52 protein-coding genes (2 of these 52 running past the window's edge) are annotated in these 57212 nt (G+C 60.9%); 24 read left to right on the top strand and 28 right to left on the bottom strand.

Features of this window, described 5'->3' with window-relative positions; all coding sequences use genetic code 11:
* The 4 genes from GH983_RS01310 to GH983_RS01295 form a co-directional block, all read right to left on the bottom strand.
* Positions 1-504 carry the start of a chemotaxis protein CheA gene (locus GH983_RS01310; RefSeq protein WP_069042278.1) on the bottom strand. The gene continues 1764 nt to the left of window position 1, outside the view, so the window shows 504 of its 2268 coding nt (coding positions 1-504); it begins with the start codon at positions 502-504; its stop codon lies off the left edge, out of view.
* 16 nt (positions 505-520) lie between these two features.
* On the bottom strand, positions 521-886 hold the full coding sequence (cheY1, locus tag GH983_RS01305) for a chemotaxis response regulator CheY1 (protein ID WP_006726298.1): 366 nt from the start codon (positions 884-886) through the stop codon (positions 521-523).
* Positions 883-1182: an STAS domain-containing protein gene (locus GH983_RS01300; protein ID WP_054150873.1), complete on the bottom strand. Its 300-nt coding sequence runs from the start codon at positions 1180-1182 to the stop codon at positions 883-885. The genes cheY1 and GH983_RS01300 overlap by 4 nt, the downstream gene beginning before the upstream one ends.
* 135 nt (positions 1183-1317) lie before the next feature.
* Complete coding sequence (locus GH983_RS01295; protein WP_153761408.1) at positions 1318-2955, bottom strand: globin-coupled sensor protein; 1638 nt, start codon at positions 2953-2955, stop codon at positions 1318-1320.
* 415 nt (positions 2956-3370) lie between these two features.
* Here GH983_RS01295 and GH983_RS01290 point away from each other — a divergent pair, with 415 nt between their 5' ends.
* Together GH983_RS01290 and ligD are read left to right on the top strand one after the other, a co-directional pair.
* Positions 3371-4210 carry a Ku protein gene (locus GH983_RS01290; RefSeq protein WP_069042280.1) on the top strand — a complete coding sequence of 280 codons (840 nt, stop codon included), beginning with the start codon at positions 3371-3373 and terminating at the stop codon, positions 4208-4210.
* Between the two features lie 2 nt (positions 4211-4212).
* Positions 4213-6801, top strand: a complete 2589-nt coding sequence (ligD, locus tag GH983_RS01285) for a DNA ligase D (RefSeq protein ID WP_153761407.1) — start codon at positions 4213-4215, stop codon at positions 6799-6801.
* A gap of 6 nt (positions 6802-6807) precedes the next feature.
* Here the strand turns inward: ligD and GH983_RS01280 are convergent, their stop codons facing one another.
* Positions 6808-7614 carry a Ku protein gene (locus tag GH983_RS01280; RefSeq protein ID WP_153761406.1) on the bottom strand — a complete coding sequence of 269 codons (807 nt, stop codon included), beginning with the start codon at positions 7612-7614 and terminating at the stop codon, positions 6808-6810.
* A gap of 287 nt (positions 7615-7901) precedes the next feature.
* On the opposite strand from GH983_RS01280, the gene GH983_RS01275 reads away from it, so the two are divergent.
* Both GH983_RS01275 and glgA read left to right on the top strand, forming a co-directional pair.
* Positions 7902-8165 carry a DUF2934 domain-containing protein gene (locus GH983_RS01275; protein ID WP_054150877.1) on the top strand — a complete coding sequence of 88 codons (264 nt, stop codon included), beginning with the start codon at positions 7902-7904 and terminating at the stop codon, positions 8163-8165.
* 128 nt (positions 8166-8293) lie between these two features.
* Entirely contained in the window at positions 8294-9745 is a 1452-nt protein-coding gene (glgA, locus tag GH983_RS01270; RefSeq protein WP_194842820.1) for a glycogen synthase GlgA, read from the top strand.
* A 281-nt stretch (positions 9746-10026) separates the two neighbouring features.
* On the opposite strand, the gene GH983_RS01265 is transcribed toward glgA, so the two are convergent.
* Positions 10027-10305 carry a hypothetical protein gene (locus tag GH983_RS01265; RefSeq protein ID WP_054150880.1) on the bottom strand — a complete coding sequence of 93 codons (279 nt, stop codon included), beginning with the start codon at positions 10303-10305 and terminating at the stop codon, positions 10027-10029.
* A gap of 100 nt (positions 10306-10405) precedes the next feature.
* On the opposite strand from GH983_RS01265, the gene GH983_RS01260 reads away from it, so the two are divergent.
* Together GH983_RS01260 and GH983_RS01255 are read left to right on the top strand one after the other, a co-directional pair.
* Positions 10406-10726, top strand: a complete 321-nt coding sequence (locus tag GH983_RS01260) for a hypothetical protein (protein ID WP_153761404.1) — start codon at positions 10406-10408, stop codon at positions 10724-10726.
* A 2-nt stretch (positions 10727-10728) separates the two neighbouring features.
* On the top strand, positions 10729-10920 hold the full coding sequence (locus GH983_RS01255; RefSeq protein ID WP_054150881.1) for a hypothetical protein: 192 nt from the start codon (positions 10729-10731) through the stop codon (positions 10918-10920).
* A 5-nt stretch (positions 10921-10925) separates the two neighbouring features.
* Here the strand turns inward: GH983_RS01255 and GH983_RS01250 are convergent, their stop codons facing one another.
* A complete protein-coding gene (locus tag GH983_RS01250) occupies positions 10926-11156 on the bottom strand; it encodes a hypothetical protein (protein ID WP_054150882.1) in 231 nt (76 codons plus the stop codon).
* Positions 11157-11218: 62 nt separating this feature from the next.
* A complete protein-coding gene (locus GH983_RS01245; protein ID WP_153761403.1) occupies positions 11219-12910 on the bottom strand; it encodes a sensor histidine kinase in 1692 nt (563 codons plus the stop codon).
* Positions 12911-13011: 101 nt separating this feature from the next.
* Between GH983_RS01245 and GH983_RS01240 the strand changes: the two genes are divergently transcribed.
* Positions 13012-13287, top strand: coding sequence for a BON domain-containing protein (locus tag GH983_RS01240; protein ID WP_054150884.1), 276 nt, complete (start codon positions 13012-13014; stop codon positions 13285-13287).
* Between the two features lie 149 nt (positions 13288-13436).
* On the opposite strand, the gene GH983_RS01235 is transcribed toward GH983_RS01240, so the two are convergent.
* Positions 13437-13691, bottom strand: a complete 255-nt coding sequence (locus tag GH983_RS01235; RefSeq protein WP_153761402.1) for a hypothetical protein — start codon at positions 13689-13691, stop codon at positions 13437-13439.
* A gap of 365 nt (positions 13692-14056) precedes the next feature.
* Between GH983_RS01235 and GH983_RS24065 the strand changes: the two genes are divergently transcribed.
* On the top strand, positions 14057-14233 hold the full coding sequence (locus GH983_RS24065) for a hypothetical protein (RefSeq protein WP_171901566.1): 177 nt from the start codon (positions 14057-14059) through the stop codon (positions 14231-14233).
* Positions 14234-14255: 22 nt separating this feature from the next.
* On the opposite strand, the gene GH983_RS01230 is transcribed toward GH983_RS24065, so the two are convergent.
* Complete coding sequence (locus tag GH983_RS01230; protein WP_153761401.1) at positions 14256-15350, bottom strand: GH25 family lysozyme; 1095 nt, start codon at positions 15348-15350, stop codon at positions 14256-14258.
* A gap of 265 nt (positions 15351-15615) precedes the next feature.
* On the opposite strand from GH983_RS01230, the gene GH983_RS01225 reads away from it, so the two are divergent.
* From GH983_RS01225 to GH983_RS01215, 3 genes are all read left to right on the top strand, one after another.
* A complete protein-coding gene (locus tag GH983_RS01225; protein WP_246727473.1) occupies positions 15616-16155 on the top strand; it encodes a histidine phosphatase family protein in 540 nt (179 codons plus the stop codon).
* A gap of 396 nt (positions 16156-16551) precedes the next feature.
* A complete protein-coding gene (locus GH983_RS01220; protein WP_054150889.1) occupies positions 16552-17061 on the top strand; it encodes an acyl-CoA thioesterase in 510 nt (169 codons plus the stop codon).
* An 80-nt stretch (positions 17062-17141) separates the two neighbouring features.
* On the top strand, positions 17142-17897 hold the full coding sequence (locus GH983_RS01215; protein WP_153761399.1) for an SDR family oxidoreductase: 756 nt from the start codon (positions 17142-17144) through the stop codon (positions 17895-17897).
* Between the two features lie 21 nt (positions 17898-17918).
* Here the strand turns inward: GH983_RS01215 and GH983_RS01210 are convergent, their stop codons facing one another.
* Positions 17919-18569 carry a GntR family transcriptional regulator gene (locus tag GH983_RS01210; RefSeq protein ID WP_054150891.1) on the bottom strand — a complete coding sequence of 217 codons (651 nt, stop codon included), beginning with the start codon at positions 18567-18569 and terminating at the stop codon, positions 17919-17921.
* Between the two features lie 364 nt (positions 18570-18933).
* Here GH983_RS01210 and GH983_RS01205 point away from each other — a divergent pair, with 364 nt between their 5' ends.
* From GH983_RS01205 to GH983_RS01185, 5 genes are read left to right on the top strand one after another with little or no spacing between them, the layout of a single operon-like run.
* On the top strand, positions 18934-20148 hold the full coding sequence (locus GH983_RS01205; RefSeq protein WP_153763519.1) for an NRAMP family divalent metal transporter: 1215 nt from the start codon (positions 18934-18936) through the stop codon (positions 20146-20148).
* A gap of 22 nt (positions 20149-20170) precedes the next feature.
* Complete coding sequence (locus tag GH983_RS01200; RefSeq protein WP_069042293.1) at positions 20171-20935, top strand: LamB/YcsF family protein; 765 nt, start codon at positions 20171-20173, stop codon at positions 20933-20935.
* Positions 20936-20956: 21 nt separating this feature from the next.
* Positions 20957-21763, top strand: coding sequence for a putative hydro-lyase (locus GH983_RS01195; protein WP_069042294.1), 807 nt, complete (start codon positions 20957-20959; stop codon positions 21761-21763).
* A 7-nt stretch (positions 21764-21770) separates the two neighbouring features.
* Positions 21771-23372, top strand: coding sequence for a 5-oxoprolinase/urea amidolyase family protein (locus GH983_RS01190; protein WP_153761398.1), 1602 nt, complete (start codon positions 21771-21773; stop codon positions 23370-23372).
* A 47-nt stretch (positions 23373-23419) separates the two neighbouring features.
* Positions 23420-25156: a biotin carboxylase N-terminal domain-containing protein gene (locus GH983_RS01185; protein WP_069042296.1), complete on the top strand. Its 1737-nt coding sequence runs from the start codon at positions 23420-23422 to the stop codon at positions 25154-25156.
* A 115-nt stretch (positions 25157-25271) separates the two neighbouring features.
* On the opposite strand, the gene GH983_RS01180 is transcribed toward GH983_RS01185, so the two are convergent.
* The 3 genes from GH983_RS01180 to GH983_RS01170 form a co-directional block, all read right to left on the bottom strand.
* On the bottom strand, positions 25272-25463 hold the full coding sequence (locus tag GH983_RS01180) for a CsbD family protein (RefSeq protein WP_054150897.1): 192 nt from the start codon (positions 25461-25463) through the stop codon (positions 25272-25274).
* 276 nt (positions 25464-25739) lie between these two features.
* Positions 25740-26567, bottom strand: a complete 828-nt coding sequence (locus tag GH983_RS01175) for a p-hydroxycinnamoyl CoA hydratase/lyase (protein WP_054150898.1) — start codon at positions 26565-26567, stop codon at positions 25740-25742.
* A gap of 49 nt (positions 26568-26616) precedes the next feature.
* Positions 26617-28173, bottom strand: a complete 1557-nt coding sequence (locus tag GH983_RS01170) for an AMP-binding protein (protein WP_069042297.1) — start codon at positions 28171-28173, stop codon at positions 26617-26619.
* A 165-nt stretch (positions 28174-28338) separates the two neighbouring features.
* Here GH983_RS01170 and GH983_RS01165 point away from each other — a divergent pair, with 165 nt between their 5' ends.
* Complete coding sequence (locus GH983_RS01165) at positions 28339-28851, top strand: MarR family winged helix-turn-helix transcriptional regulator (protein ID WP_054150900.1); 513 nt, start codon at positions 28339-28341, stop codon at positions 28849-28851.
* A gap of 64 nt (positions 28852-28915) precedes the next feature.
* On the opposite strand, the gene GH983_RS01160 is transcribed toward GH983_RS01165, so the two are convergent.
* Together GH983_RS01160 and pobA are read right to left on the bottom strand one after the other, a co-directional pair.
* Entirely contained in the window at positions 28916-30361 is a 1446-nt protein-coding gene (locus GH983_RS01160) for an aldehyde dehydrogenase (RefSeq protein ID WP_069043936.1), read from the bottom strand.
* A 207-nt stretch (positions 30362-30568) separates the two neighbouring features.
* Positions 30569-31741 (bottom strand): 4-hydroxybenzoate 3-monooxygenase, encoded by a 1173-nt coding sequence (gene pobA / locus GH983_RS01155; RefSeq protein ID WP_153761397.1) that lies wholly within the window; start codon positions 31739-31741, stop codon positions 30569-30571.
* 122 nt (positions 31742-31863) lie between these two features.
* Here pobA and GH983_RS01150 point away from each other — a divergent pair, with 122 nt between their 5' ends.
* Positions 31864-32784 carry a helix-turn-helix domain-containing protein gene (locus tag GH983_RS01150; RefSeq protein WP_069043937.1) on the top strand — a complete coding sequence of 307 codons (921 nt, stop codon included), beginning with the start codon at positions 31864-31866 and terminating at the stop codon, positions 32782-32784.
* On the opposite strand, the gene GH983_RS01145 is transcribed toward GH983_RS01150, so the two are convergent.
* Positions 32771-34372 (bottom strand): sulfatase, encoded by a 1602-nt coding sequence (locus tag GH983_RS01145; protein ID WP_069042299.1) that lies wholly within the window; start codon positions 34370-34372, stop codon positions 32771-32773. The genes GH983_RS01150 and GH983_RS01145 overlap by 14 nt on opposite strands.
* A 134-nt stretch (positions 34373-34506) precedes the next feature.
* Between GH983_RS01145 and GH983_RS01140 the strand changes: the two genes are divergently transcribed.
* Positions 34507-35427 carry a lysylphosphatidylglycerol synthase transmembrane domain-containing protein gene (locus GH983_RS01140; protein WP_153761396.1) on the top strand — a complete coding sequence of 307 codons (921 nt, stop codon included), beginning with the start codon at positions 34507-34509 and terminating at the stop codon, positions 35425-35427.
* A gap of 8 nt (positions 35428-35435) precedes the next feature.
* Here GH983_RS01140 and GH983_RS01135 read toward each other — a convergent pair whose 3' ends face one another.
* Genes GH983_RS01135 through ribA form a run of 3 tightly spaced genes read right to left on the bottom strand, consistent with a single transcriptional unit; the run spans position 35436 to position 38138 of the window.
* Positions 35436-36194 (bottom strand): FkbM family methyltransferase, encoded by a 759-nt coding sequence (locus GH983_RS01135; protein ID WP_069042301.1) that lies wholly within the window; start codon positions 36192-36194, stop codon positions 35436-35438.
* Positions 36191-37003: a CDP-alcohol phosphatidyltransferase family protein gene (locus tag GH983_RS01130; protein ID WP_069042302.1), complete on the bottom strand. Its 813-nt coding sequence runs from the start codon at positions 37001-37003 to the stop codon at positions 36191-36193. Before GH983_RS01130 ends, GH983_RS01135 begins: the two co-directional genes overlap by 4 nt.
* A gap of 28 nt (positions 37004-37031) precedes the next feature.
* Positions 37032-38138, bottom strand: coding sequence for a GTP cyclohydrolase II RibA (ribA, locus tag GH983_RS01125; protein WP_069042303.1), 1107 nt, complete (start codon positions 38136-38138; stop codon positions 37032-37034).
* On the opposite strand from ribA, the gene GH983_RS01120 reads away from it, so the two are divergent.
* From GH983_RS01120 to GH983_RS01105, 4 genes are read left to right on the top strand one after another with little or no spacing between them, the layout of a single operon-like run.
* The gene (locus tag GH983_RS01120; RefSeq protein WP_236759342.1) at positions 38109-39299 is read left to right on the top strand and encodes a zinc-binding alcohol dehydrogenase; all 1191 of its coding nucleotides are present in this window, start codon (positions 38109-38111) and stop codon (positions 39297-39299) included. The two genes, ribA and GH983_RS01120, sit on opposite strands and share 30 nt — an antisense overlap.
* A 13-nt stretch (positions 39300-39312) precedes the next feature.
* A complete protein-coding gene (locus tag GH983_RS01115; RefSeq protein WP_054150908.1) occupies positions 39313-39711 on the top strand; it encodes a 6-carboxytetrahydropterin synthase in 399 nt (132 codons plus the stop codon).
* Positions 39708-40751, top strand: a complete 1044-nt coding sequence (locus tag GH983_RS01110; protein WP_153761395.1) for a glycosyltransferase family 4 protein — start codon at positions 39708-39710, stop codon at positions 40749-40751. Before GH983_RS01115 ends, GH983_RS01110 begins: the two co-directional genes overlap by 4 nt.
* Positions 40748-41545 carry a trans-aconitate 2-methyltransferase gene (locus GH983_RS01105; RefSeq protein ID WP_153761394.1) on the top strand — a complete coding sequence of 266 codons (798 nt, stop codon included), beginning with the start codon at positions 40748-40750 and terminating at the stop codon, positions 41543-41545. Before GH983_RS01110 ends, GH983_RS01105 begins: the two co-directional genes overlap by 4 nt.
* On the opposite strand, the gene GH983_RS01100 is transcribed toward GH983_RS01105, so the two are convergent.
* From GH983_RS01100 to GH983_RS01090, 3 genes are all read right to left on the bottom strand, one after another.
* Positions 41498-42307, bottom strand: a complete 810-nt coding sequence (locus GH983_RS01100) for a RibD family protein (protein WP_153761393.1) — start codon at positions 42305-42307, stop codon at positions 41498-41500. The two genes, GH983_RS01105 and GH983_RS01100, sit on opposite strands and share 48 nt — an antisense overlap.
* A gap of 22 nt (positions 42308-42329) precedes the next feature.
* Positions 42330-42866: a cytochrome b gene (locus GH983_RS01095; protein ID WP_054150912.1), complete on the bottom strand. Its 537-nt coding sequence runs from the start codon at positions 42864-42866 to the stop codon at positions 42330-42332.
* A gap of 142 nt (positions 42867-43008) precedes the next feature.
* Positions 43009-44187, bottom strand: coding sequence for a hypothetical protein (locus GH983_RS01090; RefSeq protein WP_153761392.1), 1179 nt, complete (start codon positions 44185-44187; stop codon positions 43009-43011).
* A gap of 328 nt (positions 44188-44515) precedes the next feature.
* On the opposite strand from GH983_RS01090, the gene GH983_RS01085 reads away from it, so the two are divergent.
* Complete coding sequence (locus GH983_RS01085; RefSeq protein WP_153761391.1) at positions 44516-45478, top strand: transglutaminase-like cysteine peptidase; 963 nt, start codon at positions 44516-44518, stop codon at positions 45476-45478.
* 33 nt (positions 45479-45511) lie between these two features.
* On the opposite strand, the gene GH983_RS01080 is transcribed toward GH983_RS01085, so the two are convergent.
* The 5 genes from GH983_RS01080 to GH983_RS01060 all read right to left on the bottom strand — a co-directional run.
* Complete coding sequence (locus GH983_RS01080; protein ID WP_246727472.1) at positions 45512-46168, bottom strand: ribbon-helix-helix domain-containing protein; 657 nt, start codon at positions 46166-46168, stop codon at positions 45512-45514.
* A gap of 3 nt (positions 46169-46171) precedes the next feature.
* Positions 46172-47464 carry an HlyD family type I secretion periplasmic adaptor subunit gene (locus GH983_RS01075; protein ID WP_054150915.1) on the bottom strand — a complete coding sequence of 431 codons (1293 nt, stop codon included), beginning with the start codon at positions 47462-47464 and terminating at the stop codon, positions 46172-46174.
* Positions 47461-49614 (bottom strand): type I secretion system permease/ATPase, encoded by a 2154-nt coding sequence (locus GH983_RS01070; RefSeq protein ID WP_153761390.1) that lies wholly within the window; start codon positions 49612-49614, stop codon positions 47461-47463. The genes GH983_RS01075 and GH983_RS01070 overlap by 4 nt, the downstream gene beginning before the upstream one ends.
* 21 nt (positions 49615-49635) lie before the next feature.
* On the bottom strand, positions 49636-50988 hold the full coding sequence (locus GH983_RS01065; protein ID WP_153761389.1) for a TolC family outer membrane protein: 1353 nt from the start codon (positions 50986-50988) through the stop codon (positions 49636-49638).
* Between the two features lie 541 nt (positions 50989-51529).
* Positions 51530-57212 carry the 3' portion of a DUF5801 repeats-in-toxin domain-containing protein gene (locus GH983_RS01060; protein WP_153761388.1) on the bottom strand. 4664 nt of this gene lie beyond the right edge of the window, so only the last 5683 of its 10347 coding nucleotides appear in the window; its start codon lies off the right edge, out of view; it ends in the stop codon at positions 51530-51532.

The following is a 57212-nucleotide window of genomic DNA, read 5'->3' as shown; positions in this document are numbered from 1 at the left end:
GGGGATCGGCTGGAAGCCGCTGTCGTCTGTCGGAGGGGCTGCGGCCGGAGCAGGAGCAGGAGCGGCTGCCTTGGGAGCGGGCTTGGCTGCGGCCACAGGGGCTGCGGACGGTGCCGGGACATCGCCGTTCGCCAGCGCTTCCAGCTCCTTGACGAGACCGCTCGAGCGGCTTTCATCAACGCTGCCGCCGTCACGCGAGGCGCTGACCAAGTCGGCCAGAACGTCGGCCGACTTCAGCATCACCTTCATGACTTCCGGGCCAGGCTCCAGCTTGTTGGAACGAACGCAATCAAGAGTCGTCTCGAAGACGTGCGCAAAGGCAACCAGGTCATCAAGACCGAAGGCACCTGCGCCGCCCTTGATGGAGTGAACCGCGCGGAATACGGCGTTGACCGTCTCCGGATCGCGATCTCCATCATTCATTTTCAGAAGACCGGATTCCAGTTCCGCGAGCTGCTCCTCGCATTCCTGGAAAAAGATCTCTTTGATTTCGTTCATATCCATAGGAGAAAATCCCGGCTTAGGCGGTTACACGCTCGATGGCATCGATCAGCTTGGTCGGATCGAAAGGCTTGACGATCCAGCCTGTCGCACCGGCCTGGCGGGCGCGGTTCTTCTTTTCAGCATCGCTTTCCGTGGTCAGGACCAGGATCGGAACCGCACGATACTTTTCGTTGCGGCGGACACCCTCGATGAAACCGAACCCGTCGAGACGCGGCATGTTGATGTCGGTCACGATGACGTCGGGATTGCATTCTTCGAGCACTTCCAGGCCCTCGACGCCGTCTTCGGCCTGAATGGTCTCGAAGCCTGCGTTGTTGAGGGTGACCAGAAGCATGTTTCGAATGGTTCTGGAGTCATCCACGGTGAGCACTTTTTTCTTCATTGCCGGATCTCCTTAGCGAGCAGATGATCGATGTTCACGCCAATCAGTTGAAGGGTTTTCAGGAAAGCCTCGGAGGCCTTTCCATACGAGAAGGGATGCTTGTCAGCTTCCCAGGCCTTGGCGGCTGCCATCAGGACCTGCACGCACTGAGCACCGACACGCTCGACGCCAGAGGCATCGATCGTCAAAGGGGCACCACGCATCGAGAGTATGTTGGCCTTGAGATTGGATGCCTCATTCAGGTCCAATACCGCGGCCAGTTTCAGACTCTTCTGATCGCCTTTCTTACTTGCCATCATTTCTTTCCTTATGTCCCAAGGCTGCGGCATCCAGGCCCGAATGTGGTTCCCAGGAGAACCATTCCCCCGGATGGATTGCCGAACTTCCCGCCCTTAACTTCCTTGTGTAGCGCATGGTGGTAAACAATCCCCTCACCCTCCGAGCCCGGCGATATGGACCGGGAAGCCAAAATCGGCGGGTTCGTCTTCCATCGTTTCCGGAGCGGCATAAGCGGTGGCGACCGCAACCGGTGCCCCCTGTTCGCGCTGACCGGAAAGCTGGATGCGACCGGCTGCACTGGGCGTCCGACGGGTCTGCCGCTCGATGTGAAATTCACGGATCGTCGCACCCAGTTCCAGGATGACCTTGTGCAAATCGTCCGTGCCCTGGCTCGACTGGCGCGCGACGGTTGCGGTGTTACCGATGTCGACGCCTAGTGCAGCGACCGTTCCGGCAATGCCGGCGAGCTCGCTGGCCTGGCGGTCGGTCGTGGCGGCCATGTCCGACACGGTTCCGCTGATATCGCCGACCTGGAGCACGATGTCGGCGATTGCGCCTTGTGTCTTCGCCACCATTTCCACACCGGCTTCGACCTGGTTTTTCGTCGTCGCGACCAGCGTCTTGATTTCACGGGCAGCGTCGGCGGAGCGCTGGGCGAGTGCGCGGACTTCCTGAGCGACGACGGCAAAGCCACGGCCACTGTCGCCGGCACGCGCAGCCTCGATCCCGGCGTTCAGCGCCAGAAGGTTCGTCTGGAAGGCGATCTCGTCGATCGCTCCGATGATGTGGCCGATCTGCTCGGCAGATGCTTCGATGTCGGCCATGGCGGAAATCGCCTGCCCGACGACCTCGCCACTCGACTGAACGGAGTTTCTGGTCGCGGCAACCGTGGCTTCCGCGCGCTTCGTCTGGCCGGCACTTTCGCGCACGCTGCTGGTGAGGTCCTGCAGGGCACGGCTCGTCTCGTCCAGCGCACCGGATTGATCCTCGGCGCGGTTCGCATAGGTGCGGGCAGTTTCGGCCATTCGACCGGTTGCGTCTCGGGCGACTGCGAGCTTCTCCTCGGAGGAGAGGAAGGCGGTCTGGAGCTGCTCGAGCGCCTCATTCATGCGACCTGCGAGGTCAGCATAGGCTTCCGGCACATCTGCTGCAGTGCGGGCGGTCAAATCGCCTGATGCCAGCGCATCGACGACCGGGCCGAACACGCCTTCGAATTCGGCGCGATCATGTTCCCGCTGGGCTGCGAGATCGCGATGGTGTTTCAGGCGCAATTCGTTGAAGCGAAGCGATACCGCTATCTCGACATCGACCATCACCAGCCGGACAAGGGCGGCGACCAGATCGGAAACTTCCTTTTGGCGACGGCGGCTCGACGGCAGCAGGCCGGAGCCTGTCGCTTCTCCGATCGCGCTCGTCACCAGATGTTCCAGCACCACCGCGTGTCCCGCCACGTGCCAGCGCGGATCGAGACCCATGCGGCTTTCGCTGTCGGAGAGAACCTTTACCCGTTCGGCATAGAGCGCATCGAAGCGGGCATCGGTGAGGACATCCCAGTGGGATGAAAGAAGATCGTGAAGCCGGTCATACTGGCGTTCACTGCTGAACACGCGCGCTGCATCCGGAGAGGACTGGAGGCGTTGGAAAAGATCGCGAAGGGCCGTCTTCAAGGGCTGAGAGAGAACATGGCGGTTCTGACGGAGAAGCTCACACTGGGCCTCGTCGAGGCCGGCAAAGCGCAAGCGATCGCGCAGGCTGCCTGCCTGTGATCCTGTCGCCCGCTCCGTGGACATCCCCTGACCCGTCATTCGTCCCGCACTATGGCCGCCTGTACGGCGGACCTTCCGTCGCTCGACAGTGCTGCAGGCCAGATGGCGGAGGAAAGAATGCTCGGGAACCCGCTCCCGTTGCCGTCCGCATCATGGTCTGACAGCTCATCGAACTGTTTCCATGTTAAATACAGACCGGACCAGAACCGGTACGACGGGATGGCGTCATGCCCGAAGGAAACTCTCAAGCGAGTCCCACTCCGACGTGTCACCCAATCTTTATGGTTAATTCCTTGCTTGAAGGTTAATGAAATCTCCACTTCAAGCCGCAATCCCTAATATGAGGAAATAACGTTCCATCCCCATATGCCGGAGGTTGCAGACGGCGGAACAAAGCCGCACTCCGCGTCGTTGCGCCGAAAAGCAACAGGAGTGGAACGTGAGCGCACGGGCTATCTGGAAAGGGCATCTTGCCATCGGCGATCTCGGATGCGCCGTTGCGCTCTACTCTGCGGTCAATGCGCAGGAGCGCACCTCCTTCCACATCATCAACCGAGATACCGGGAACCGCGTCCGACGCGAATATGTCGATGAGGACAGCGGTCGGCCTGTCGGCAAGGACGATCTCGTTAAGGGGTACGATACGACAGAGGGCCAGACCGTCATTCTCGAGCCTGACGAGATCCGCGATGCCGTTCCCGAAAGCGACAAGCGTCTGGAACTGTCGGCTTTTCTGGATTGCGACAAGATCGATACCCTCTACTTGGAGCGTCCGTATTTCCTGGCGCCGGCCGATCGGCAATCGGTTGAGGCTTATGACCTGATCCGCAGTACCATGGAAACGCAAGGTGTCGCTGCGATTGCCAGGACCGTTCTGTTTCGCAGGGTCCGGAGCGTGCTTGTCAGACCTCAGGGACGCGGGCTGATCGCGACGACCCTCAATTATGACTACGAGGTCCGGGATCCGGCCGAGAGCTTTTCCGACATTTCCAAGGTCCGGATCGACAAGGAAATGATGGATCTTGCCCGTCACATCATCAGCACAAAGATGGGGGAATTCGACCCGGGCCAGTATGAGGACCGGTATGAGGCGGCCCTGACGGAGCTCGTGAAGGCCAAGATCGCAGGGCGCAAACCGAAGAAGCTGCCGAAGCGGAAACCGGAGAACGTCACCAGCCTGCTAGACGCACTGCGCAAGAGTGCCGGCGGCAAGGAGGAGAAATCCGCACCGAAGCGGGAGACGGCTGCGGCTACCACAAAGCAGAAGAAGGCGAGCTGACCATGTCGCTCTCCGAGTATCGCCGCAAACGCGACTTCAAGGCCACGCCGGAACCGAAGGCAGCAAAGGTCACGAGCAAGGGCAATAGTTTCGTCATCCAGAAACATGCGGCCAGACGCCTGCATTACGACCTGCGTCTGGAAATGGACGGTGTGCTGAAAAGCTGGGCCGTCACGCGCGGTCCGAGCCTCGTGCCGGGCGAGAAGCGGCTGGCGGTGCATGTGGAGGATCACCCTCTCGCTTACGGCGACTTCGAAGGTGTCATCCCGCCCGGACAATACGGATCCGGCGAAGTGATCGTCTGGGACCGTGGTACGTGGGAACCGCTCCACGACACCGGCAAAGGTTACAAGAAGGGCCACCTCGAGTTCACGCTGAAGGGCGAGAAACTCGGCGGACACTGGCATCTGGTGCGCATGGCGCGCAAGGAAGACGAAACACGCGAGAACTGGCTCCTGATTAAAGGAGAAGACGAGGCGGCACGGCAACCGGATGATCCCGACATCGTCGAAGAAAAGCCGCTGTCGGTGAAGAGCGGCCGACCGATCGAAAGCCTGAAGGGCGATGGCAAGGCTGCCGTCTGGAACTCACGCAATACGTCAAAATCATCCAAGACAGTGAAGGCGCCAGTAACTCGCCATGCCTCTTCCAGCCAGAATGGCTCGAAGATCAAGGGGGCAAAGCCAGGCAGCCTCCCGGAGTTTCTGCCGCCTGCCCTTGCGCGCCTGGTCAAGTCGGCCCCCAAGGGTGATCGATGGCTGCACGAAATCAAGCTGGACGGTTACCGGATCCAGGCACGGATCGATCATGGTCGGGTGCAGCTATTGACGCGGACGGGTCTGGACTGGACGGAGCGCTTCGGTGAGCGGATCGCATCGGCCCTCAAGGGGCTGCCTGTTCAGACCGCGCTGCTCGATGGTGAAATCGTGGTCGAAAGCGGCAATGGCAGCAGCGACTTTTCCCTGCTGCAGCAGGATCTGAGCGACGGTCGTGATGATCGCTTCACACACTACCTCTTCGACATCATGCATCTCGATGGCCATGATCTGACGGGTGCCTCGCTCAGGGACCGCAAGGCAGTGCTGGAGTCATTGATCAGCGAGGTCAGCCTACCGCTCAAATATTCCAGCCATTTCGACGAGAGCGGCGATCTCGTCCTGAAACATGCCTGCCGCCTCAGTCTCGAAGGGGTGATCTCCAAGGTCGCCGATGCGCCCTATCGGTCCGGCCGCGGACGGGATTGGGTCAAGTCGAAATGTACGGCCCGCCAGGAACTGATCATCGGCGGCTATGTGCCCTCCTCCGTTTCAGACAAGGCCATCGGTTCTCTGATCATGGGCGTCAACGAAATGGACGGACTGCGCCATGTCGGGCGTGTTGGCACCGGATACAGCCGAACGCTGGCCAGGCAGGTGTTCACCAAGCTTCAGCCACTGTTGCGCGACAAGAGCCCGTTTAAAGACAAGCTGACGGGCACCGAACGAAAGGACGCGGTTTTCGTCGAGCCGGATATTGTCGCAGAAATCGAGTTTCGCGGATGGACGGGAGACGCTCACCTGCGCCATGCCTCCTTCCGGGGGCTGCGCGAGGACAAGGCCGCACGGGACGTGGTCCGGGAGGCGCCGACGGAAACTGCATCGACCAAGAAGGCCGGAGCTGGTAAGACTGGCTCGGCGACGGACAGGAAGAAAAAGGCCGAAGCGCAGGCTGCACGCCGTGCCATTACCCTGACACATCCCGACCGGCTCTATTGGCCTGAGGCCGGCGTCACGAAGGAAGGGCTTGCGGACTACTACGCCATGGTCTGGCCCCGTATCGCCCCGTTCATCGTCGACCGCCCACTCGCCTTGTTGCGATGCCCCGAGGGGCACGAGAAGACGTGCTTTTTCCAGAAGCACGGGTGGCGTGGGATGCGCAAGGAGATCATCACAATACGCGACCCGAAAGACGACGAGGGTCACGTTGGAATTCACGATATCGAAGGGCTGTTGTCCCTGGTGCAGGGGGCTGCGCTTGAGATCCACCCCTGGGGCTCGCGAGCGGGCGATCTCGAGCGGCCCGACATGGTGAACATCGACCTCGATCCCGGTCCTGATGTCACCTGGGAACGGGTGATTGAAGCGGCCTTCGAGGTGCGTCAGCGCTTTGAAGACATGGGCCTTACCGGTTTCGTCAAGACATCCGGTGGGAAAGGCCTGCATGTGGTGGCGCCACTCAAACCGAAGGCGAAATGGCCTGAAGTCAAAGCGGCCATGAAGGCACTGGCGGACGGCATGAGCGCTGACAGTCCGACCGATTACGTCTCGACGGTCAGCAAGGCAAAACGCAAGGGTAAGATCCTGATCGACTATCTGCGCAATGGCAGGGGGGCAACGGCGGTCGCCCCCTATTCCACACGAGCCCGGGCCGGCGCTCCGGTGTCGATGCCGCTCGCGTTCGAGGAGTTGAGCCCCGACATCCTTCCCAACCATTTCACCGTCGAAAATGTGCCTGCACGGCTGGCGAGCCTCGATGCCGATCCGTGGGCCGACTTCCGCAAGGCTGAAGTGCCGCTGGTGTTTACACTCGGGAAAAAGAGAAAGACCCGCTAGGGACCGCTATTTCCTCGTCGTCGTCTTCTCGGAAGCAAGGCTTCGCTTGAGGGCTTCCATGATGTCGATGACATTGTCCTTGCGCTCCGGCTCTGCCGCTTTCTTCGGCTTCGTCCGCCTGGACTTCTTCGTGCGGCTTTCGATGATTTCGTGCAGGCGCTCCTCGACCGGATCCCGGACCAGCTTCGGATCCCAGTCTCTGAGGCGCGCCTCCATCAGCTTCTTCATCATGGTCTTGGCACTGGCAGAGACTTCGGAACGGCCTGCCTGCTTGAAGAAGGGATCGGGTTCGCGAACCTCGTCGCCATAGCGCATCGTCCAGACGACCATGCCGTCGTCGCGGGGAACGAGCAGCACGTCATGTTCGCGGCGATAGAGTACGAGACGGGCGATGCCGCCGGTGTCGGTCTTACGCATGGCTTCGCGGATGACCGCGAAGGCTTCCTCGCTCACCTTGTCGGCGGGCGCGAGATAGTGCGGACTGTCGTACCAGATCCAGCCGATCGAGCTGCGAGGGACGAAGCTTTCAATGTCGATCGTCCGTGTGCTTTCCAGCGCCACATCATCGAGTTCGTCGTCCTCGAACAGAACGTAATCGTCCTCGCTGCGCTCGTAGCCCTTCACCTGATCTTCATCGTCGACGGGCTTGCCGGTTTCGGCATCGACATAGCGGCTTACAACCCGGTTGCCGGTCTTGCGATTGATGTTGTGAAAACGAAGCTTGCTGCTTTCGGTGACGGCGGGTGTCATCGCCACCCGACAGGTCACGAGGGAGAGTTTCAGATAGCCTTTCCAGAACGCGCGCTGCACCATTTGCCCAACCTCCCGAACGGCATCAGCCGCGGCACTGCCACTGAAAACGCCCCCGGCAAGGAACGGTTCCGATGAGCGCTCAAATCGCCAGTTGCAACGGGAACCGATTGCCCCTGATGGCGTTCCTCTCTTGCCTGTTCCTCTCCAATGATGAGCCGGAGGATTTGAAGTCGGTATGGGGGTATCGAAGACAGATCTGACCGGGGAGCCGGCGGGTGCGACGAGACCGCACTCGGCCGAATACGATTGCGTGCGGAACGTGCAATGGGCGACGACGGAGAATTGCCATGCCTGAACGAGACTATGACTGGATTGCCCGGCGGGCCTATTCGCTGTGGGAAGAGGAAGGCCGTCCCGATGGTCGGGACGAAGCTCATTGGCAGACAGCACTCACCGACTGGGAAACCCTGCAGGCAGCAGCACGCCAGACCACGGCCAAGTCCGGCCGCCGGATCGCAGAGGCCCAGACTTCGGCAGAGCAAGAAGGTCTTGTCATCACCGAGGAACCGGTTCGTCCGGCCAAAAAGGCGGTAAGGAGCCGGAAAGGGTGACCAAGGTGCCAGGAGGCGATCTTTCATTGGCGCTCAGCCGGGCGCAATTCATCCAGCGGGTGCGGGACGCCTATCACCGGGACGAGGAAGAGCATCGCCCGGGCCGTCACTACCCGACGAGGGTTCCCTTGCATGTGCTGGCGGTCACCTCGGAAATCTATCCGCTGATCAAGACCGGCGGTCTGGCGGACGTAACCGGAGCGCTGCCAAAGGCACTTTCCTCCTATGGCATAGAAACCCATACGCTCGTGCCCGGATATCCGTCGATCCTCGCGCTCGCGCGTCTTCATCCGCCACTGATGGAGTTCGACGATCTGCTCGGCGAGAAGGCGACCTTGCGCCACCTGGAAATCGACGGCCTCAGCCTCTTCGTTCTTGATGCACCGACGCTCTATGATCGTCCCGGCGGTCCCTATGTCGACGAGCACGGCGTCGATCATGCCGACAACTGGAAGCGGTTTGCGGTGCTCTCGCTTGCCGGCGCCGAGATTGCGGCTGGGGTCTTGCCCGGCTGGAAGCCGGATCTGGTCCATACCCATGACTGGCAGTCTGCGCTGACCTCGGTCTATCTGCGGCAGATGGGCTCTGCCGTGCCTGTTGTGCTCACCATCCACAACCTCGCTTTCCAGGGGCAGTATTCGGCATCGCTGCTGCCGCAGATCGGTCTGCCGCCGGAGGTCTATTCCGTCGAGCAGATGGAGTATTTCGGCGACATCAGCTACCTCAAGGGTGGCCTGGTGACGGCCGATCACATCACCGTCGTCAGCCCCACCTATGCGCGCGAGATTCTCTCGCCGACCTTCGGCATGGGATTGGACGGTGTGCTGAATGCGCGCATGGACAGATTGCAGGGGATCGTCAACGGGATCGACAAGGAGGTCTGGAATCCGGCCACGGACCCCTACCTGCCCTTCCGCTACGATGTGAAGACGGTGCGCAACAAGAGGAACAACAAGGCTCTGCTGCTCGAGCGCTTCAACCTCGAGCCGGGCGAAGGTCCTCTCTTCTCCGCCGTAACCCGGATCACGTGGCAAAAGGGCATGGACATGCTGGCCGAAGTCGCGGACGAGATCTTCTACCGGGGTGGGCGGCTCATCGTGCATGGCCAGGGTGACCACGACATCGAGGATGCCCTGAAGGCGACTGCGGCGCGCTTCCCGGGACGCATGGCAGTGTCGGTCGGCTACAGCGAGCCCACGGCGCATCTCATTCATGGCGGTTCCGACGCAATTATTCAGCCGTCGCGTTTCGAGCCCTGCGGCCTCACTCAACTCTATGCGCTGCGTTACGGGTGCGTGCCCGTAGTATCACGCACCGGAGGCCTGTCCGAAACGATCATCGACGCCAATGATGCGGCGATTTCAGCCCGCGTGGCCACCGGCTTCCAGTTCCATCCGGTTCGACAGGAAGGGCTGCGCCATGCCTTGCGTCGCGCAATCGATGCCTATGGCGATAAGCGCCAATGGGCAAGGCTGCAGTTGCAGGCGATGCGTGCGGACTATTCCTGGGACCGCAGTGCCGAAAGCTATGCGGAAGTCTATGGAAGGCTGACGGAACCGAGTGCAGAGTTGCATCACTGACCCGTGCTGTCATTCCACATGAACAGAGGGCCCGGAAGATACCGGGCCCTCTGTTCATTTCAGGATCTGCGATCAGGGATTTGTCCGTCCGCTCGGTCTGCTCTGGCCCGCACCCCCCGTCCCCGTCTGCGGGGTGGGGTCCTGGTCGGTTTCCATTGCCGGCAAAGTGCCGGGGGCCACGTTCTGCTGCGAGTTCGTGGAGTTCCCCGCGCTGTTGCTGCCATCGCCGCATGCGGTCAGCAGTGCAAGGACGGCAAAAACAGCCGTTGTCTTCGTTCAGGTCATCTCCAATCCTCTCTGTGATAGTCGCCATCGCCGTTGAAGCGCTCACGAAAAGCTATGGTGCGTTCGAGTGCTGCAATGTCATCGCTGCTCGCCGGAACCGGGTCTTCGGCGATGGCCTCGAGTACAGCGGGGTCGATGGCGCCAGAGCGGATTGCCTGGCGCAGTGTTTCGCGTGTCTGCCGTTCCGCCTCCAGTTGGGCGAACAGCGCGACAATCAGCCGGTCACGCGGATCGGGGAAGCGACGCCAGCGTGGCGGACGCACCGTCTCGGACATGATCCACTCCTTTTCGACAGAAGAAATTACGCCTTCAGGAAACTTTTGGGGCGGCCCAATGTTCCCCTTTCTAAGGCTGATCACAGAAGGAGAAAACACCGTGGACAGCGATTTCAAGATGCTGGAGGCCCGGCTCAACGCGCACCGGGAAATCCTGGTTTCGCTGCTGAGCGAAATCCTGATCTTGCCAGAAGGCGCTCCAGAACTGCTGCGCAATCTCGAACAGGAAGTGCTCCTGCGCGACGGTGCGGAAGATCCGGGCGCAGAGCCCTCCGCCGGCATTGGGCGCGGTCATGAGAAGGGTGAGGTGATCCGGGAGATCCTCGACACGGCCAAGGCGCGCGCAGCCGCCCTCCGGCGCACAGTGACTGACCTCAATGAACCGAACGGCTTTACCGAGGCGATCAAGGAGAGGAAATGAATATGATCACAAAAATAATGACGAGACTGCTCGCACAGGTGCGCAAGCCGAAGCATAGCGGCACAGCGGCCAAGGAACACCCGCAGGTGGCATTGCCGCTGCGCGCCGATCTGCCGCTTCGTGAGCGCTCCCGCGCGCTCGTGGCAGTGCCCGCGCAGATCAATGGCGCGCGCATGGGGTCAGGCAAATTCTGACCTGATCAGCGACGGTTGGTCTGTTCGCGGATGTCGAAATTGGCGTCCCAGTCTTTCGGCGCGTCTTTCTCGCCCGGAGGCCACTTGTTGACGGTGGCGTCTTCGGATCCTGTCACCACGGTCGGCTTGGCGCTGGCAACACCGTTGTTGTCGCCGCCGGCCTGTGTGCCCGCGAACTGGCCCTTCGCATCGTCATGAATTCGGGTCTTGTCGGCTTCACGGTGATCGTCAGTCATGGTCGGTCCTCCAAAGTGGTCATCATCAACCCCGTGGCGCACCGAAAGGTTCCTCTGACCGCCTAGTCGGTGGATCCTGCAAGGAAAGAGGACAGCGGCGCGACCAGCGTCCAACGCAAGCCTGCAGGGTCGAAATCGATGGTGACGTCGCCGGCAAATGCGCTGGCCGCATGACGATCGATGACGGTCGATCCAAAGCCACGCCGAGTGGGCTTTGTGACCGGCGGGCCGTACTGTTCGATCCATTGCAGCCGAAGTCGGGGCTCTTCATCTGGCGTCTCCGGCTCCAGCACCTCCCATTCGATCCGAAGCCGGCCTTCGAGAACCGATAGCGCGCCGTATTTGACGGAATTGGTCGCCAGTTCGTGAAAAGCCAGGCCGAGGTTTTGGACTGCATTCGCATTCACCAGCAGATCCGGACCACGGCGATGGATGCGGTCAGCCGATCCGGTGACGGTGGTCAGCTGCAAATCGACGAGAGAGGTCAGCGGAATGCCTCCCCATTGCTGCTTGGCAAGCGCCTCGATCGATTGGGCGAGCCCTGCCAGGCGACCGCTGACGGCCCGCTGAAACTCCTCGACATCATCGGTGCCGCGCGCCAGCTGCCGCATCATCGCCTGGACGAGCGAGAGGATGTTCTTGGTGCGGTGAACGAGTTCCTGCAAAATGAAGTGGATGCGTTCCTCCGCCTCCGCCCTGTCGAAGGAGGCATTCGACAGAGCCACTGCCACCTGGTTGGCCTCGACGATCTTGGTGCGCTCCGGCGAGACGATCTCGCCATGGCCGATGCGCTCCGCCATCAACGCAATCCTGCGGATCGCTGAGCGCAAGTGGTGTGCCGCAACGAGAACGATGCCGAGCAGCAGAGTGAGCAGCACGAGGCTGCCGATCAAGAGGCTCTGCCATAGGGTGATGAACGAGCCCTTGAGGCTGTCGACCGGGCCCCAGACCAGAGCCCGCCATGGCCAGTCGGCGACTTTCGCATATCCCATCAGATACTGCCGACCGTTCTGGTAAAAGACGGCACTGCTGTTGGAGCCATACATCAGATCCCGCCAGCTTTGCTCGATCTGCGTGCCGGACGGCTGATTTTCGGCGCCATTCGACACGACGATGCGACCATCGCCATCCACGAGCGCGGACGACCATCCGGGCGGTAAGGCGTCGCGGGCGGCAAGGCTTGCAAGGCTCGCCGCATCCTGTGTGAGCACGATGGCGTCGATACCGTCCGATGTCCGTGCGGTGACGGGCATGGTGAGGTTGACCACCCAGCGCTCACTCGTCGCGCCGAAGAAGACGTTTGAGAGCTCGGCCTTGCCGGAGCGCAGAGCCGCCATGACCGAGCCCGGATTGGCCATGGGTTTCAGCGTAGCGCCCCAAGGCATCCGCGTGTTCAGGATTTGCACCCCGTCCCGCCGCGCCAACATGACATAGAGAGAGCTTTCCTTGAGGCTTTCTCCGACGCGCGCGTGGAATGCCTCAAGGTCGCCCTGCTGCAACTCGACGGAGTTTGCCACAAGGGCAAGCGTCGTTTCCATATCGGCGATCTTGCGCTCGACGGCTCGGCTAATGGCCTGAGCGTCATCTGCCACGTCTGTTCGCATGGTTTGAAACTGCGATCTCTCGAGCTGCAACAGCAAAAAGGCGACAAAGGCGAGCAGCGGCACTGTCGCCAGAACGGCCATCGCGGCGAGGTATGAGCCGATCGACGCTGTCGGAAAGAGACCAGCAAACAACCTGCCAACGCGGTTCAAGGCGCCGCCCTCCCGCAGCTGAGCTCAGAAATCATGGGCACCTTGGCGAACCAAATCCGAGGGCGGGCGTTAGGAAGATAACCGCGACACAGGAGGTTTCCATGATTTTCAAGCCGCAGCGTTTCCATGGAGAGGCGCCCGAAGTGGCCGAAGAGTTCCCGGCCGAGGCGCGACTCGAGCAGCAGGTTGCCGACGCGCTGGCCGCCTCCGACGGCGTCGGGGCCGAAGGCCTTCGCGTCGTCGCAACTGGCAAGGAGATCTTCCTGTTTGGCGTGGTGGCGACGCGCGACGAGATGGACAGGGCCGTGGAAGTTGCACTTGCAATTCCCGGGGTCGAAAAGGTCACGGTTCGGATGGAAAGCGGCGAAGCGCCCTGACAGCGGAGACTTGGTGTCGCAAATGTCGCGCTGCCGCATGACAGACGGCCGCTGGGGAAAGGCTTCACACCAACCCCACGGACCCGTCGAAGCCACCTTTGCGATGATCGATCTCACCGATATTCCGATTTTTCTCGCCAGACGAAATGTCAGGCGCGCCCACCCATTCCGGTCGTGCCGTCCGGCCCCCAAGCCTGCGCAATGCCGGCGATCTCCTGCATGCGCCCCCGCAAATCCTGCTGGCGCAAAACCGTCACCTTCTGGACGGAAACCTGGCTAGCGGAACGTTCCCGTGCGGCTTCTACCGCGAGACGATAGCTCGGATAGACGGCCGACTGTCCTTCCTCCGAGAGGAAACACCAACCGTTCGCCTGGGGGACTATATCGCAATACACCTGTGTCATGCCGCACTCCTCCTGATACCGCCCGAACGCGCGATCGGCTGAAGGGTTCCTGCCAAGATGCAATTTTTCTTCGTCAGCGCCTGCTAACCGCAGGTAACGATCAGGCTTCCTGCCGCGAACCGTGAGAGATGCCGCATGTATGGTTGAGCATGTTGCGGCATGACCGCTCGCCCTTTCGCTCGGTGCATCCTGCGGATCGAAGCATGGGGAGAAGCGGGAGGTGACGGCACTGATGCGAGGAACCTAGAATGGCGGCCGTAAGGGCGGGAGGGTTTTCAGGAACAAAGTCGAGGGCGGCGGAATTGCTTCTTCATGATGCCGGACCCGGCCGCATCCCGCGGCGGGCGGCTCTCAGGGAGATGTTCATGACGACCCCAACCCCTTCGACACCCTATGACGACCAGCCCCCGATGCCCGCTCCGACCTGGACCCCGGAAGTCCCGATCGATGAGCCGCAACCGGATGTCTTGCCGGACGAGGTGCCGACACCCAATCCCGACGAGACGCGTGATCCGCCGGTGACGGAGCCATCACCAATCTGAGGCGAAGATGTGAACGCGGGCCTCAACGCAGGCCCGCAACACGCTCCCAGCTCTTCTTTCCGGCGACCCAATTCTGCCAGTCGGTGACCGAGCCATAGAAGACGTTCAGGTCGATCTTGCCGTTGACGCCCTGCGACAGGCCGGAGCCGGAATACTGCCAGAAGACCCATTTGCGGTCCGGATAGACCTTGGACGGATGGGCCGCAACAGAGCGCAGCCAGAAAGGATAATCGCGGAAGTGGCCGCGCAGATTGTCCTTGTAGAAGTCAGGGGCCGTGTAGATGACCGGCCTCTTGCCGTAGTGCCGCTCGAGACGATCCATAAAGACCTGCATCTTTTCCCGCGCCTTTTCCGGCGACAGGCGGAAGCGGCAGCTGGATTCGCCATTGTATTCGACGTCGATAACAGGCGGCAGGGCATCCGGATCACGCGGGACGTTGCGGATGAACCAATCCGCCTGCTCCGAGGCCACGCGGCACCAATAGAAGAAATGATAGGCGCCGCGCTTTACGCCGGCCTCCTTGGCTCGATCCCAATTGGTGCGAAACATCGGATCGAGATGGTCGCCGCCATCGGTCGCCTTGATATAGGCGAAGTTGGCGCCCTGGCTGCGCAGCGTCTGCCAGTCAATGTTGCCCTGCCAGCGCGAAACGTCGACGCCGTGTACGGCATGATGTTTCGGTGCCACCTTGCCGAAATTGATCGGTTTGGCGTCGCTGAAGCGCTGATTGTAAACACGATGACGTCCGCTGGACCGCGCTGCCGGGTCCCGTGGTGCCAGGACCGCGCGTATCGGGGAGGACAGCATGGCCATTGGGCGCTGATCGGGTACGGGCATGCCGGCGGTGATGGACGGCGTATCGAAATGCGCCTGGTTCGGCGTATCACCAGCCCAGGACAAAGCCTGCGGGTCACGGCCGGAGGTAGAGGCGCTGGACGAAATGGAACCGGTTTGCTCGCTGACGGCAACGGCGGGTGTCGGGGCTGCTGCAGTCTGAACCTGTTCAGGCGCTGGGTTTGAACGCAATTGCAGGGCTTCTATCGGATTGGTCCGAGCGCTGCAGCCGGCAAGTACCAGACAGCCGATGAGGAGCGAAGGGACAACCTTGGAACGCATGGCACAGAACTCAAAACTAATGCCGGGCGCATTCGAAGTCGGACACCCGGGGCCTCTGGGAATTGCTAACAAAGCTTTACCGGGAAAAGGTGAATGCAATCTTTACGGGCCGCATCAGGCTTCGATGCTGTGACGCCAAATACTGTCCGTTCACACAGATGTGCAGCCTCGGCACGATCCTAAGGGTTTCGGACTCCGTAAAATGTATATTCGGATATCCTGAGCCCAGGGAACGACCGCCATGCCTTCGCGACGCTCTTTTCTGATGACTTCGTTGTTCGTACTGGCGAGCCAGCCGGCGCGCAGTGCCGATCCCTGGGAAGCACTGCGCACCAGGCGCGCCTTCGTGCTTCTCCGGCATGCGATCGCGCCGGGGACAGGCGATCCTCCGGGCATGCGCCTCGGCGATTGCAGCACACAGCGCAATCTCTCCGATGAGGGCCGGACCCAGGCGCAGCGCATCGGCTCCTTGCTGCGCGAAAACGGGATCGACAGGGCGGCGGTCTATTCGAGCGAATGGTGCCGGTGTCTCGACACCGCGCTTCTACTGGATCTCGGGCCGGTGTCGCCGCAGCCGCTTCTCAATTCCTTTTTCGGCCGGGCGGAGAACGGCGCCACACAGACGGAAGCGCTCAGGGCCTGGCTATCGAGCAGTCCGGGCGACCTGCCTCTGGTGCTCGTCACGCATCAAGTCAACATCACGGGGCTGACATCGATCGTTCCGCGCAGCGGTGAACTCGTCTTCACGAGCATGAATGCAGCCGGCGCGGTCAGCGTTATCGGCCGGCAGTCCGCCGGGGCATGACAGGAAAAATCATGCGGCACAAATGGGGACCGCGCGTGATGAAATGACTTGAAACAGGCTTAGGTGCGGCGGCAATCCAGACATGCCCCAGCGGACGCGCCGGCAGGGTCGGCGGCCGCATATTTCTCCAAACGCGGGCATGACGGGAGTCTAAAATCTGCATCGATCGGCTCGTGCGCGTGGTCTGCCGTGTCAATGGGATCAATCCCGAGGTGTCGTCGCAGTCACGGCAAAATCGTGCACGCTGTGCTGACCTCGCAGAGTTGGCAGGAAGCGCGAAGCGTTCGACTGCGTGAGTGGTGCTTCAACAACTCTTCTGCCTGCGCAGTGTGACACTTGCGCCTATCGCGCCGCACAATAGGATGGGGAGCAGAAAAAAAGCGCAGAGGGCATCTCATGGACGAACCGCACGACACCAGTCAACTCGAGATGGTGGTCCTGATGACACCCGACATGGCCAACTTTTCCGGCAAGGTGCATGGCGGCGCGCTGCTCAATCTGCTCGATCGGGTGGCCTATTCCTGCGCTTCGCGCTACTCGCAGCAATATGCGGTGACCTTGTCGGTGGATCAGGTCGTGTTTCGCCAGCCGATCCATGTCGGCGAGCTCGTAACATTCCGGGCGTCGATCAACCATGCCGGTCGGACCTCGATGGAAGTCGGCATTCGGGTCGAGGCCGAGAACATCCGGACCGGCGAGCGGCGGCACACGAATTCCTGTTACTTCACCATGGTCGCTGTCGATGCCGAAGGCAGACCGACGGCTGTCCCTCTCTATGCGGCGCAAACCGACATTCGCAAACGCCGCCAGCGCGCTGCCGAAACACGACGGGCGCTGCGCCTGGAGTTCGAAGCGCGCTTCAGGGAAGCGAGCCAGACCGCGGACGAAACTCTTCCAGCAAACTGAGTAGCCGTCCAATTGCCTTGACTTTGATTGTGCCTTGGCCAAGTCCGGGGTGACGATCATTGTGAGTGAAGGCGGATACCATGCACAAGCTTTTCGATCTTTCGGGCCGACGGGCGCTGATCACCGGTTCATCTCAAGGCATCGGGCTTGCGCTCGCATCCGGCTTGCAGCAGGCCGGCGCGGAGATCGTGCTCAACGGACGCAGTCTGGACAAACTCGAGGTGGCTGCAGCCGAGCTTGGACCCGAGGTGCGGATTTTGCCGTTTGACGTGACCGATCATATGGCTGTGCGCGAGGCGGTCGATCGCTTCGAGGCAGAAGTCGGTCCGATCGACATCCTTGTCAACAATGCCGGCATGCAGCACCGGGCGCCGTTGGAAGACTTCCCGGCCGATGCGTTCGAAAAGCTACTGGCCGCGAATGTCTCGAGCGTTTTCAATGTCGGTCAGGCCGTCGCGCGTCACATGATCGGACGCAAGCGTGGCAAGATCATCAATATCGCCAGCGTCCAGACGGCGCTCGCGCGTCCGACGATCGCGCCCTATACGGCGACCAAGGGAGCCGTCGGGAACCTCACCAAGGGCATGGCGACGGATTGGGCGCGCCATGGGCTGCAATGCAACGCGATTGCGCCTGGCTATTTCGAGACACCGCTCAACGAAGCCCTCGTGGCAGATCCGGAGTTCACGGCCTGGCTGTCGAAGCGTACGCCGGCGGGACGCTGGGGCAATGTCGAGGAATTGGCTGGGGCCTGCGTCTTTCTCGCGTCCGATGCGTCGTCCTTCGTTAACGGCCATATCCTCTATGTGGACGGAGGCATTACCGCGTCCCTCTGAGCGCCACCTGTAGATCTGTCTTCAGATCCGGGAGAAGGCCGCCAGCACCGTCCGTTCGGACTGCAGGAGATAGGCTTCCAAGGCAGCAGCCGCTCCCTTCGGATCGCCCGCCACGAGCTTTTCGAGAATGGCTGCATTCATCTCGACATAGGGCGCGTGGAGCAGTTCCGGCTCCTTCAGGAGGCCGAAGCTCAAGCGCAGTTCGGCAGCGATCTGCGCATAAAACCCTGCCAGTCTTTCACTGTCGGCCAGATCGACGATTGCTGCGTGGAATTTCATGTTCTCGCTACCGACCGCAGTCCAGTCGTTGACCTTGCTCGCCGCACGGGCGGTCTCGACTGCTGCCCGCATGCGAGCAACTGCGGGATGGTTGGGATAGGCATTGGACAGTGCCTGACACTCGACCAGGCGGCGAACGCGATAGATATCAATGATCGAGGCCATGCTGGGCGTTGCGACGAAGACACCCCTGTTCGGTTCGTGCTGAAGCAGACCGTCTTTGGTCAAGAGCCGGAAGGCCTCGCGCAGCGAGTTGCGCGAAACAGCAAAGTCGGCGCTCAAGGCAGCTTCCGACAAGCGCTGTCCGGGCTTCAGCTCTCCGCTGATCAGTCTGTCGCGAATTGCTTCCGCCAGGCGTGGCGCCAAGGCCGCCGTCGTTTCCGTCTCTGCCATGCTCATTCCCCAGGTGCCGGTCAGCCCGGTGCAGCTTCACAAGCCATCCCGAAGCGACGATCGGTGGACAGCTTCGCTGCCTTATCGTCCATGTGCGAAATCGCAGCAAGGCGGGAGCCAATCACGGCCAAAAATTGTTCTTGGAGATTCGAAAACTGCTTATCCGAGCATCAAATTGCTCAACATTGCGGCAATCAAGTAGAACGATAAAATAAAATCGTTGAACAATATTGACAGAATTGTGAAACCACGAGAGGCTAACCTCGCAGGTGAACAACAAGCCCCGCGCAAAGCAGGGCAGGTCAACCGAGAGGGTAACATGGAACAGACATCGACAGCTCCCGATGGAGCCGTATCCGGCGGCATGTCCGCCAAGACGCGCCGCGGCGCCTTGATCGCCGCAATCTTCCTCATGGCAACGTCCGCCATCGGGCCTGGTTTCATCACCCAGACAGCCACATTCACAACCAAGCTCGGATCGGCCTTTGCCTTCGCGATCCTCGCCTCGATCCTCATCGACTTCGTCGTGCAGCTGAACATCTGGCGGGTCGTCACGCTGACGAAAATGCGTGCCTCCGACATTGCGAACGCCGCCATTCCCGGCACCGGCTATGTGCTGGCGATCCTCGTCATCGTCGGCGGGTTGTTCTTCAACATCGGCAATATCGGCGGTGCGGGCCTTGGCCTGAATGCGCTTCTCGGCCTCGACCCCAAGCTGGGCGGATCGATCAGCGCACTGATTGCGATCGGCATCTTCCTGTCGCACCGCGCAGGTGTGGCGATCGACCGCGTCATCGTGGTCGCCGGCCTGTTGATGATCGTCCTGACCGTCTACGTCGCGCTTGTCTCGCAGCCGCCGGTGGGTGACGCCTTCTTCCAGACCTTCCTGCCGAGCACGATTGATTTTGCCACGATCACGACGATCGTCGGCGGCACGGTCGGCGGCTACATCACCTATTCCGGCGCACATCGCCTGCTCGACAAGGGCACTGTTGGCATCGAGAACCTCGGCGCCGTGAACCGCGCTGCCCTCACCGGCATCGCCGTCACCGGCGTCATGCGCTACGTACTCTTCCTCGCCATCCTCGGCGTCGTCGCAAGTGGTGTCGTCATCGACGTCACTGGCAAGGGTGCCAACCCGGCGGCCCAGGCTTTCCAGGCGGCGGCCGGCGATGTCGGCATGCGGATCTTCGGGGCCATCTTCTGGGCAGCCGCGATCACCTCCGTGATCGGCGCGGCCTATACCTCGGTGTCCTTCGTCACAGTCTTCAAGAAGGACATGACCGAACGCGCCCGCAACATAGCGACCGTCATCTTCATCGCCGTCTCGCTGTTCTTCTACATCATCATCACGACGCCGCCGGCACAGATGCTGGTCTTCGTCGGTGGTCTGAATGGCCTCATCCTGCCGATCGGTCTGACAATCTTCATCTATGCCGGCTGGGCCCGATCCGACCTGATGGGCGGCTATCGCTATCCGCGTTGGCTGCTGATCCTGGGCGCTCTGACTTGCGCGCTCACCTGGTACATGGGCTACAAGTCGATTGGGCCAATCTTCGCGCTGCTGACCGCCGCGTAACTCGCACCAAGGGGAGGACGACATGACTGCCATCGATCTGAACAGCGACCTCGGCGAAAGCTATGGCGCCTGGGCCATGGGCGACGACGAGGCGATGCTCTCCATCGTCTCCAGCGCCAATGTCGCCTGCGGTTTCCATGCCGGTGATCCACTCGGCATCTGGAAGACCGTGAAGGCTGCCGCCGAGCGCGGCGTTTCGATCGGGGCGCATGTCTCTTATCCCGATCGCGTCGGCTTTGGCCGGCGCGACATGGATGTCACCTCGGCGGAACTCACCGCCGACGTGATCTACCAGATCGGCGCGATCAAGGGCGTTGCGGCGGCAGCGGGGGTCAGCGTCGGCTATGTGAAGCCGCATGGGGCTCTCTACAACCGCATAGCCCACGACGCCAAGCAGGGTCAGGCCGTCATCGATGGCATCAAGGCGATCGATCCGACACTGGTGATGATGGGCCTTGCGGGATCACCGATCCTGGAACTCGCTCGCGCCTCAGGCCTCGCCGTAGTTGCCGAGGCCTTTGCCGACCGGGCCTATACGCCCGCAGGTGCGCTCGTGTCCCGTCGCGAAGCCGGTGCGGTCCTGCATGATTCCGCAGTCATCGCACAGCGCATGCTGCAGCTCGCGCATGACGGCACGATCGAGGCGATCGACGGGTCCAGGATCAAGATCGATGCGCAGTCCATCTGCGTCCATGGCGACAGCCCCGGCGCCGTCGCCATCGCGCAGGAAATCCGACAGGCCTTCGAAAAGGACGGCATCGCGGTGCGCTCCTTCCTCAATCGCTGAGATCCGCAAGGAGAGACTTCGATGATCGATCTTGAGACCTTGCGCCATGTCGATGCGGCCGAAGCACGGACGGCCCGCGAACGCTATCGCGCGGGTGCCGTCGAGCCGACATCCGGCGTGGCACCGGGCTTTACACAGGCGAACATGATCGTCTTGCCGCGCGACTGGGCCTTCGACTTCCTGCTCTATGCACAGCGCAATCCGAAAGCCTGCCCGGTGCTCGACGTGTCCGATCCGGGTTCGCATGCGACCGTGCTTGCCGAGGGCGCTGATCTGCGCCGCGATGTGCCGCTCTATCGGATCTGGCGCGACGGCCAGCTTGCCGAGGAGGTGACGGACGCAAGTGCAGCCTGGGCGGAGCATCCCGATCTCGTCAGCTTCCTGATCGGCTGCAGCTTCACCTTCGAAACGCCGATGATGGAGGCGGGCATCGAGATCCGCCACATCACCGACAAGTCGAATGTGCCGATGTACCTGACCAATCGCGCCTGCCGGCCTGCGGGTCGACTGCAAGGCAATCTGGTCGTCTCGATGCGGCCCATCCCGGCGGGGCGCGTTGCGGATGCTGCCACGATTTCGGGCCGCTTCCCGGCGGTTCACGGCGCACCCGTGCATATTGGCGCGCCGGAAGAGCTCGGCATTGCCGATCTCGGCAAACCGGAATTCGGCGATGCCGTTCGGATTGGCCCCGGTGAAGTGCCGGTCTTCTGGGCCTGCGGAGTGACGCCGCAAGCTGCGGTCATGGCCTCGAAAGTTCCGTTTGCCATCACCCACGCACCCGGCCACATGTTCATCACCGACATTCCCGATTCCGCCTATCACGCCTGAGGCCAAGATGCGTTTTCTTCCCGTCAGCCTGACCGTTCTGATCGTCGAATTGAAGGATCTCGACGAGACGCTCGCGCTCTTCGCCTCGCTGGAGGCGCAGCCGGTCGACGGCGTCGTCGACATCGTGCCGGCCGCGCGCACATTGATGATCCGCTTTCGTCCGGAGACGCTGACGGCTGAAAGGCTCGCGGCGGCGATCAGCACGCGCGACCTCTCGGCGAAGATCCCGCCATCCGACATGCTGGTCGAGATCCCCGTCAGCTACGACGGGGAGGATCTCCAGGATGTCGCTGATCTGACGGGCTTGTCGATTGAGGACGTGATCGATCGACATACCGCGAGCGAGTTCACAGTCGCCTTCTGCGGCTTTGCTCCCGGCTTCGGTTATCTCGTCGGCGGCGATCCGATGCTGCAGGTACCGCGACGCCAGAGCCCGCGCACGAAGATCCCCGCCGGCTCCGTTGCACTCGCGGGTGCATTCTCCGGTGTCTATCCGCAGGCGAGCCCCGGCGGCTGGCAGATCATCGGCACGACGCCCGTGAAAATGTGGGATCTGACGCGCGAGCCGCCGGCCCTCTTCCAGCCGGGATACCGGGTGCGCTTCTTTGATTTGGCCAAGCGGACACAGACTGTCACTACCTCGGTCACATCGGATGTAGCCCCGCCCCCTGTTATCGAGCATGCGGCATCCACATCCATCAGGGTTACGGCCGCCCCGATGCCGGCACTGGTGCAGGATCTCGGTCGCTTCGGTCAGACGGGGCAAGGCGTCTCGTCCGCCGGTGCGCTGGACCAGGGCGCGTTCCGGGCTGCGAACCGCACCGTCGGCAATCCTGTCGGCGCCGCCTGTCTCGAAATTGCGCTAGGCGGTTTCTCGTTCGAGATCTCCGGCCCCGGTGTGATGGCGCTGACCGGTGCTCCCTGCACTGTCGCCATCCTGGACGCGAAGGGCCGTGTGACCGAGGCGTCCAGCTATCAGCCGATCTCGCTCGAAGCCGGCGATCGCGTGACGCTCGGCTTTGCCGCACGAGGCGCTCGCAGCTATCTCGCATTTCGCGGTGGTATCGACGTAGCGCCGGTTCTCGGCAGCGCATCGACAGATACCTTGGCCGTCGTGGGACCAGAGGCGGTTGGCCTGGGCGCGGTGCTTGCGATTGGCACGTCCGAGCGCGGTCTTTCGCCTGTATCGCTCACCGAGAGCCCAGCCTTCGACTGTCCCACACCCGGTGACATCGTCACGCTAGACGTGGTCATGGGGCCGCGCAGCGACTGGTTCACCGAGCACGGCATCGCCACACTTGCATCCCAGGTCTACGACGTGACGCCGCAGTCGAATCGGGTCGGTATCCGGCTTTCAGGGCCAGAATCACTTGAACGCAAGGATAAGGCGGAGCTTCCAAGCGAGGGAACGGCGACCGGCGCCATCCAGGTTCCGCATAGCGGCCAGCCGGTGCTCTTCCTCGCCGATCATCCGCTGACCGGCGGCTATCCGGTCATCGGCACGGTTGCCGAATATCATCTCGATCTTGCCGGGCAGATCCCGGTGAATGCAAAAATCCAGTTCCGGCCCATCACGCGCTTCGCCGAGATCGTGCCCGACAGGGCATGACGCTTACCGCCGCGATGAGAGGCCAGGGAGACACTGAGGAGACCCCGATGAAGAAAGTGCTGATTGCCAATCGCGGCGAAATCGCCGTGCGTATCATCCGCGCCTGCCGCGACTACGGGCTCCAGTCCGTCGCCGTCTATGCCGACCCCGACATGGACGCGCAATTCGTCAAGCTTGCAGACGAGGCCTATGGTCTCGGTGGCAGCCGCCCGGCGGAGACCTATCTCGACATTGAAAAGCTCATCGCCATTGCGAGGCGTTCAGGAGCCGATGCCGTCCATCCCGGCTACGGCTTTCTCTCCGAGCGCGCCGAGTTCGCCCGCGCGGTTCAGGAGGCCGGGCTTGCGTGGATTGGCCCGGCCCCTGAAGTCATCGAAGCGCTCGGCGACAAGGTAGAGGCACGGCGGATCGCGCAGTCGGTCGGTGCGCCGCTGGTCGCAGGCAGCGATGGTCCGGTCGAAACCGCCGAAGAGGTCATTGATTTTGCCAGGAAGTATGGGCTTCCCGTCGCGATCAAGGCCGCCCATGGCGGCGGTGGGCGCGGCCTGAAGGTCGCCTGGAAGATGGAGGAAGTGGCCGAGCTCTATCATTCGGCCGTGCGCGAGGCCGAGGCCGCGTTTGGTCGTGGCGAGTGTTTCCTAGAGCGTTTCCTCGACCGGCCGCGCCATATCGAGGCGCAGGTTCTCGCCGACAAACATGGCAATGTGCTCGTCCTCGGGACGCGTGACTGCTCGCTGCAGCGGCGCAACCAGAAACTCGTTGAGGAGGCACCAGCGCCCTTCCTGACCGACGCGCAGCGTCAGTCGATCCATGACGCGGCCAAGAAGATTTGCGCAGCCGCCGGTTATTCGGGTGCGGGTACGGTCGAATTCCTGCTCGGGGTCGATGGCACCATCTCGTTCTTGGAAGTGAACACCCGTCTGCAGGTCGAGCATCCCGTAACCGAGGAAACCACAGGCATCGATCTCGTGGTGGAGCAGTTCCGTATTGCCGAAGGCAAGGCGCTCGAAGTGCTTGAGACCCCTGCGCCGCGCGGCCACTCAATCGAATTTCGCATCAATGCCGAAGACCCGGGCCGCGGCTTCCTGCCGACGCCGGGTAAGATCACCCGTTTCGATCCGCCTTCGGGTCCCGGCGTTCGTCTGGACACCGGTGTCACTAGTGGCTCCACCATCCCCGGGACCTTCGATTCTCTCATGGCGAAGCTGATTGTGACCGGCTCGACGCGCAAGCAGGCGCTGGCGCGGGCTCGAAGGGCACTCGCAGAGTTCAAGATTGAAGGCGTGGCGACCGTCCTGCCCTTCCATCGCGCTGCCATGGAAAGCCGCGACTTCACCGGAGAAGAGGGCTTCCGCGTCCACACACGCTGGATCGAGACGGATTTCGCAGAGCCGCTTGCGGCCGCCTCCCGTCCAGAGCCGGTATGTGACACGTCCCTGATCCGGACCCATGTCGAGATCGATGGCAAAAGACATGAACTGGCGATCCCAGCCATACTGCTTTCCGGCCTCGGCAATATCTCCGGCGGACAGGCTGGCGGTGTACAAGCCTCATCCGGCAAGACGGAAGACAGCATGAGCATTGCCGCGCCCATTTCGGGCACGTTGCAGGCGTTCAAGGTCGAGGAGGGTGCAGAGGTCCAAAGCGGCGATCTGATTGCGGTGATGGAAGCGATGAAGATGGAAACCCAGGTCATCGCTGCGCGCAGTGGTCGTGTCAGCTTCAAGAGCGAGGCAGGCGCCTATCTGGCTGCCGGGCAAGAGATCGCGCGCTATCTGGACTGAGGGCCTGTGCACTGACAGGGTCGGCGAAACCTCGTCGACCAATTTCATCTACTCGGCCGCGCCTGAATAGCAAAAGGCCCGCCAATGGCGGGCCAAACGCTGAAGCCGAAGACCCTCAGGCCTTGTCGACGACATTCTTCACGGCTTCCTTTGCCTCACCCTTGGCCTGCTGGCCATGGCCCTTGGCTTCCTGAGCGGCGCCCTTGGCTTCCATGCTGTGGTTGTCGGTCGCGTCGCCGACAGCCTGCTTGGCCTTGCCTGCGAGTTCATTCGACTTGCCGGAAATCTTGTCGGATGTGGAACCCATTTTCGTTCTCCTTGTGGGCGGTGACGCACAGCTTCCAATTCGCTACCCGGTCATCTGCCGGGAAAGTCCATCTCGCGCTGCTTTACGATCCGCTTGATCCTAAAATGCTTTAAGGCGAGAATCGTTCCGATGTTTGAGGCCAAATGTACTGCATGAGGCTGGTTCATGTGTGCTGTGACGGCGTGACTTGTCCCTTCACAACGGCTCTCCCGGACACACAAAAACCGGTGACACCGCGAAGCATCACCGGTTTGATTGATCCGTCTGACTGGACGCTCAGCGCTTGTAGGCGCCGAGACCGGGGCGATAGGTCTTGTCGTCGAGGAACTGCTTAAGGCCCTCGGCGCGGCCATTGCTCTTGTCGAGGAAGAGCATCTGCTCCAGCTTGGCGTAGATGTAGTCGTCGGCCTGTTCCCAAGGCATGTTGCGCACGCGCTTGAACGTGTCCTTGGCAGCCTTGAGCACCACCGGGTTCTTTTCGAGCAGGCTTGCACAGAGAGCGCGGACGCGGGTCTCGAGATCAGCCAGCGGCACGGACTCGTTGACGAGGCCCATCTCGCGCGCCTTCTGACCGCCGAAGGTCTCGCCGGTCATGATGTAATAGAGCGAGTCGCGGTGGTTCATCACTTCTGCGACGGCGCGCGTGACATTGCCACCCGGCAGAATGCCCCAGTTGATTTCCGAAAGGCCGAAGGTTGCCTCATCAGCAGCAATTGCGAGATCGCAGGAAACGAGTGGCGTGAAGGCGCCGCCGAAGCACCAGCCGTTGACCATGGCGATGGTCGGCTTTTCGAAATACATCAGGCGGTTCCACCAGCCACCGGACTGACGGCGGCTCTTCAGAACGGCCGCACGGCCCTTGCCGTCGTTCTCGCGGAAATACTCCTTCAAGTCCATGCCAGCCGACCAGGACTGGCCAGCGCCACGCAGAACGAGGACGCCGCAGCGATCATCGGCTTCCAATTCGTCCAGCACTTCCAGCATGCGGATGTTGAGCTTCGGACTCATTGCATTGCGCTTTTCCGGACGGTTCAGCGTGACGAAGGCGATGCCGTTGTCGAATTCGACCAGAACCGGATCTGGCGTGGTGTTTGTCTCAGTCATGGTGGCTCCTTGAGGCTTTTCGTGGGGGCTCACGCCCGGTCGAAGGTGTTCAGCTGTTGGCATGGGCCTGGCGCAGAATGTGCTTCTGCGCCTTTCCGGATGCCGTTCGCGGGATATGGTCGAGGAATACGATGCGTGCGGGACGCTTGTAGGATGCCAGACGATCGGCACAATGGGCGAGGATTTCGTCGGCAGAGGGCAAGTCTGCCTGGGCAACGATAAAGGCGACGCCGCATTCACCCCATTTCGGATCGGGCAGCCCGAGCACGGCAACATCCCTTACCTTGGGATGCGCGCCGATGACGGCCTCTATCTCCGCCGGGAAGACGTTCTCCCCGCCGGAAATATACATGTCCTTGAGCCTGTCCGGGACGGAGATGACGCCGCCTTCGGCACGTCGACCAAGATCCCCGGTGCGATACCACTCGCCGACGAAGGCCCGGGCGGTCTCGCCCGGATTGTTCCAGTAGCCCGGCGTCACTGAGGGACCCTTCACCCAGATTTCTCCGACGTCGCCATCCGGCACGTCCTGACCGTCATCGCCGACCAGCCGGACGGCGAGAAGTGGTGCGGGATAGCCGACGCTGCCAGGATGCCGCGCGACCGCATCACGATCCAGCGGCATGTGAATGGTCGTGCCGGCTTCGCTCATGCCATAGCCGTTGACGAGCGGAATGCCGTCTTGGAGGAAGGTTTCGATCAGCGCCGGCGACAGTGGCGCCCCGCCGATGAAGATCGCCTGCAGTGCTTTCAGAGCCGTCGGGTCCCAGGCGGAAGAGTTTCTAAGGGCCGCGGCCATCTGCGGGACGGCGAAATAGTGGGTGATGCCCAGCGCCGGATCTCCGAGGACGGAAAGGGTGCGGTCGGGCATGAAGCGATCGGAGATGACCAGGCGTCCGCCCATCATCAGTGTCGTGCGGCCGATCGCAACCAGACCGATGGTGTGGAAAAACGGCAGGTCACAGAGCGTGACGGAGTGGCTGGTGACTTCACCGACCAGCGAAAAGTTGACGGCAGAGGCAAAGGCATTGCGGCGTGTGATGACCACACCCTTGGGGCTCCCTGTCGTCCCCGAGGTGTAGAGCATGATGCAGGGTGCATCCGCATCGACCGCGGCTGGCTCTGCCCGCGGTGAAGACGCGACCATCTCGGCCCAGCCACCGTCGCCTTCAATGGGGATGGTTCGCGGCATTGCCTCGGAGATCTCCGCGAGGACCGACGCGAACTCTGGATCATGCAGCAGCAGCGAGGGTTCACAATCGGCGATGATCTGTCCGAGTTCGGCCGCTCCGAGACGCCAGTTCAAGGGTACGAAGACCAGACCAGCGCGCTGACACGCCAGGCAGACGGTGATTTGCTCGATGGAGTTGCGTCCCAAAAAGGCGATGCGCTGCATGACCGGATTATCACCAACGATCTCCAGAAGCCGGTAGGCCGCGCGGGCCACGGCCAGATCCAATGCCCCATAATTCAGGGTTCGGCCGGTCGCCACTTCGTAGACCGCCGGCCGTTCTGGCGTCACCTGGGCTCGGTAGATGACGGGATCGTCCGTCTCAAGACCGACGGCTCCCCTGACTGCCAAAACAGACTTGATTTCAGGCTGCATGTTTGTCCTCCTCATCGCCACCCCTCAGGGGCCTCCTTGGCGAATTGTATGTTAAACATACTAATTGACCTCCAAGTGTTTGACAAGCGGCAATTTGACTGTTGCAGTCGAAAGTGATCATGAATGATTCCGTAAGTTCGATGCCGCATGATTGGAAGAGGAGCCATGACTCGACACAATGACCTGAAGCCCGCGAACGACGACGATGTCTTCGAAGTGGGCTCGCCATTACGCACAGGCCGCCTCGACGACATTCTCGGCTTTCACCTCAGGATGGCGAATGTCGCCATCTATCAGGACTACACGGCCGCCATGGGCGACATCGGGCTGACGCAGAAGCAGTTTGCCGTCCTCGAACTGATCGCCGCAAATCCGAGGGTGAGCCAGATCGACATCGCCAACCAGCTCAGCATGGACAGGGCAACGATGATGGCGCTGGTGAACCGTCTGGAAAGCCGCAATCTTCTGGAACGGCAACCATCCCCCATCGATCGGCGACGCCAGGAGCTGCTGTTGACCGAGGCGGGGGCCGAGATCCTGAAACAGGCCCGCAACATCCAGAAACAGCATGAACTGCGCTTCACCGCGCGATTTACGCCCGAGGAACTGCAAGCATTCATCGAAGGGCTGAAGCGTGTCTATGCGGATATCATGCCACGCAACAGCCAGACCGACTGACCGTTGTCGACATGCTTGCGAAAGAAAAACGGCCGCCCGGAAGGCGGCCGTTTCATTTCCATGATCAGAAGGGATAGTGCTGGTTCGGATCTTCGATCGTGATCCAGCGCAGCTCCGTAAACTCGGAGATCGCGGCCTTGCCGCCGAAGCGACCATAGCCACTGCCCTTAACGCCGCCGAAAGGCATCTGCGGCTCATCGAAGACCGTGGGGCCATTGATGTGGCAAATGCCGGACTCGATGCGCGCGGCGACAGCGAGCGCGCGGCGGATGTCGCGGCTGAAGACGGCGCCGGAGAGACCATACTCGGTATCGTTGGCAACGCGGATCGCTTCTTCCTCATCCTTCACGCGCATGATCGGCTTGACCGGGCCGAAGCTTTCTTCCTGATACATCCGCATGTCCGAGGTGACATTGTCGAGCAGAGTTGCTTCGACGACGCTGCCTTCGCGCTTGCCACCGGCAACGAGCTTTGCACCCTTGGAAACGGCGTCGGCGATCAGCTCATCCATCTTCTTTGCAGATTCGAGGCTGATGAGCGAGCCGAGCACGACGTGGCCCTTCGGATCGCCGGCCGGCAGCTTCGATGCCTTGGCGGCGAGCTTTGCGACGAACTCGTCGGCGATTTTTTCATCGACGATGATACGCTCGGTCGACATGCAGATCTGGCCCATATTGGCGAAGGCGCCAAAGGCGGCGGCGTTCACGGCCGCGTCAATGTCGGCATCATCGAGGATGACGAGCGGCGCCTTGCCGCCGAGCTCCAGAAGGGCCGGCTTCAGATGACGGCCGCACAGTTCGCCGATGATCTTGCCGACCTTGGTGGAGCCGGTGAAATTGACGCGCTTGACTGCCGGGTTGGTGATCAGGGCTTCGACGATCTGGGCTGCATCCTCGGGCGCATTGGTGATGACGCTGATGGCACCAGTCGGAAGGCCGGCTTCAACGAGGCACTGAGCGATCAGACGATGGGTACCAGGGCACTGCTCCGATGCCTTCAGGATCACGGTGTTGCCGCAGGCGAGCGGCATGGCGACCGCACGGGTGCCGAGGATGATCGGCGCATTCCACGGCGCGATGCCAAGGCAAACGCCGACGGCCTGGCGCATGCCCATGGAGAGCGAACCCGGCTTGTTGGACGGGATGACTTCGCCCGAGATCTGGGTGGTCATGGAAGCGGCTTCGCGCAACATGCTTGCAGCAACCATGACGTTGAAGGCGCCCCAATGGCCGGTGGCTCCGGTTTCGGCGACCACGAGTTCGGAGAACTCGGCGGTCTTCGATTCCATGATGTCAGCAGCCTTGAGCAGGATCTTGCGGCGCTCACCGGGGCCGGTCTTCGACCAGGCCGGGAAGGCTGCTGCAGCTGCGTCTACGGCTGCGTTGGCATCCTCGAGGCTTGCGGCCGAGGCCGTGGTCGCCACTTCCTGCGTAAAAGGATTGATGCGGGTAAAAGTGCGTCCGCCCGCGGCCGCCTTTTCGGCACCATTGATCAACAGCGAAACATGCATATTCATGGATCTTCCTCCTCCATTATTTTCAGGTTCAGAAATTGGTCCGTCGTTTTCTTCCGGCCCCGCCTGCTCTCTTGCGATCAGGTCTCGATCCTCCAGAGAGCAGGTTATTCCTAAACGGACCGGCAACCTCCCCGATCCGCTCTATTTTGTAAGTCTAGCAAACAATTGTTTTTTGACAAGTGGTGCCGCCTGGACGAGACGTCAATAGGGCAGCCCGACATAGTTCTCCGCCATGGCCGTGGACGCCGCTCTCGAATGGGTGAGGTAGTCGAGCTCGGCTTCCTGGATCTTCTGGCCGAAATCTCCGGTATCCGGAAAACGGTGCAGCAATGTGGTCATCGACCAGGAGAAGCGAACAGCCTTCCAGACACGCTTAAGGGCACGGGCCGAATAGGCATCGAGTGCGGCATTTGACTTTTCCTGATAGTGCTCGATAAGCCCCTCGATCAGGTAGTGCACGTCGGATGCGGCAAGGTTCAGGCCCTTGGCGCCCGTCGGCGGCACGATATGCGCGGCATCGCCGACGAGGAACATCCGCCCGAAGCGCATCGGCTCGGCGACGAAGGAACGCAGCGGCGCGATCGACTTTTCGAAGCTCGACCCCGTCACCATGGCCTCAGCGTGGTGGGCCGGCAGGCGACGGCGCAGCTCGTCCCAGAAGCGATCGTCGGACCACATCTCGACCTTGTCGTCGAGCGAGCACTGAACATAGTAGCGGCTGCGGGTTTCGGAGCGCATCGAGCACAGCGCAAAACCGCGCGGGTGGTTGGCATAAATGAGTTCATGGTTGACCGGCGGCACGTCGGCGAGGATCCCCAGCCAGCCGAAGGGATAGATCTTCTCGAAGGTCTTGATCGCGCCTTCGGGCACTGCCTTGCGGCTGGCGCCATGGAAGCCGTCACATCCGGCGATGAAGTCGCAATCGATGCGCTGCGTGACACCATCCTTCTCGAAGGTGACATGCGGCTGGTCGCCGTCGAAACCGGAGGGAACGACATTCGTGGCATCATAGATCACCACACCGCCGTCGCGCTCGCGGCGCTCGATGAGATCGCGCGTCAGCTCCGTCTGGCCGTAGACCATGACCTGCTTGCCACCGGTCAGATCGAAGAGATCGATACGATGGTCGCGGCCATCGAACGTGAGGGAGAAACCGTCATGCGGAAGACCTTCCCGATGCAGGCGCTCGCCGACGCCGGCGCGATCCACGAGGCCGACAGTTCCTTCTTCGAGCACCCCGGCCCGCACGCGAGACAGAATGTGGTCCTTGCCGACGCGGTCGACGATCACATTGTCGATGCCTGCATTGGTGAGAAGCTGCCCGAGCAAGAGGCCGGACGGGCCCGATCCAATGATGACGACTTTGGTTCGCATGTTTCCTCCCACGATGCAGCCATTTGTCTTTCGACAAGTTTTGACGGCGAGCGCGGCCGTCAACAATGGACGCATCGCGTCTTTTGTTGCACAAATCGAACATGACGAAACGCAAGCAGCCAATGCGGACCTCGATCCCGACTTACGAGCTTTATGGCGAGGACGATCCCGCGGGTTCGCGATTCTGGGTGCATTGCGAGACAATTCCGGCCCGAAGTGCACTGCATCACTGGGAAATCGGGCTGCACAGACACGAACGCTATTTCCAAATCCTGCTCGTGACAGGCGGCTCCGGCGATGCGGTCTTCGAAGGAGAGATTGCCCGTTTCGAACCGGTCTCGATCGTCACCGTTCCGCCCGCTATCGGGCACGGGTTCCGCTTTTCACCAGAGATCGACGGCTACGTCTTTACCTTTCTTGCCAGTCGCTTGCCGGTCCGACCGGGTGAGCCGAGCGCGCTCGGGCAGTTCCTGTCGACACCAAGCGTGACCCGCCTTGCCCCGCAGGATCCGGAGGGGCAGTTGATTCTCTCCCACCTGCTCAGGGTCGCGAGCGAATGGCAGGGGCGGCTTACGGGGCGCACCGTGCTGATGGAGACGGGGCTCGCCGCGGCTCTGGCGCTTGCAGCCCGTCTCGCTGCCCAGGGTGAAACCGAGAAAGAGGCGACCGATGAGAACGATCGCAGGCTTGAGGCCTTCTCGTCATTGCTGCACCGGGAGGTTCGCAACCATCGTCCGGCATCGTTCTACGCCCATGCGCTGGGGATAACGGCGACCCATCTGAACCGTGTGCTCAAGACGAAGACAGGCCTTGGTACGCAGGAGCTGGTGGCGAGACGCCTGATCGAGGAAGCACAACGCGAGCTGCTGTTCACGCCCGGCAGCATCAAGGAAGTCTCGTTCCGCCTCGGCTTTTCCGATCCGGCCTATTTCTCCCGCTTCTTCAGTCGCCAGACCGGGATGACACCGGCCAGCTGGCGCGCTCAGGAACAGATCCGCCTGGGATCTCGGGCGGAAGATGCAGAAACAGTCAAGGCTGGCTGAACAGATCGATCAGAACCGGCCGCATCTCGTTCATCGGCCACTCGCGGGTCTGCGTCTCCGGGCGCATGCCGGGGAGGAACCCTTCCCGCTCAAAGCGGGCGACGAGGTCCCGATCCGCCGATACGACATGGATCGGGACGGCGCGCGAAGCATTGGGGCCGGTGATTATGGCCGCAGGCTGATGGTCTCCGAGGATGACGAAGACGGTATCCTCGCCAAAGCGTGACATGTAACTGCCGAGAGTTTCGAGGGAATAGTCGATCGTCTGGATATATTGCGCGCGCACACGCTCCGGGTCGGCCCAGACGACCCGAGGCGGGTCGCCGCTTTCCGCCTGTGCGTTGAAGATCGAGCCGTCGCCGACGGCGTCCCAGTCGATGAGGCTGGCAACGGGTGTCCACGGCGCATGGCTGGAGATCAGCGCCACTTCCGCCATCACGCGTTCGCCCGCAGCCCGTGCAGGGGCGCGACCCAGGCGCTCGAAGGCTGACAGGGTATACTGATCCGGCATCGTGACCCAGTTGAAGGGCTTGCCCTGGTAATCGAGGTCGGCTGCCGCCAGGATCTGGCGATATCCGTAATATGCGGCTTCAGGCCACTCCATCGTAATGGCAGGCATGGCCGCGATGCTCTTCCATCCGGCTTCGGCAAACAGCCTGTTGAGGCTCGGTTGCTGGCTGATCATCAAGCGGTCGTAGCGCGCCTGGCTGTCGACCCAGAGGCCGGAGAGGAGCGTTCCGTGCGCCAGCCAGCTGAGACCGCCAACGGTCGGAGCGGTGACCCAGGCACTGGCGGAAACGAGACCGGCTCGCTCAATCTCGGCTTGGACGCTTGCGAGGCGTGGTCGGGTGATCGACGCATATCGAGGATCCTCCAGCGCCGAGCGGCCATAGGATTCAACGAAGATAAGCACGAAGTCCTTGTCCTTGACGCGTCCGAAGAGCCCGGCGCCGTTGCGGGGGCCCTCTCCCCGCGACAGAGCGGTTTCAAAGACATGCATGTCCTGAACAGAGCGGATGACAAGCGTCAGTCGCTTGTTGAGGTAAGAGGGCATGCGCGCTTCGACCCGGGGCGCGTCCAAAACAATCGCAATCCCGCCGAGAAGGGTGATCGCCACCAGCGACAGAACAAGCCATGAGCGCACGGGGCGCCCGATTTCCGTTAATCGGCGTGCCGCCCACAGAAACAGCATCAGTATGGCGGACAAGCCCAGAAGCGCGGCCGCGACAGCAGCAAAGGCTGCCAATGTGCCGACGGTCCCTGAAAACAGATTCCAGCCATCGGCCAGCATCTTGATATCGAGATAGGGATTGAACGGGCGCTGAAAGGCAGCCTGGGTGCCGATGTCGGCCATCTTCAGGAACAGGATCAGAAGCAGGACCAGTCCGCACAGAAGCCCGATCGGCCGACGTAGACTGCGCGGGACCGCGAGCAAGAGCAGCATCATCAATGCCCATTCGAGCGGCAGACGGGTAAAAGCATTGAGGGCGACAGCATCGGGGTGGTCCGGCAAGGTGAAAGCAAACCAGGCGATCACTGTCACCACGAGGGCGCCGATATAGGGCTTAAGCGTGTCGGCTGACTTCATGATCCAGTCACTCCGCTACCGAGAAGGGCAGATCGATTGCACGCGGGAGGATTTGCCGTCATGAAGGTCCGCTGCCTCTCTTTCCGCGTATAGGATAGCAAACGACCACTCACCCCCGACGAAAGCCCCGCCGCTTGCCCATTCTGCGTCTCCTTGCTCCCGTCGCGTTGATCGCGCTCCTGGCATTTCTCCTGTCCAGAACGGATCTGACCGCGCTGGGCGCCGCCTTCTCGCAGATCTCCGTTACGCATGTCATCGCCGGTCTTGCCCTGGTGCAGGTGCAGATCATCGTGTCGGCGCTGCGCTGGCGCTTTACCGCGAGCCGTCTCGGCGAACCGTTCCCGGCGAGCGTCGCGATCAGCGAGTACTACGTGGCGAGCCTTCTCAACCAAAGCCTTCCCGGCGGCGTCGCCGGTGATGCCGTGCGCGCCTACCGCATGCGCAATGCCGGCGCCGGCGGCTGGAAAGGACCAGCCAAGGCCGTGATCTTCGAGCGGCTTTCCGGCCAGGCTGCGTTTTTCGTTCTGGCGCTTTCCGGCCTGTTCGCCTGGCCGCTGGTCCTCGGAGGCGAGGATGCCGGACGTCAGGCCTTGCTGCTGGTGCTCTGCTTCTTCCTGTTTGCCGCCGCAGTCTGCGCGGGCCTGATCATCGTGAAGCGTCGGTACAAAGGGTTCAGCCATATCGGCGATGACCTGTTGCGCGTCTTCATCCGCCGTGGCGCGCTGCCTGTTCAGGCGGGGCTCAGCCTTGTGATCGTCGGCAGTTACGTCGCGACCTTCTTTCTTGCGAGCCATGCTGTTGGCGCGCCCCTCCCCGGCATTGCGGCATTCACGATCATTCCGCTCTGCCTGATCGCGATGCTGATCCCCGCTGGTTTCGGAGGCTGGGGTACGCGGGAAGCCGCCGCGATGGCGCTCTGGCCACTGCTTGGCGCCACCGAGAGCCAGGGATTGGCTGCGAGCGTCGTTTATGGAGCTCTCTCTCTTGCCGGCGCCCTGCCGGGTCTCGCGATCCTCTCGCTCGAGGCCATCCGCGGAAAGCCGCGTCGCGCCTGAACGCATCGTCATCGGCTCTCTATCCGGGCGTAAACGTCGCCGGATTGCGCTTCGGGAGGCATTTGCGACAGCTCGACCAGCAGCTCGTCTGCCGATTTCCACCGGTCCGACACGAACCGATGCTGCTCTCCGACGACCCGGTTGAAGCGATAACTGCCGATGCCCATCAGACGATCGATCGCGTTGGACGCAACGGAGGGCATGGCCGGAATGTATTCGAAGGCGATCAGGGGCATCGGCTTTGAAAGGCCGTAGAGAATTTCCGCCTCCGCGCCCTCGACGTCTATCTTGCAAAAGGCAGGCATACCGTATTTCGCGACGAGATGATCGAGCGTCACCATCGGCACCGTGACCTTGCGGTCCCAGACGACCTGCGAAAACCCCTTGCTTTGCTTCACCGTCTCGACGAAGCGGCTGGAGATGCTTGTGACCGTCGGATGGCGGCTCGAGATCAGCAAATCGATCTGCCCGGCGGTCCGACCGACGGCCACCCGTTCGAAGCCGGTCAACGCGCCTGCAAAACGGTTTTCGATGAAGTCTGCGAAAGCTGGCTGGGGTTCGACCGCCACGACTTTCGCTCCGAGCTTCAACAGGGTGCTGCTGCGGCTGCCGACATGGGCGCCGATGTCGAAGACGAGATCACCCGGCTTGACGATCGACGCATAGAATTGCCGCAGCGCCGATCTGCGCCAGGGCTGGCCGTAGTAGACGACGAGCGAGCGGGCGAGCCCGAATGATGTCGAGAGACGCTCGCTGAGACTGGTCATGACGTGACGGGCCGACGCAGCAGGTAGATCACGTCCACCGTAAACGAATAGGCGAGCGCCAGAAGCGCGACCGCTGCGATGGCGGTAGAATAGGGAACGGTCACGAAGGGGATCAGGATCAGGCAGAGTGCCGAAATCTGGATCACGCAGACAAGCTTGCGTCGGAACGAGGGGAAGAGCTCGCCGTTCAGCTTCGGCAACACCCAGCCTGCGGCCACGAAACCGTAGCGCATCAGGCCGATCAGCAATACCCAGAGACCCGCCTTTTCCAAGAAGGCTGCGGCGACGGACAGGACCAGGATCAGCACTGCATCGACTTCCATATCGAAGCGGGCACCGAAGGACGATTCATGTCCGTAGCTGCGCGCGAGATAACCATCGACGCCGTCGAGCGCCAAGGCGATGAGAACCACACCGGCAAGTGTCCAGAGTGCCGTATCGGTCGCAGCGAGACTGTCGAAGCACAGCACGGTCGCGCCAGTCAGGCTAACGAGACAAGCGCGAAAGGCGGTGACGAGATTGGCCGGGCCGAACTTGCGATGGGGGTGATCGGGCAGAGCATAGACCACCAGCGCAAACATCAGCGCGAGCGACAGAATGACCGAGGCCACGAAATCCCAGCCGAGCGGGAGGTGAAAGGAGACGATCACCGCGACGACCGATGTGCCGACAAGCAGGCCTGAGAGGCCCGCCAGTGTGTTCATCAGCAGTCCACGACGCTGTCGCAGCATCGCGACCCAGTCGAGCTGGGCATCTGCCCATGGCCGACCGAAACCATCGCCGCCAAGCCGTTCAGGCTCGCTTGCCATCTTGCAATCCTCCCTGCCCGCCTGGAGCTTATTCTGCCGCGACCAGAGTTTCCAGATCGAGCATGTGGCCGGCGCGCAAGGTCTTGGTGCGCAGATAGTTTTCGTTTTCCGCCGTGACCCGACCGGTGACCGACGCCCGTGCCTCGACTTCGATGCCGCCCAGCTTGAGGCCGGCGATCTTGGTCGGGTTGTTGGTGTAGACCGCCACCTTCGCGATCTCGAGATGCCGGAGCATGGCAACGGCTGCTTCATAACGGCGATGATCTTCGGCGAGCCCGAGCTCGGCATCCGCATCGATCGTGTCGAGGCCGAGATGCTGATAGCCATAAGCACGCATCTTGGCGCCGATGCCCGTGCCGCGCCCTTCCTGGTCGAGATAGAGCAGCACGCCGCCGCCCGCCTGCTTGAGCAGGGCAAAACCATTGCGCAGCTGGTCACCGCAATCGCATTTCAGGGAGCCGCAGAGGTCTCCGGTAAGGCAGGACGAGTGAATGCGGATCGGCACGGTCTTCGTGACATCCGGCTTACCGACGATGATGGCGACCTGATCCTTCTGAGCCAGGCCACCGCGGAAGACGACGAAGTCGGCATCACCAAGATCCTTCAACGGAACGCGGGTGCGAACGACTTGGTCGAAGCGCTGACGGGCGGCATCAGCGCCTTTCAAACGGCTGGAGGCGATCTCGCAGCAACCGCCGAACCGATCTGTCATGGTCGTGACATCCGCCAGCACCATGGCCGGCAGCAACAGCGCCAGGCGGGCCAGTTCTGTCGTCTGTGTCGCCAGTGCATCCGCCGGCTGCCACAATGCAGGCTTTTCCGCACCAAGTGTGTAAGCAAGCCGTGAGGCATCATCGAAAGACAGACCGGCCAGCGGCGTGATCACGTCCTGTTCGGCTCCGATCCCCAAACGACCGGCCCGCGGCGCGGTCAACAGGAGGCTGTGCCGGTTCTCGGTGACGGCTGCGAATTGATCGAAAAGCGAGGGCGCTACACAGTCGAGCGCCAGGACAGCAAGCTTTCGTTCTCCCTCCGTTACGATCACGGGTCGGCCATAGCGCAGCTCGGCTACGGCGCGTTCTACTTCGATCTCGGCGGTCGAGAATTGGAAAGCGGACTGGCTGGACTTGGACATGAGGCGTACTCTCCCTATCAGTGGCAACCATTACGCCGAAGTTTCAGCGATGGTTTGCGCATCCGCCATAAATTTATTTTGATGGCGGCTAAGGAACAAAATGTCTTCTTCGGCAATACGTTCCATTGGTGCGCATATTTAGGGTGGGGGATCTGCAGTTTGAAGCTCGAGGTGAATGAACAATCCGTATCTGCCGGAAAGACGGCGGCTGCGCTGTGGTTCGAGGCAAAGGAAATCTGCCGGCTCCGGCATGAGCCGCTTGGCATGCCTGCTGGAAACGAAGTGCTCGTGCGAACACTCTACAGCGGGATCAGCCGCGGGACAGAGTCCCTGATCTTTCAAGGCGCGGTTCCTCAAAGCGAATTTGAACGCATGCGCGGACCGCATATGGAAGGCGAGTTCCCCTTTCCGGTCAAATATGGCTATGCGGCCGTCGGTGAAATCGTCGATGGTCCCCGTGAACTCATCGGACGCAATGTCTTTGCCCTTCATCCTCATCAGGATCGCTTCATCCTCCCGTCAGACCAAGTAACCCTGTTACCGGAGACGCTGCCGCCGCGACGGGCGGTGCTTGCCGCCAATATGGAAACAGCGCTCAACATTATCTGGGATGCAGGCGTGCAGCCGGGCGACCGCGTCGCCGTCTTCGGCGCCGGCGTTGTCGGGACGCTCGTCGCCTATATCGCCTCGCGGATTGCAGGCACGGAAACTGTCTTGATCGACAAGGATCCGTCGCGCCGTAATCTGGCTTCCGATCTGGACCTCACGTTTGCCGAGCCCGACATGATCGACGGGGAATTCGACATCTTGATCAACGCCAGCGCAGCCGCGGTCGCGCTCGAAAACGCCATCGCCCATGCGGGCTTTGAAGCGAGAATTGTCGAAGCCAGCTGGTATGGCGACCGCATGGTCAGCATTCCCCTGGGCGGTGCGTTTCATTCTCGACGCCTGTCCCTCGTCAGTTCGCAAGTCGGCGGAATTCCTTCGTCACGCCGGGCTCGCTGGACCTATCACCGGCGAATGAGCAAGGCGCTGGAACTGCTCCTGGATCCGCGTCTCGAGCGCCTTATCTCCGGTGAGACCGCTTTTTCTGAACTGCCAGACGCCTACGCTCGTATCCTCTCCACACAGGACACCCTGTGCCATCGCATCCGCTACTGACGAAAGAGATCTCATGTTCGCTGTTGAAGTCCGAGACCATATCATGATCGCCCACAGCCTGCCGCGTCCGGTCTTCGGGCCTGCACAGGGGATGCATGGCGCAACCTTTGTCGTCGATGCGGCCTTTTTCACCAAGGACGTGGACGAGGATGGCCTCGCCGTCGATATCGGTGCTGCGACAACCGTTCTGTCCGAGGTCTTGAAGCCGCTGAACTATCAGAACCTGGACGAGCTTGCGGTCTTCAAAGGCAAGATCAGCACGACGGAAGTCATTGCAAAACACATCTTTGACCAACTGGCGCAGGCCGTGTCCGACAAGCGTCTTGGCCCCGGCAGCCATCGGATCTGCCGCCTGAAGGTCATGCTGCACGAATCCCATGCGGCCCGTGGCTGGTACGAGGCCGATCTTTGAACCCTTCCCTCGTGTTCGCCTATCCGGGCGACCTGGCTCTGAAGACCGGCGGTTATGGCTACGACCGCCGAGTTATCGATGGACTTCGCGAATGCGGCTGGCAGGTCAGGCTTCTGCCGCTTGGCGACGGGTTTCCGGTTCCCACCGCAGACACGCTGGACCGGGCGGAAGCAGCCCTGTCGACACTGCCGGACGGGACGCTCGTTATGATCGACGGGCTCGCCTTCGGCGTCCTCGACGCCTGGGCAAGAGACCATGTCGAACGGCTTCGGATCATTGCTCTTGTTCATCATCCGCTCGCCCTCGAAACAGGGTTGTCGGACGAAGAGCAGCATCGCTTCCGACAGAGCGAACAGAGGGCGCTGGCGACAGCCCGGCATGTGATCGTGACCTCGCCGATGACGGCACGTGAACTTGCATCCAATTATGGCGTCGCGTCTTCCCGCATTACGGTCGCCCTGCCCGGGATCGACAAGAGCGATACAAGGCGCGTCGTCAATGCGGCCCCGCAGATCCTGTCGGTCGGCACACTCACCCGGCGCAAGGGTCATGACGTGCTGCTGAGGGCTCTCAAATCGGTCGAGGATCTCGACTGGCAGGCCGTGATCATTGGAAGCAAGAGCCTCGATCCTTCGACGAGCGAAGCGCTGGCGCGACAGGTGGAAGCGCTGGGCCTGGAAGCGCGCGTTCAGTTACTCGGCGAGGTGGACGACCCGCGGGTGAACTTCGCCTCGGCGGACATGTTTGCACTGGCGAGCCGATACGAAGGCTATGGGATGGTGTTTGCCGAAGCTCTGTCTCACGGGCTTCCGATCGTGGCGTGCCATGCCGGAGCGGTTCCAGACGTCGTTCCTGCTGACGCGGGGATTTTGGTGCCGGTCGATGACGCACCGGCTTTCGGAGAGGCGCTCCGTCGTCTGCTGCAAAGCCCGCAGGAGCGCGAGACGCGGTCTGCGGCGGCCCTTCAAGCCGGCAGCCTCTTGCCAACATGGGCAGACACGGCAGCAATCATCTCCAACACATTGGATGGAATTTCATGAGTGGCTTCAACAAGGACTGGCTGGCACTGCGCGAACCTGTCGATATGAGGGCGCGGGCGAAGCCGCTGGTCGAGCAATTGTCGCAGCATCTCGGCGGTATCGAACGCCCCAACATACTCGATATCGGCTGCGGCACCGGCTCGACCTGGCGGAGCCTGGCACATCGCTTCCCGGCCCATGCGAAATGGCAGTTGCTCGACTACGACCCGCTGCTGCTGGCGGAGGCCGAACGCCGTATCGGGGATCAACAGGATGTCTATTTTCGCCAGTTCGATCTGAACAAGATCGATACGCTGCCGCTCACCGAGGTGAGCGTGGTGACGGCATCGGCTCTCTTCGATCTCTGCTCGGCAGACTTCTGCGATCACTTTGCCGAGACTCTCGCTGTGAGCAAAACGGGGCTCTATGCTGCGCTGAACTATGACGGCGTCATGGAATGGTCGGTTGCCCATCCGCTCGACGAACAGGTCGCTCACGACTTCAATCAGCACCAGCATTTCGACAAAGGCTTTGGGCCAGCACTCGGCCCACATGCGACTGCGCATCTGAAGCAAGCTTTCGAGCGTTTGGGCTATGCGGTCTCGGTCGCCACGAGCCCCTGGGTGATGGGCCCTGATGACGGTGACCTGCAGGCCGCTTTTCTCGAGGGGCTCGAACAGCCGCTTTCGGAGATCGGTACTCTCACTGACGTCCAAATCAGGGACTGGCTGGATTTCAGGCTCGCGAAGATCGCAGAGACCGGAAGCTCATGCGTGGTCGGCCACTCGGATATCCTCGCGCTCCCCCGACATTGAAACGGCTGGGTTTTTCAGATCACAATCGAACAGGATGTCGCTGCCCAAGGTATAGACCTTGGCAGCCGGACGATGGGCGCTTGAAAGCTTGTCGATCGGCGGCAGCGCAATGCCGGCAGGTCCCGAGCCAATGATCAGCGGGGCAATCGCGACGTGCAGGCGATCGACGAGATCGGCTTCGATGAAGCGGGCAATCGTGCGTGCGCCTCCCTCGACGAGGATGCGACGCAAGCCGCGGTCCGCGAGTGCATCCAGGATGTCCTGAGGATCAAGGCCGCCCTCGCCCCTGCGAACTTTGATGACGTCGGCTCCATGGGATTTGACCGGTGCATCATGCCCCTGCACGAGAATGACTGGTGCGCCGCCGTCGCGAAACAGGCGTTCCTCGCCGGTCAGTTCCGCGCGACAATCAATCACGACGCGGACGGGATTGGGGCCCTTCACTGCCCTGACGGAAAGTCTCGGGTCGTCGCATTTGACGGTGCCGACACCGACGACCACGGCTTCCACGAGCGCGCGACAGCGATGAAGATGGGCGATGCCGTCGCTTCCGGAAATGTCGCGTGCGTCACCTGATGGCGTGGCCACGCGGCCATCGAGCGACTGGCCGACCTGCGCCAGAACAAAGCCGCGCTCTGCGGCGGCAATCGGTGCGTACAGGGCCATGACGGGATCGCCTTCGTCTGCACCGGTCTGGCTTGCGCTGCCGCGCATGGCAAGAAGGCGCGCCCAAAGCTGGTCCGTCATTTCGATCTTACGCATCGAGGTCCTGTCCCGGAGAGTTTTACAAAATGCGATAAAGCGTACCGTCGCGGCGGATCACGTGATGGAAGACCACCGCCGAAATATGCAACGCAAAGAGAGCCAAAATGATCCACGCGCTCCAGGCATGGATTGCCGAAAGGGTGGACGCTATTTCCGGTGACTTGCCGATCGGGCTCCAGACGGTGAAGAGACCAAACCATTTGAGCGGAAAGCCATGGGCATTGGTTGCCAGAAACCCGGAAACCGGCATGACGATCAAGAAGACATAGAGAAGCCCGTGCACCACGTGGGCGGCTGCCTTTTCCAATCGCGGTGCCTCGACCAGAGGCGCCTCGCTTGTCAGCCTTGCGCCGATCCGCACCAGCATCAGCCACAGGACCATGAAGCCCAGGCTTTCATGGATCAGATAGAAATCGAGTTTCACGTCGTCCTTCACGAACCCAATCATCTGGCCAAGCGGCCAGGTCATGAGGACAAGGACTGCAATCAGCCAATGGAGGATGCGCAGCGTGCCTGCATAGCGTTGGCCCGCATCCATCGATTGTGCGCCGTTCATTACACTTTGCTCCGATCCCAGACCATTCGCGCGCCAGACCTCCTCGTCTACCGCCCATCAGTCATCCGCCATCAGGATGTGACGGTTTGACAACAATGTAAACGGAAGATCAGGGCTCGTAGATCATGTCACGCTGTGGTGATCAGAGCGTCGGAGGCGCTTTCTGGAAGAATACATAGGAGCCCTTGGCGACCTTGAAGATATCGCAATTGCGCCGGACCTTGCGATCGTCTTCCAGCCGGAAGACACCGAGCGAGCCTGAGAAACCATCCGGCGACATGAGCCGCTCGGGCCCGAAGGCCAGCTCCCGGAAACGGCCAGCGAGGCCGATGGCCATCGCCATGGCGTCGAAGCCATAGCCGGCCTGGGCAGAGGCCGGCATTCCATAACTCGCCATGTATCGGCTACCGATCCTTGCCTGGACGTTCTGGTCGTAGCGACAGACGATGCTGCCGGTCAGCTTGGGCTCGTTGAGATCCTGCGCCGTCAGAACGGCACTCGCAACGATCCTGCGGCCCGGCCGCGGCGGCTTGGCGGCATCCGCCTTCTTCAACACCTCGCCCGGCGACTTGATGCCGGGCATCAACACCACCATGTCGGCCTTGCTCCACGAGTTCAGAGCCTTTGCAGGCAGCGTGCCGCCGCTCAGCTCGACAATCGGCTCAACCTTGCCGCCAAAGGCCTTGATCTGGCTGGCGATCCGATCGGCCTGAGCTTTTTCCGCCGGAGAGGAGGCGAGGATCACCGCATGGGTCGCCCCTTCGGCCATTGCGAAGGACGCGCTTTCTATCAGGCTGTCGGCAGGGCTGGATACGAAGGGATAGACATTTTCAGGCAGGACCGCCTCGTTTGTCTGGAATGCAACCATGGGGACCTGAAGTCCGCCCAGGCCACGTTGGATCGCTTCAAACTCCGCACCACGGGCGGTGGTGACAATGAAGGATACCTGCTGGCGCGCCAGGGTCCTTGCCGCGGCCTCGATCGCCTCCGGCTTTTCCGTCGTCTCAAGCATGGTGAGTTTCACGACGTCGGAACCGAGCATGTTGACGGCCAGAGCGGCGCCGTCCCGGTATTCGCTATCGGCCTGGCGGCCCGGTTGATCCGCACGACGGACACCTAGATAGGCGACCTTCACCGAACCGGATCCCAGGGTCTGGTTGTAGAGACCCGTATCGTTGGCGGGGTTGACGGCCGCAGAGGCTCCGCCTTCACCAGCGTTCGGCTTGAAGTCATCGGTCTGACAAGAGGAGAGAGCGGCAAGCAGCAGAGCCGAAGCTCCGGCGCGCAGGAAGCTCCGCGTAAAGTGTTTTATTCCGACCATGATGGCGCCAAGTCTCGTTCCTGATCCGTTGGCGAACGTTAAGCATTGGCACTCGGCGAAGCAAGAGCGAAGGTGTTCCATATCTGGGCAGACTGCAGCAAAAGTAACAGCTGGGCTCGACTGCCAATACAGGAGAACGGCTTAGATTCCAGACGCCGTCAACGCCTGAGCTTCCTGCCTTCTGGCCACTTTGGTTAACAACATCTCTCAATTATCCACCAGATTTTACTTTAATATAGCGATGCACATTCAAAGTATAGAAGCCATCTATACGAACCGATAATTCAAGCATTGCGGCTATTCTTCAAGCAACAATTGGAGAATAGCGATGCTCAAGAACAACAAGAAAATTGTCGCAGTCTCGGCCCTCGTAGCGGCTACCCTAGTTTCATCGGGTTCGATGGCGGCTCCCATGCTGCCACATACGATGACTTCTTACTCAAACGTCGCCCAGACGCTCGTGCTTGGAATGAGCCCACTTGCAGGCTCGCTCGGCACAAATATCTTCGGCAAGATCGAGCAGCGCTGGTCCCAGACCACGGAACTCTTTGCCCAGTCGATCGCCACACAGGTCGTCGCGTTCGCTCCGCTGCGTACGGACCTCTCGACCGGCACCGTCGCGACAGCGCCAAAAGAAATAGCACCCAACCGGCGCAAGACACCAACCGATGATGTCTTCGACTCTGTGGCCATTCCCTTCAAGAAACTCGGGGCACTGAAGAAGGCGGCACCGACCTTTGCTGAGATCGCCAAGGGTACCGCGCTTCAGTGCGGCGGCGCCAATTGTTTCGACATGGATGCTGTGGTCCACCGGACATCGGCCGGCGGCGGCATGTCTTCGCTCCGCGACAAGCTCAACCTCGTCAATCACGAGGTGAACCGCCGCATCAAGTACCGCAAGGATATCGACAGTCACGGTCGGGTGGATCAGTGGTCCTCCCCGTCCCAGACCCTCGCTTCCGGCTACGGCGACTGCGAAGACTATGCCCTCTTGAAAATGGCGGTCCTCGAAGCACAAGGCTTTTCACTGCAGGACATGACCGTCGTCATCCTCTACGACAAAAAACGGCACTTCTATCATGCCGTTCTGTCGGTCGAGATCCAGGGAACGCACTACATCCTGGACAACATGCGGGATCAGGTTCTGGCGGACAGCCGCCTGCCCGATTACCAGCCGCTATTTTCCATTTCCAATGGCCGCGGCTTTCTGCACGGTACCCGCACAAAGGGTAAGACCATGGCCATGAAGAGCTTCGACAGCATCGCACCGGGCGAAGGCGGGGAACTCTGAGCGGATCTTCCGCTCCAGCCGTGGAGTTCGACCTCAGCCTCGGACGACGTAGCCGATGACCATCTGCTTCTGATGGTTTGGGGCCATGGCAAGGTTCATCTGGCCGGTCAGCTGCTTTCCGGCGCAGGTGGCGGTGAAGCCCGTCGTGATCATCTTGCCCTTGGATGAAAGGCTCTGCAGCGCTTCATCGACCTGCGTGTCGAGAACAAAGCGGAAGCCCGCCGACAGCTGGGCGATATTGCCCAGCACAAGCTTCTGCTTCAGCATGGTCATGAAGGGTTCGTTGAAAAACTGGATCTTCTTGTCACGTGTAAGCACGATGGCGGGCGTCGGGCAGGCCTGGATCAGCGCATTCAGATTTTCAACCGAATAAACATTTTCCATCAGCGACAGCCGACGCCACATCCAGCGAAATGCAACCACGCGCAGCATGGATGCCAGATTGCCATTCTCGCCCATCTGGCCGGCAGCCTGCTCCACCACATCGCCCAGAGATTGCCGCGAACCGTTCAGCAACCAGGCAAGGCCGTCCCAGTATACGCTTTCCAGCCTGATACCCCGGCGCGCCCCACCCTTGCCGATGATCGCGCGGAATTTCGGTTCCGCGTCATTTTCCTCGACATGCCGCATCGCGGCCGGGTTCAACTCGGCCGGTTCTGAGTAGGCGGCTTGCCGATCGGGAAGGGCCATGGCTCACCGCTCGGTCAGGGCGACGGATTGCGCCTTGTTGATCGGCTTCATGAGATAGCTCAGGATGGTCTTGCGACCGGTCATGATTTCCGCCGAGGCGACCATGCCCGGAATGATGGGATAACTCTTGCCACCGCGCATCAGCTCGGACTGGTCCGTTTTTACCTGGACCAGATAGAAGGTCTCGCCCTTGTCCTTATCGACAATACTGTCGGCGGAGATATTGGTCACCACGCCTTCCAGGCCGCCGAAGATCGAGAAGTCGTAAGCCGTGACTTTCACGATCGCCTTCTGGCCGCGCGTTACGAATGCGACGTCACGCGGCGAAATCTTGGCTTCGATTAGAAGCGTATCTGCGGTGGGGACAATGCCGGCGACCACGGTGCCGGGGTCGACATAGGCGCCGATCGTATTGACCTCGAGCGTGTTGACGATGCCATCCACCGGAGAGCGGATATCGGTGCGACTGACACGATCGGTTGCGCCGCGGATCGTTTCATCGATGACCGAGAGTTCAGCGAGGGTCTGTGCCTTTTCCGTCAAGGCCTGCTGACGAAGCTGAAGCGCCAGTTCCTCAACCTGAAGACGCGCTTCTTCTACTGCGCCGCGGAGCCGCTCGAGGCTCTCCTGATAGACTGTGATCTGGCCGCGCTGATCTGTCAGTTCGCGCTCAAGCGCAATCAGCTCGGTCTGTGCCACAAGACCCTTCTTCGCCAGCGGGCTCATCAGATCGTATTGCCGCGTCGCCTGGGTGATGTTCTGCTCGAGGCGTACGATATTGGCTTGCGCCTCGCTCAGTTCATTCTCGCGCTGACGCACGCGCTCCCGAAGCACGCCCGCCTTGTTGATGTAGGATGCCTTGTTGGCAGCGAAGAGCCGCTCCTCATTTGCACAAACCTGGCTTGCGACCGATAGAACGTCGTCCGGGCAGACGAAAGCGACGTCGTAGGAGCCCGCCTCCTCCAGCGCCAGGCGCGCAATCTTGGCGCCAAGGGCCCGCGCCCTTGCAACGGACTCGCCGAGCGACGATTCCGTCGTCGTGTTGTTGAGCTGGACGATCAGTTCACCCTTGCGCACGACCTGGCCGACCTGAACGGCGATGGTTTCGACCACGCCTGCTTCGGAGGACTGCACGATCTGTGTCTTGGAGACGGGAATGACCTTCCCTTCCCCTCTCGCGATCTCGTCGATCTCAGCGATTGCAGCCCATGCCAGAAAAAGCACGATAAGGGACGCCACGAGGAACACGATCATGCGGGCCATGAACGGAGGCGTGTCGGCAACCGGACGGCTCATGGCTTCACGCCCTTCTTATGCATGGCTTCGATAACCTGATGCTTCGGCCCGTCGGCCACCACACGGCCCTTGTCGAGGACGATCAGACGGTCGACGAGATCGAGCATGGTGAAGCGATGGGTGGCAATCAGAAGCGTGGTGTTCTTGTCGAAGGCGCTCGACAACCGGTTGATCAGATGTCGCTCGCTTGCCAGATCCATCGCCCCCGATGGCTCATCGAGGAAAACGATCTTCGGCTTGGTTAGCAGGAGACGTGCAATCGTCATGGCCTGTTTCTGGCCGCTCGACAGGTTGGAACCGCGCTCGCCGACCGGCATGTCGAAGCCACGGGGATGGCGCGAGACGAACTCTTCAACGCCCGTCATGCGGGCCACTTCGAGTAGTTCCTCGTCGGTGGCGTCCGCGCGACCGATCAGGAGGTTCTCCTTGACCGTTCCGGAGAAGAGATCCGAAGATTGACCCGCGACAGCAACAGCCGAACGCACTTCCGACATGTGATATTGGCGAATATCGACGCCATCGATCAGCACGCGCCCGTCCGTCGGGACGAAGAGGCCATCGAGCAGACGGCCAAGCGTCGTCTTGCCGGAACCGATCCGGCCGATGATGCCGACCTTTTCCCCCGGCGCGACTGTCAGGGACAGCTTGCTGATGACCGGATTGTCCGAGCCCGGATACTGAAAGTTCACGTCTTGGAAACTGAAACCGCCATGCTTGATCTCGCGGTTGACGAAACCGACCGTCGACGGCCGATCCTCGGGCTGCTCCATCACCTGATCGAGAATTCTGAGCGACAGCGTCGCCTGACGGAAACGCGCGAGCGTCATGGCGATCTGGCCGAGCGGCGCGCCGGCACGGCTGGCAAGCATCACGGTGGCGATGATTGCGCCCATGGCGAGGCGCCCTTCCGAGAACTCGTAAGTGCCGGCAATCACGATCAGCACGCCGACAATCTGCTGGATCAGTGCCGTCAGGTTGATGGCATTGGTCGAGATATGCTTGATCTCTTCGCTCGTCCGGCTCGAATGCTTCATCAATTCCTGCCAGCGACGCAGCATGGTCGCTTCGGCGCGCAGGCTTTTCAGCGTTTCGATGGTGGAGATCGTTTCCACCAGAAGCGCCTGCCGTTTCGACGCCTCGTTCGAGGCCGCCGCCATCCGGTGGCCGATCTGAGCCTGGGCGCGAAGGCCGATCGCGATGGAGAGTATCAGCGCAACGGCCGGAATGATCGCAAGCCAGCCGGAGATCAGATAGATGACGATCAGGAAGATGAAGACGAAGGCCGTATCGATCATCAGACCGATCGTGTTCGAGGTGAAGAACTCACGCACAAACTCGTATTGCATGACGCGATTGGCATATTCGCCCGTCGACAACGGACGCGAGGCAAGCGTGGTGTTGAGCACCTTGTCGAAGATCATCTGCGACAGACGAAGGTCGGCGTTGCGGCCTGCGTGGTCGATCAGCGACGCGCGTGCTTCCTTCAGCAGATAGTCGAAGAGATAGGCGAGCATGATGCCAGCCGCCAGCACCCACAAGGTGGGGATTGCCTTGTTGGGCAACACGCGGTCGTAGACGTTCATCGTGAAGAGCGGCGAGGCAAGCGCGATCAGGTTGATGAACAGCGCCGCAAGGATGACCCGCAGATAGGTGCGCCAATAGGGCATCAATGCCCGCACAAGCCAATGGCGCTTTTCGATCTCGTCCGCGCTACCGATATGCGCGTTTTCACTGTCGTTCCGATAGAAGAGCGTGAAGGCGAACAGGAATTCCGGGCCGAGCGCCATAAGCTCCTGGTGCGTCAACCGCACCGAAGCGGCTCCCTCGCGAATATCGAGCGTGTAGACGCCGTCTTCGCTGACCTCGAGCAAGGGTAGCGTTCCGCCATCCTTGAGGACGACGATGGCTGGACAATCAAAATCGTTTTCGCGGATCGCACGTTCGCCAATCCGCATGACCTGCAGGCCAATGCGCTCGGCGACATGTTCCACATCGTCGAGTTCGAGAGATTCAACGATTTCGTCCGGCAGACCTGAGAAAAGTACGGTATCGGAGCTGGGCCGACCGTAAAATGTGGCGACAGCCTTGAATGACGCACGAAAGCTCAGGCGGGCACGAGGGCCCGCCGGTTCGATCAACGAATTTAACATGTCATCCTATCGGATGGGCGTTTACTGGAGCGGCGCCAGGAGGTCCATCGGAATTCCCGCCTTTTGCCGCGGATCCCGCTCGACATAGGCCCCATTCGGGGTCGTCTTCACGGAGAATTCGTTGCGCGCGTAAGCGTCGGTCTGACCGACCGCCTTTACATTCATGGTCTTCAACAGAGAACCCGAAGCCGCTAGGATCTTGTACTCCGCGAACAGGGCTGCAACGCGGGCCGTTTCGGCGACGATGCTGGTGTTGAAGCGGGTGTTCTGCGCGTCGAGAACGTCCAGAAGCGAGCGCTGGCCGATCTTGAACTGCTCGCCATACGACGAAACGAGCTGGGCATTCTGCGAGGACTGCGAGTTCAGGATCTGGGAGAGCTCGCCGCGGCTGCGGCGCTCATTCCAAGCCGAACGCACGGACTCTTCGATCTCGCGATGAACCTGATCGGATGCGTAACGCTGTTCGCTGGCGCGACGGATCTGTTCCTGCTCACGGGCCTGGTCGATACCACCGCGATAGAGGTTCCAACGGGCGACCAGGCGCACCTGAACGTCGTTGGTGTTGCCCTGGCTGGTGCCGACGTCATTGCCGACGCTGGCACGACCTTCGAGATCGACGGTCGGGGCGTAGTTGGAGCGGGCAGCACGCACTGCCGCGTCAGCGGCATCGATGTCGGCGCGGGCCGAATAGATGCGCGGATTGTTGGATTTTGCGGTTGCGATGGCATCGTCGAGCGTGCGCGGAAGCAGCTTGGCAACCGAGGCCGGCACCTTTGCATTGGTGATCGGCTCGCCGACCGTCTTCAGGAAACGGATCTTGGTGAGCTCCAGCTCCTCCTGAGCTTCGCGCAGGCGAGCCTGGGCGGCCGCGAGACGCTCGCGCCCCTGAACGGCGTCGACTTCGGTCAGTGCGCCGCCGGAGATACCCTGGTTGATATCAGATAGAATGCCGTTGTGGAACGAGACGTTCTGCTGCGCCACACCAACGATCTTGGCCTGCAGGATGTATTCGAGATAGTCCTGAACGACCTGCAGGGCGATCGTCTCCGAACGCTCCAGAACACGGAAGGACGCACCGTCGACGCGCGAGGCCTGCTGATCGACCTGGGCCCGGCGGCCGCCGCCATCCAGAAGCCGCTGGGTGACCGTGAGGCCGACCTCGGAAGAATTAAAATCCTCGGAGTCCCGGCTCAGGTTTCCCGTGCTCTCGTTCGAGAGCCGGCGCTTTCCCACGCTTGCCTCCAGATCGATCGACGGGAGATAGAGACCGCGCGCCTGGCGCAGTTCGAACTCGACCGCCTCGCGGTTCTGGACCGCTTGCGAAATCTGCGGATTGGTCGTCAGCGCCTTTTGAATGGCCTCCTGCAGCGACATGGCGCTCGCTGGGGCAACAGACGCGATTGCAAAGGCTGCCGAGGTGTACAAGGCTGCGAATAAAGTCTTTTTGGTAAACAAAGGTCTGCCCCTACCCAATTCTTGCTTGGAGGCCGTTATATACCGGGGCACCGGTCGCTGGGAAGTCCAATCGGCATGTCCAAAAGATGCACCCAATTTTGATCTGTTGGAACGAAAATCGAGTTTTTTCAGATCTTGAGAAAAGAATTACTCGAAGTTTCGAACTTGTATGGCCAAGGTCAACCATTGCGCGCAGTCATTCGAATCATTTTGCTGGGCTTCGACGTTAACCGTGCAACAAAGCCCCCGTATTTTCAGGTGAAATCCGGCAGATGCGATGGAACTGTCTCCAATAGGCAACACCCATTTAAGCACCTGCGACCGTCGACGGGCAGCAACGCATGCGCAAAGCCAGAGTCCTTTTCGAATCGTCGCCAAGTAAAGTCCGCTTCAGCGCGGCCGTGAAAAGAAAAAGGGCGCCGATCTGGCGCCCTTTCTCCTAGTAAAACCACTATCTGTCTTAGTCGTGCGGGGTAACGACCGCATGCTTGTCGTCGAACAGCACCTTGATGGCGGTGTCGTGGTTCTGCAGGACCACGACGTCCTTCCAGGTGTCGGCACCGGTCTGGACGCTGACCGTGGTGTTGCCGTCGTCAACCGTTGCCCGCAGATGCGAGGCTGCGGTCTCAGCAGACGCCTGTTCACCAAGCAGGCTGTCGAGCAGGGCCGTGACATCGAGCACATCGCCGTCACCGTTGAAGTCGGTGATGACATCGGCCACATCGAGCTCGTCAAGCGCCGTTCCGTCGAAGACAAAGGTGTCGTTGCCGGCACCGCCGGTCATCACCACCTGGCCCATGCCGCCATGCAGGATGTCATCGCCATCCGTTCCCATGACCGTCAGCGGATCCGCATCCGACCCGAAGATCGTATCGAAGCCGACTTCCATGAAATCGCCGGTCGAACCGTCCGCGAAGGTGAACGTGCCCGTCGAGAAGACCGTCTGACCATCTTCCTGACCGCCGGTGTTGTCGGTGGTGAGCGAGATGCTCGTGACGCCGTTGTCGAAAAGGCTCGACAGCTCGCCCTCGTCGCTGATGCCGTTGTTGTTGGCATCAACCCAGATCTTCAGCTTGGAGAAGGCATCGTCGCTTGAGTCGATCTTGCCGTCGCCATTGCTGTCGAGCGAGGCAAGAGCCGCCACGCCGCTGGCAAACTTGCCCCCATTGAAGTCCGGCGTGAAGATTTCCGAGCCGTTGTCGATCAGGCCGTTGCCATCTACGTCAAAGGCCAGGATGCCATCGTCGCTGGTCCAGGCGATCTGGTCGGTCTTGCCATCGGCATTGATGTCGAAGCTGACGCCATTGTCGATCGACGAGAAGGCGAAGCCGTTCTTGTCGAGGTCGAGGATGATCGGGTCGGCGCCAGGCTCCTTCACGCTGACTTGCAGTTCGTATTCCTTGTTATTGCCGATCGCTCCCATTCTGTTATCCGCAGAGCTGCTGTATCTGCCGACTTGAATATAATAGGTCCCCGCATTGAGCGTTCTCTCGATATAGGCCTCATTGTTGCTGGATGAAAGATCATCATTCCAAGCCACCAGGGTTTTGTCCTGGTTGAAAACAGCGAGAACCGAGTCAAATTCAGCGTTATCGATATCAAGTCGAACAAAGGTACCATCGGCCTCGATTACGAGCTTGTAGAAATCGGTTTTTCTGTCGGATCCCTTCGCAGAGATGGTCACAGACGGATTATTTTGGGCATCCGTCACATGGGGGTCATTTGATTTAACGTAATTCAAAGATGTCAGATCATACGCAGAGTTGAAATTCGGACCCGCGGAGGCCTGAATGTCGTATTGCGTTGCTGTGTCCGCCAGAACCGTGAAGGACACGGTTCCGACATCTGACTTGTACTGGTTACTTCCATTCGTCTGACCATTGTCTCGAACTGTATAGTCGAACGAGGCGACGCCAGTGAAGTTACCCGCAGGCGTGAACAGGATGTTCGTACCGCTGATCACAGCCGTACCACCTACAACATTCGACACACCGGTGATTGTCAAAGACTGTGACGATTCATTCGACGGACCGGCATTATCATTGCGCAGAAGTGATTCGAAGCTAATTCTGCGAACACCGCTATCTTCGGCAATCGACGACAAGACATCATCAACAGCCGTCGGGGCATCGTTCACCGCAGTGACCGTAATGTTTACGGTGTCCGTGTCGGACTTGTTACCACCGGCTCCGGTATTGCCATTGTCCGTTGTGGTGATCTTCAACTGATCAGAACCATTGAAGTTCAGGTCGCCCTTGTACTTCAAGCCGGTCAGTGCTGCGTTAATCTCGGCTACCGTACCGGTCAGAGTAATCGTCGAACCCGACAGCGCGCCGACCTTCAGATCCCCCTCTTTGACTTCAAGCTTGACGGTCAGGCTACCACCGCCGGCGTCGACGTCTGCGATCTGGACGCCGGTGATAGCCAGTTCGGTATCCTCAACCGCTGTCAGAGACGACGGCACTGTGTTCACCGGGGCATCGTTCACCGGGGTCACCGTGAACGATACAGAGCCAACGCTTGTCTTGAAGTCGTTTGAACCATTCGTCTGACCATTATCTCGCACCGTGTAGTCGAACGAGGCGACACCGGCGAAATTGGCGGCAGGCGTGAACAGAATGTTGGTACCTCTTATCTCAGCTGTACCCCCGACGACATTCGACAATTCCGTGATTGTCAGCGACTGTGTCGACTCGTTCGACGGCCCCCTGCTGTCATTGCCTAGCAGCGATGCAAAGCTGATAGTGCGGACAGTGCTGTCTTCCGAAACTGCAGACAGAACATCATCCGTGGCAGTTGGCGCATCATTCACCGGAGTCACTGTGATGGCGACTGTATCCACATCCGTCTTGGCGCCACCGATGCCGGTGTTGCCGTTGTCGGTCGTGGTGATCTTGAGCTCGTCGCTGCCGTTGAAGTTCAGGTCGCCCTTGTACTTCATGCCGAGCAGAGCTGCATTGATTGCTGTGAGAGAGCCCTTCAGCGTGACCGTGCCGGATCCATTGTCGGATACGACGAGGTCATCTTCAGTGGCGAGCGTCAGCGTGCCCTTCTTCACCTCGAGCTTGACCGTCAGGTCACCATTGCCGGCATCGGCGTCGCTCACGCTCACATTGGTGATCGAAAGCTCGATGTCCTCAGCAGCAGTCAACGTGGACGGTACCGCGTTTTCCGGTGCGTCGTTGACGGCCTGGACATTCACCACGAGATTTGTCGTGATCGTATCGCCGTCGCCATCCACCAATGTGTAGGTGAACGTTTCCGGCGTGTTCGACACGAGCTGTGCCGGGGCATTGTACTCCCAAGCGCCGGTCCTGAAGTTGAACATCAACGATCCGCCCAGACCGGTGGTTACGTTCAGAACCTCGCTTGCCTCGCTGCCATCCCAGGTGTGCGTGACATCATCCACGAGGATAGACTGGATACGTCCGCCGTCTGCGCCGAAGCTGTCGTTGGTGAGGACGTTGCCGGAGGCGGAAGTCGGGACAGCTGGTGCCGGCGTCATTGTCGCCAACAATGCAGCGTCGTCTGCCTTGGTGATCAGGATTGCTTCGCCGGGATGGGCAACATCACCGAGATCATCGTCGTTATCATTCAGGTTCGAGCCAACGCCGACCGCGTAGGACGTCATGCCATTCGTCGTAACGAACGCCTCCCAATCCGCCTTTTCGTCATTGTTCAGTGCGCTTGAGCCGCTAACATTTCCGTCGGAGAAGAAATAGACTGTCGAGCCGGGACGAGCATTTTCAGTAATCGCTGCGATGGCGCGATCATAGTTGGTGCCGCCCGTCTCCTGCGGAATGTTGTCCTCAATGTACTTTTCCGCGTCTTCTTTGCTCAGCCAATCGGTCGAAGAAGCGCCGTTGTTGAAAGTCACGATCAAGACGTGTGTGGCATCGGAGCGTTCGAGCAGATTAAGCGCAGCCTTCTTTGCGACATCCAAGCGAGATTCGTATACCCCGTCGGTAATGGCGTCTGCATTCATGCTGCCTGATACGTCAAACGCGAGGATAAGATTACCACCTACACCCGGAGCAGATTCCCGAACCGTGGCACTTTCGCCAACCGCCACCGGAACATCATCAACGATCTCGATCTTGAACGAACCCGTCAGCACATCCTGATCACCGTCGGTCGCCGTGTAGGTTACCTCGACACTGAATGTGTTCTCACCGTTGTCGGCGAAGCCATGGGCCAGGGTATTGTCGAGAAGGTCGAACTTGTAAGTGCCGTCACTGTTGAGCGTGACCTTCCAAGAGCCGTCGCCTGCCGTGAGAGTCTTGTTCGTCGCGCTCCATTCCGCAGCAGGTGCCGACAGAGCAATGCTTCCGCCATCGGCCCCAAGCGAGATGTTCAGATTTCCGGTTGCAGAGAGCAGTTCTTTCGGCGTGGTTTCGTCATTTCCGAGGGCGAGGTCGTCTTCATTAAGGGACAGACCGGTCGTCGGCGTGCTGACCAAGGTCGGCATGTCATCGAGGATGTCGATCTGGATGCTGCTCGACGACGTATCACCATCGCCGTCCGTGACGGTGAAGTTCACCTTCATGCGCAGCGGATCAGCGGCACCCGTGACATTCGCTTCCGGATGATCGATCGGGCCGAGCTGCGTCACAGTGTAGGCGCCCGTAACCGGGTTGGTCACTTCGACGCGGAAGATGACAGTGCCGTCGGCAAGCTTGCCTTCGATCTTCAGCGGATCGCCAGCAACATTCGCAACCGTGATCGGCAGCCCGCCAGAGGTCAGCGGGATCGTGGTGAAGCTACCCTCATCCGGATCGTTGATGACAGTACCACCGAAGCCATAGGCGATCGAGGTCACCTTAGCGCCATCGGCACCAGCGTCGAACAAGAACTGGCCATTCGCCGAGCTCTGGACGAAGGCACCCGTGTTGACATTCGCGTCTTCCGTCAACGTCACCCGGCCGGAGTAGCGAGCGACAGGCGCATCGTCGAGGATGTCGATCTGGATGCTGCTCGACGACGTATCACCATCGCCGTCCGTGACGGTGAAGTTCACCTTCATGCGCAGCGGATCAGCGGCACCCGTGACATTCGCTTCCGGATGATCGATCGGGCCGAGCTGCGTCACAGTGTAGGCGCCCGTAACCGGGTTGGTCACTTCGACGCGGAAGATGACAGTGCCGTCGGCAAGCTTGCCTTCGATCTTCAGCGGATCGCCAGCAACATTCGCAACCGTGATCGGCAGCCCGCCAGAGGTCAGCGGGATCGTGGTGAAGCTACCCTCATCCGGATCGTTGATGACAGTACCACCGAAGCCATAGGCGATCGAGGTCACCTTAGCGCCATCGGCACCAGCGTCGAACAAGAACTGGCCATTCGCCGAGCTCTGGATGAAGGCACCCGTGTTGACATTCGCGTCTTCCGTCAACGTCACCCGGCCGGAGTAGCGAGCGACAGGCGCATCGTCGAGGATGTCGATCTGGATGCTGCTCGACGACGTATCACCATCGCCGTCCGTGACGGTGAAGTTCACCTTCATGCGCAGCGGATCAGCGGCACCCGTGACATTCGCTTCCGGATGATCGATCGGGCCGAGCTGCGTCACAGTGTAGGCGCCCGTAACCGGGTTGGTCACTTCGACGCGGAAGATGACAGTGCCGTCGGCAAGCTTGCCTTCGATCTTCAGCGGATCGCCAGCAACATTCGCAACCGTGATCGGCAGCCCGCCAGAGGTCAGCGGGATCGTGGTGAAGCTACCCTCATCCGGATCGTTGATGACAGTACCACCGAAGCCATAGGCGATCGAGGTCACCTTAGCGCCATCGGCACCAGCGTCGAACAAGAACTGGCCATTCGCCGAGCTCTGGATGAAGGCACCCGTGTTGACATTCGCGTCTTCCGTCAACGTCACTCGGCCGGAGTAGCGAGCGACAGGACCATCGTCTTCGAACTGGATGCGGCTTCCTACAGCCACTTCGCTGACGGCCTTGTCGCCATCGAAGTCAGTGACCGTCAGGACGGCGTTGACCTTACCGGCGAGGGTCTGCAGCGCAGTCGACGGATTGCGGTCATTCGCGTCGTCGTTCTCGTCGTGGTCGGACGGATCATCGTGCCTGATCGAGACATACTGGACCAGGGAAAGGGTGCCGTTGTCCGAAAGATGCAGGGCAAAGGCTGCCGGG

It is taken from the genome of Agrobacterium sp. MA01 (assembly GCF_009650195.1).
Taxonomy (GTDB): domain Bacteria; phylum Pseudomonadota; class Alphaproteobacteria; order Rhizobiales; family Rhizobiaceae; genus Allorhizobium.
This window is presented reverse-complemented; position numbering and strand designations above follow the sequence as displayed.

Excerpts from the sequence above, each read along its gene's own strand:
- cheY1 (WP_006726298.1), bottom strand. The coding sequence starts at position 886 with ATGAAGAAAAAAGTGCTCACCGTGGATGACTCCAGAACCATTCGAAAC.
- GH983_RS01300 (WP_054150873.1), bottom strand. The coding sequence starts at position 1,182 with ATGGCAAGTAAGAAAGGCGATCAGAAGAGTCTGAAACTGGCCGCGGTA.
- GH983_RS01295 (WP_153761408.1), bottom strand. The coding sequence starts at position 2,955 with ATGTCCACGGAGCGGGCGACAGGATCACAGGCAGGCAGCCTGCGCGAT.
- ligD (WP_153761407.1), top strand. The coding sequence starts at position 4,213 with ATGTCGCTCTCCGAGTATCGCCGCAAACGCGACTTCAAGGCCACGCCG.
- GH983_RS01280 (WP_153761406.1), bottom strand. The coding sequence starts at position 7,614 with ATGGTGCAGCGCGCGTTCTGGAAAGGCTATCTGAAACTCTCCCTCGTG.
- GH983_RS01275 (WP_054150877.1), top strand. The coding sequence starts at position 7,902 with ATGCCTGAACGAGACTATGACTGGATTGCCCGGCGGGCCTATTCGCTG.
- GH983_RS01265 (WP_054150880.1), bottom strand. The coding sequence starts at position 10,305 with ATGTCCGAGACGGTGCGTCCGCCACGCTGGCGTCGCTTCCCCGATCCG.
- GH983_RS01255 (WP_054150881.1), top strand. The coding sequence starts at position 10,729 with ATGATCACAAAAATAATGACGAGACTGCTCGCACAGGTGCGCAAGCCG.
- GH983_RS01250 (WP_054150882.1), bottom strand. The coding sequence starts at position 11,156 with ATGACTGACGATCACCGTGAAGCCGACAAGACCCGAATTCATGACGAT.
- GH983_RS01240 (WP_054150884.1), top strand. The coding sequence starts at position 13,012 with ATGATTTTCAAGCCGCAGCGTTTCCATGGAGAGGCGCCCGAAGTGGCC.
- GH983_RS01235 (WP_153761402.1), bottom strand. The coding sequence starts at position 13,691 with ATGACACAGGTGTATTGCGATATAGTCCCCCAGGCGAACGGTTGGTGT.
- GH983_RS24065 (WP_171901566.1), top strand. The coding sequence starts at position 14,057 with ATGACGACCCCAACCCCTTCGACACCCTATGACGACCAGCCCCCGATG.
- GH983_RS01230 (WP_153761401.1), bottom strand. The coding sequence starts at position 15,350 with ATGCGTTCCAAGGTTGTCCCTTCGCTCCTCATCGGCTGTCTGGTACTT.
- GH983_RS01225 (WP_246727473.1), top strand. The coding sequence starts at position 15,616 with ATGACTTCGTTGTTCGTACTGGCGAGCCAGCCGGCGCGCAGTGCCGAT.
- GH983_RS01220 (WP_054150889.1), top strand. The coding sequence starts at position 16,552 with ATGGACGAACCGCACGACACCAGTCAACTCGAGATGGTGGTCCTGATG.
- GH983_RS01215 (WP_153761399.1), top strand. The coding sequence starts at position 17,142 with ATGCACAAGCTTTTCGATCTTTCGGGCCGACGGGCGCTGATCACCGGT.
- GH983_RS01210 (WP_054150891.1), bottom strand. The coding sequence starts at position 18,569 with ATGGCAGAGACGGAAACGACGGCGGCCTTGGCGCCACGCCTGGCGGAA.
- GH983_RS01205 (WP_153763519.1), top strand. The coding sequence starts at position 18,934 with ATGTCCGCCAAGACGCGCCGCGGCGCCTTGATCGCCGCAATCTTCCTC.
- GH983_RS01200 (WP_069042293.1), top strand. The coding sequence starts at position 20,171 with ATGACTGCCATCGATCTGAACAGCGACCTCGGCGAAAGCTATGGCGCC.
- GH983_RS01195 (WP_069042294.1), top strand. The coding sequence starts at position 20,957 with ATGATCGATCTTGAGACCTTGCGCCATGTCGATGCGGCCGAAGCACGG.
- GH983_RS01190 (WP_153761398.1), top strand. The coding sequence starts at position 21,771 with ATGCGTTTTCTTCCCGTCAGCCTGACCGTTCTGATCGTCGAATTGAAG.
- GH983_RS01185 (WP_069042296.1), top strand. The coding sequence starts at position 23,420 with ATGAAGAAAGTGCTGATTGCCAATCGCGGCGAAATCGCCGTGCGTATC.
- GH983_RS01180 (WP_054150897.1), bottom strand. The coding sequence starts at position 25,463 with ATGGGTTCCACATCCGACAAGATTTCCGGCAAGTCGAATGAACTCGCA.
- GH983_RS01175 (WP_054150898.1), bottom strand. The coding sequence starts at position 26,567 with ATGACTGAGACAAACACCACGCCAGATCCGGTTCTGGTCGAATTCGAC.
- GH983_RS01170 (WP_069042297.1), bottom strand. The coding sequence starts at position 28,173 with ATGCAGCCTGAAATCAAGTCTGTTTTGGCAGTCAGGGGAGCCGTCGGT.
- GH983_RS01165 (WP_054150900.1), top strand. The coding sequence starts at position 28,339 with ATGACTCGACACAATGACCTGAAGCCCGCGAACGACGACGATGTCTTC.
- GH983_RS01160 (WP_069043936.1), bottom strand. The coding sequence starts at position 30,361 with ATGCATGTTTCGCTGTTGATCAATGGTGCCGAAAAGGCGGCCGCGGGC.
- pobA (WP_153761397.1), bottom strand. The coding sequence starts at position 31,741 with ATGCGAACCAAAGTCGTCATCATTGGATCGGGCCCGTCCGGCCTCTTG.
- GH983_RS01150 (WP_069043937.1), top strand. The coding sequence starts at position 31,864 with ATGCGGACCTCGATCCCGACTTACGAGCTTTATGGCGAGGACGATCCC.
- GH983_RS01145 (WP_069042299.1), bottom strand. The coding sequence starts at position 34,372 with ATGAAGTCAGCCGACACGCTTAAGCCCTATATCGGCGCCCTCGTGGTG.
- GH983_RS01135 (WP_069042301.1), bottom strand. The coding sequence starts at position 36,194 with ATGACCAGTCTCAGCGAGCGTCTCTCGACATCATTCGGGCTCGCCCGC.
- GH983_RS01130 (WP_069042302.1), bottom strand. The coding sequence starts at position 37,003 with ATGGCAAGCGAGCCTGAACGGCTTGGCGGCGATGGTTTCGGTCGGCCA.
- ribA (WP_069042303.1), bottom strand. The coding sequence starts at position 38,138 with ATGTCCAAGTCCAGCCAGTCCGCTTTCCAATTCTCGACCGCCGAGATC.
- GH983_RS01115 (WP_054150908.1), top strand. The coding sequence starts at position 39,313 with ATGTTCGCTGTTGAAGTCCGAGACCATATCATGATCGCCCACAGCCTG.
- GH983_RS01105 (WP_153761394.1), top strand. The coding sequence starts at position 40,748 with ATGAGTGGCTTCAACAAGGACTGGCTGGCACTGCGCGAACCTGTCGAT.
- GH983_RS01100 (WP_153761393.1), bottom strand. The coding sequence starts at position 42,307 with ATGCGTAAGATCGAAATGACGGACCAGCTTTGGGCGCGCCTTCTTGCC.
- GH983_RS01095 (WP_054150912.1), bottom strand. The coding sequence starts at position 42,866 with ATGAACGGCGCACAATCGATGGATGCGGGCCAACGCTATGCAGGCACG.
- GH983_RS01090 (WP_153761392.1), bottom strand. The coding sequence starts at position 44,187 with ATGGTCGGAATAAAACACTTTACGCGGAGCTTCCTGCGCGCCGGAGCT.
- GH983_RS01085 (WP_153761391.1), top strand. The coding sequence starts at position 44,516 with ATGCTCAAGAACAACAAGAAAATTGTCGCAGTCTCGGCCCTCGTAGCG.
- GH983_RS01080 (WP_246727472.1), bottom strand. The coding sequence starts at position 46,168 with ATGGCCCTTCCCGATCGGCAAGCCGCCTACTCAGAACCGGCCGAGTTG.
- GH983_RS01075 (WP_054150915.1), bottom strand. The coding sequence starts at position 47,464 with ATGAGCCGTCCGGTTGCCGACACGCCTCCGTTCATGGCCCGCATGATC.
- GH983_RS01070 (WP_153761390.1), bottom strand. The coding sequence starts at position 49,614 with ATGTTAAATTCGTTGATCGAACCGGCGGGCCCTCGTGCCCGCCTGAGC.
- GH983_RS01065 (WP_153761389.1), bottom strand. The coding sequence starts at position 50,988 with ATGTCGCTGCAGGAGGCCATTCAAAAGGCGCTGACGACCAATCCGCAG.